Below are 57671 nucleotides of genomic sequence, written 5' to 3'. Positions count from 1 at the left end.
TAGAGTACAGTTGTATGGGCAAATTCCTGATTTACAGGTTTAGGTTTAACTATAATCTCTACATTACTACCTAATTTATTAAGATAAGTTAGCAATCTATCAACTGAAAAACCACTTAATCTTCCTCTAATTAACAAAGATATTTTTGGTTGGTCTACTCCTAAAATTTCAGCAGCTTGAACTTGGGTTATTTGTTGGCTTTTAATGATTTCACTGATTTTACGTGCTAGTTCAGCTTTAACTAATCTTTCTTCAGGATTGGATAAACCTAAATCAGCGAACACATTTCCGCTACTAGCAATAATTTCATTTTCTTTGTTCATTTTTTGACTCCGTTTTTCCTAGCTATTTCTTTTTGATAATCTTTTTGAGCTTCTTTCAGCCTATTTTTTATTAGCTCTATATCTTGCTTTGGTGTAGCAATGCCTGTTTTTGATTTTTTCTGAAAAGAATGTAGTAAATAAACAACACCCTCAAATTTAACAGTATAAATTGCTCTATATGTATCTCCATCAAAATCGTCTACAATTTCTAAAACACCTGCTCCTGAGAAACCGTGTAAAGGTTTTGCATCAGGGTGTTTTTGACCATGCTGTGCTAGGTCAAGAGCATAACCCATTACGTCTTTTACATCTTCAGGGAAATTTTTCAAGTCGTCTAACGCACTTGCAATCCATTTGAGAGGTTTTTCTTGTTTTTCAGTCATGTAATTTTAGTATGCTAAAACTAGCATATTATGTCAATAGGCAATTATTTTATACAAATCTATCCAATCTTGATAAAAACCTATAAGATGTTGTGCATTTAATTTGTATAAGTCTAGCGGGCAAGATGCCCGCACCACAAGACTTAACAATATTAAGATTATAAAATTTAGCTGCGTAACAGCTTACTATTTAGTTCCTCAACCTTCACACTTCAAGTGCTTGTGAAGTGCTACCAATTCTTGGTATCAGCAACTGGTAGTAGATTTAATAATGTCTATAACAAAACAATGATTATGTGGATGGCTACAAATGTGAAAAAATAGAACGAATAACTGTTTTTCCTGTGGTTACTAAATCAAATAAACATACAAACCCCTTGATTCACCAATGGGGTAATAATAATTTTTATTTTTGACTTCCGCGAAACGGTTGACCTACCCATGACTAATGAACAACTGCTGCAAATTATTCAAAAAGCTGCCAAAAACCAAGCAACAACATTAAACCTTTCTGGTCAACGGTTAAGAACTTTGCCAGCAGAAATAGGTCAACTCTCTAACCTCAACGAGCTTGACCTCAGTAACAATCAACTGACGACTTTGCCAGCAGTAATAGGTCAACTCTCCAATCTCAGCTGGCTTGACCTCAGTAACAATCAACTGACGACCTTGCCAGCAGTAATAGGTCAACTCTCCCACCTCAACCAGCTTTACCTCAGTGACAATCAACTGACGACCTTGCCAGCAGAAATAGGTCAACTCTCCCACCTCAGCTGGCTTGACCTCAGTAACAATCAACTGACGACCTTGCCAGCAGTAATAGGTCAACTCTCCCACCTCAGATGGTTTCACCTCAGTAACAATCAACTGATGACCTTGCCAGCAGTAATAGGTCAACTCTCCCACCTCAGATGGTTTCACCTCAGTAACAATCAACTGATGACCTTGCCAGCAGTAATAGGTCAACTCTCCAATCTCAGTGGGCTTGACCTCAGAAACAATCAACTGACGACCTTGCCAGCAGAAATAGGTCAACTCTCAAAACTTACTCAGCTTGACCTCAGTCACAATCAACTGACGACCTTGCCAGCAGAAATTCAACAATTATCTAACCTGAAAAGGTTAGATTTGCGTGAAAATCGGCTAAATATTCCCGCAGAAATTTTAGGTAGCAGTGGGGATGATTTGGGTGACCCCGCGAAGATTTTTAGCTACTATTTCTCTCTCCAAACTGAGGAGAAAAAGCCACTCAACGAAGCTAAGGTATTGCTGGTCGGTCAAGGAACTGTGGGGAAAACTTCTCTGGTGAAACGTCTGATTGAAAATAAGTTTGATGCCAATGAAAGTAAAACTGAAGGTATCAATATTCAAAATTGGTATCTAGAAGTTAATCAGCAAACCATCCGCTTGAATGTATGGGACTTTGGTGGACAGGAAATCATGCACGCTACGCACCAGTTTTTTCTCACCAAACGCAGTCTTTATTTGCTAGTAATTAATGCTCGTGAAGATGAAAACCAAAATAGACTGGAATACTGGCTGAAAATGATTCAAAGCTTTGGTGGTAATTCTCCAATTATCCTAGTGGGGAATAAAACTGATGAGCATCCATTGGATATTGACCAAAAGGGTTTACTTAATAAATACAAAAATATTAAAGAAATAGTACCTATATCCAGTAAAACCGGAGATGGTGTAGAAAAATTATTATCAATCATTAAACGCGAAATTGATAAATTAGAAGATATTTATGATTTATTACCCCTCAGTTGGTTTCTGGTGAAACAAGAACTGGAAGAAATGAAAAAGGATTACATTGCTTATCATGAATATGAAAGTATTTGTCTGCAAGAAAAAATTACCGAAGAAATTAAACAATCTACTCTAATTGAATTACTGCATCGCTTAGGAATAGTTCTCAATTTCCGTGAAGACCCCCGCGTACAAGATACTTCTGTTCTCAATCCAGAATGGGTAACAAATGGTGTGTACAAAATTCTCAATGACAATCTGCTCATGACTCAATTTCGGGGGATTTTACAATATCAACAACTACAAAGAATTTTAGATAATTCTAAATATCCCGACAATAAAAAACAATTCATTATTGAAATGATGCAGAAGTTTGAACTTTGTTTTCTATTAGATGATAGGGATAGATATCTAATTCCTGATTTGTTACCGAAAGAAGAACCTGCAACTGGGGAATGGGAAAATGTTTTAGGTTTTCAATATCATTATAATGTTTTACCTGGTAGTATTATCTCTCGTTTTATTGTGAGAATGCACCACAAAGCCGAGAAGCAAACTTGGTGGAGGAGTGGTATTGTGTTAAGAGAAAGAGATAGTCGAGCATTAATCAAAAGTGACCAGGAAGACCGGAAAATCTTTATTTCTATTAGTGGTAATATTTCCACACGCAAAGAACTATTAGCAATAATTCGTTCTCAATTTGATGCTATTCATAAAACTTTCAAAGGTTTGCAAGCAAAGGAAAAAGTACCAATTCCCGGACATCCTCATCTTTTTGCAGATTATCAAAACTTACTTATTTATGCAGAGAAGAGTTTACCCTTTATTCCTGAAGGACTTACAGAAACTTTTGATGCACGGGATTTGTTAAATGGTGTTGAATCTAAAAAAGAAAACTACAGACTTGGAGAATATAATAGAACTACATCACCACAACCAAAGCGAAATGACATGACACCACCAGAAACACCAGAACCACAAAAACAACCAAAACAAACTATTTCTTCTGCTGAACGTGGTATTGCTTTAGCTATGGCTTTAGGAGTATTAACTACTTTTATTGTCTTAGTTCTCAATCCTAGACTAATGACAGGTGGTACTCTAGCTATTGTGAGATTTTTAGCAGCAACATTTGCTGGGATAGCAGGTTATTTATTTTCAGGTGAACTTGGTTTAGAAGCAAAAATCCCTTTGAATAAAACTCAGGTGAAAGCAACAGGAGCATTTGCAGCATTTGTTTTAGTATTGCTAATTTTCTTCATGGGTGTTCCTGCTTCAGAAATTTCACCACAACCAACTTCTACATTAAAACCAGTTAATTAGGGCTTGCTGAATAAATCTCAAAACATTACAGGTAAACGATTTTAGCGATTTTGACTTTCAAAAAATGCAAGCTTTGATGAGGTGAGAACTGAAAAACCTTGCATTTAATTCCTGCTTCAAGGAAAAATAGTTCCCATCCAACTCTTGAAACTGTCACCTGTCACCTGTCACCTGTCACCTGTCTCCACGACAAGACTTTATCAGCAAACCCTAATTAGTCATCAGTTTGTTAATGATATAAAAAGGTAAATAAGTAAAGTTTTTAAAAATATAAAAATCGTGATTTCAAATATTAACAGATATTGATTAAATTCTTCGCTTTGTCCCACTCAAACCACATCAAATTTGAATAATTAACCCCCTCTGAATAGTAGTAGAGGGGGTGCAAAAAACTTAATATCCGTCTTCTGTTTCGTATTCCACTTGTCTTTCCTTCACCTTTTTAGGAATATTCACAGGTTTGGGTGCATCTTCCCAAGCATCACCTTCTACATCATCATCATATTCATCATATTCGTCAGAGTATGTGTTGTTGATAGGCTGAGGTTCATATCTTTTTGGAGGTTCTTGATATCTATCTTTATATGTCGCTTCACTCCAGTTATCTTCTTCTTCCTGTTCCTCTTCGTATTGTATGGATTCGTAATAACGGGCTTCCATTGTTCTACGCTGGGGTCTTTCTTCTTCTATATAGTCTTCTGTCCATTCTTCTTCCTGTACTACAGGTTCAGGAGTGCGGACTCTAGGCCGGGGGGGTTCTAATGGTACTCCACTGGGTAGTTGGTTAGCTGGGGAAACTGTCCGTGGTGCAGAATAACCATATTCTTCTTCTAAGTCTCTTTCCCAAGGCGCTCTACCAATACCTAAACGTTCTAAAACGCCTACTGTTAGTTGATTTACCCTTTCTTCCGAACCTTCAAAGACAATTAACCTACTAGGTCCGGTACTAACAACTTCATCTATTGAGATTTCGTAGGTACTCAAAAATTGGTCGGGTATTTGGGGAACTCCCAAAGAGGCTATGACTATAGAGTAAATTTTACCGCTTTCACCATCAAACTTAAAGCCCCTCACCTTACCTAACACTTCGCCAGTTTCGGTGATGACTTCCCAGTTCATCAAATTACTAAGGCTTTCAACTTCAATATCTTCAATCACATCCTCATTATCAACCAAAATCACATCACCGATTTGATTGATACTGTTAAGATACATTTGACGAGGTAGACCAGAGATAGAGATGAGGCTGTCTCGCAAACCAAGCGCCACAACCTCTCTTTGATCAATGTCAACCCACACTTGACTCACGATACCTAGCCTTTTGCCATTATCGCGGGTGATTACTTGGGTGTTTAATATATCGGAACGTCTAATTATTTGCTCGGAGGTCATTATAGTAGGTCGTCCTGTTCGCTTAGCGTGCCGTAGGCAATCTCGAATCCTGTTTATCTATAAACTATTTTTAACAGAAAATTAAGGTGATTGGTAATTTGGTATTGGGTATTGGGTAATTAATCAATTTATTACCTGTTCCCTGTCACCTGTCACTTAACTTAATACCCAAAACCTGAGTATAAGCACCTCTAGCTTGAGTTACGCCAATTGTGCGTTCGGCTGATTCTATCATCGGACGACGCAAACTGACAACAATAAACTGTGCCTGTTGTGCTTGTTCTTGTTGTTTAATCATTTTAGCTAAATCTTTCCACGTTTGCCCCATCTAAAAATATATCTACTTCATCGAAAGTATTGGTAAACTTCGCCGAATTTATAGACAAATATAGTCATCTATAGTCATTAATCACACAGAAGTCAGCTAAAATAACTCATATAGACTTTCTTGTGCAAAGAGAACTGAGCAAGAATTTTGTGCATTATCAGATCTAAGATATGTTAGTATATATGGGCGAATATTCATAGAAACCAGTTAGTGTATGCAAGTAGTCGAGCGGCATATCATTCAAAGAAATCATCCCCATTATCAGGAGATTGATAAATTATGTTTTGCTGCCAAAAACCTCTACAATTATGCTAACTTCCATATTCGCCAAAGTTTCATCTTTACTCAAAAATACCTCGATTACAATTGTTTAGCAAAACAGTTAAAAGCGACAGAACCATACCGAGTCTTACCAGCCAAAGTTGCCCAACAAGTATTATTAGGACTACATCGCAACTGGTTAAGTTTTTTTGCAGCAATTAAAGCTTATGCAGAAGATAAATCCAAATTTTTAGGTAGACCGAAATTACCTAAATATAAACACAAAGAAAAAGGTAGACATTTATTAGTTTATACAGCCCAAGCAGTGAGTAAACCCAAAATGAAATCTGGGTTGATTCATCTGTCACAAACACAGATTCACATTCCTACAAAAGTAGACTATTGTTATCTCAATCAAGTAAGAATTGTCCCCAAGATTGACCATTATGTAGTAGAAGTTGTCTATGAAAAAGAGGAAACAGATTATGGTTTAGACCCTAATTCCATAGCAGCGATTGATTTAGGAATAGATAATCTAGCAACCTTAACATCAAACCAGCCGGGATTTATACCAGTTCTGGTTTCCGGGCGGATTATCAAATCAATTAATCGTTATTATAATCAAAGAAAAGCCAATTTACAATCTTTACTACCTGCACATCAAAAGACCTCTAAACGACTACAAAGTTTAACTAAAAAACGGAATTTTCGAGTAGATGATTATCTGCATAAAGCCAGTCGCTTAATTATTAACCATTTAGTCAAGTGTGGGATTGGGACTTTAGTAATAGGTCAAAATTCCTTGTGGAAACAGAATGGGAATTTGGGCAGTAGAAATAATCAAAACTTTGTTTGTATTCCTCATAGCCGATTTGTACAGCAGTTGAGTTATAAAGCGAAATTAGTGGGAATAAATGTATTGGTTTCTGAGGAGTCCTACACTTCTGTAGCTTCTTTTTTAGACCAAGATGTGATTCCTACTTATGGCAAAGTTGACTCGAAAGAAGTGAAATTTAGTGGTCGCAGAATCAAAACTAAACTTTATAGAGCAGGTAATGGTTTATTGATTCATGCTGATGTCAATGGTAGTTTGAATATTTTACGTAAAGTAGTCCCGACAGCATTTAGTCTAGGGATAGAGGGCGTTGTAGTTCGCCCTGTCGGGGTTATTCCCGACAAATGAAAGGCATGAGATATTTGTCTATGTTTTTTGGAACTATAAAATGCTCAATAGTGGTAGTTTTAAAGAAAAAATGTAGTCTTTATGGCTGCAAGTTACAAATATAGATACATAGGAGTTACGCATTGACAAAAAAACTAATTCATGTTGATTAAGCAGCACAAGCATTATAAAACCAAATTCTCGTAAATGCGTTCTCAATCCTTCATTCGGTTTCTTCTTCCTTACCGGGTAACAGTAGACGAATGGCTAAAATTGCAAATCCTAAAGCAGCGATCGCTTTTAAAATCCTGGTAGGAAGGAATTCTGCAACTGCTCCCCCCGCTAATGCTCCTAGTAAACTGGTTAATACTAAAGCACCTGCTGTCCCAAAAAATATAGCTTTACGAGATTGACCTTGGCCAGATAATGCGATCGCTGCTAACTGGCTTTTATCTCCTAATTCTGAGAGAAAAACCGTAATAAAGCTTAGTCCTAAAAGATTCCATTCCATAGGTTTGATTGATAAAATTTTGAGTGTTGGTGAGTGAAGGTGTGAATTGATTATTTCACGCAGAGGCGCAGAGAGTATGAGTTTGAGATTTGAATATTTAACCTTGAATTACATCCCACACCAACATCAGGGAAATCAATAGCAAGATTACCCCTGCTGATTTTTCTACAGTTTTAGGACTGAGTTTACTGGCAATAAAACCACCAAGTAAAACACCTAGTAAACTGGTAGTGATGAGAGCAACTGCTGAACCCAGGAAAACTACCCAAGGTGCATGGGATTCCGCACTCATTAATAGGGTGGATAGTTGAGTTTTATCACCAATTTCCGCTAAAAATATTGTAATAAAGGTTGTTCCCAACACCATCCAGACTGATTCCTGCTTTTTGTGTTGAGGATGATCAGTATTTTCTTTTGTTGGGGACTGGGTTTCAATTTCAGTAATACTCACAGTTTTAGAGTCAAGTTTCACAGGTGTTAGTCCTGTCACTAAGTTATTTTCATATTGTTCTCATTTTCTCATAATATTGTTATAAATTGCAACTTTTACAGGTAAAAATTTAAAATTTAAATTCTAGTTCAAATTTAAATTCAAATTTAAATTAAAACCCAACCGCTTGATTAAACCGGATTTGCTCTAAACTGCGATCGCCATAAATACTTTCAATGTGTTGATGACAGCAGTCAATAGCAAAATCGTTCAGTTCTTCCGCTTCAATGCCAAACATATCTTCAAATGTCTCTACCTGCACCCGACAGAAACGAGGACGATCTGCATAAATGGTACATTCTCTCGTTTCTTGGTCAAAGTTCACACACCAGCCATCTTCACCCACCATACTCAAATAAAGTCCTAGTTCCTCTGGAGTGAGATATTCTTCCAATTCTGGGCGCTCTGTCGGGTCAAGATGACAGCAAGCACCACACTGTTTTACACATTGCCAAGTAGCCATAATTTACCTCTGAGAGTTCAAGAATTCAGTCAGGGACAAGGGGGAAATGAATAACCCAATGACCTAGTTTACATATTCATGTATTTTCCTATAATTTTGTTAAGTAACTTAAAAATAGCTGCCCCGATCCAGATATGATCTATGGCGGGCTTTGCACTTGAGTTATTAAATTTTTTAAAACAGCTTGGAGGAAAAATGGAAGCTTTAGCTAATGTTAATTGGGAAGTAGTGTTTCAATTAACCTGTGTAGGATTGATTGTAATTGCAGGACCTGCTGTAATTTTTGTTCTCGCGTTTCGTAAAGGCAACCTGTAAATTAGGTAGTGGGTGATGGGTAATTGGTAAAAACTTCTTTACTGCCACCTATCACCTATTCCCGGATAAAGCCTGAATAGCAGCTTGAATAATACCATCATATTGAGGTAAAGATAAATCTACTGCTTTGGCATTGTCACGATTGACACCTAACAAACCTAGTTTATTTTCTGGCTGCATAACTAATACCTTACCTGCGCTATTTTTAATTCTTAATTCTGAATCCGCACCGTTTTGATAAATTCCACAGGTGTATTCACGTTGTTTATATGCAAATTTTGTCGGTTGAGAAAATTTTGGTGTAGTAAATAATTTTTCCACCTGTTGGGGAAGTCTGACACCAACTAATTCCATTTCAATATTATTGTTACCATTAAAGTTATTTTCCCGTAGTTTATAAGCAACATCTAATCTTGTTGGTAGGGGAAAATAATCACCCCAACGCCAAGCTATCCCTTTAATTTCATATCTTTGATTATCTATAGTTTGAGCTAAGATTACTTTCAGGTGATCTCTACTTTTACCCACAGTTTGCTGTTGAATTACTTGAACATCAGGAGTCCAAAATACAGGATCTGGGTTTTCAATCCCGCAAGGATGGAGAATATTTAATTGTTGGAATAAATCTTGATTAATTTGATTAAAATTTGCTTGAGCATCTATTTTTAGTAAAGGTTTGAGGTGTTGAATTTCTAAACATTGATTAGCAAATTCCGATAAACGCGATCGCAAAGCTGGTAAATTATCTACTGGTAAAGAAAATCCTCCCGCGGCTTTATGTCCTCCATATTTACCTAACAAATCATGACTATATTCTAAAGCATCAAATACATTAAATTCCGGTATTCCTCGCGCGGAACCACGAATCATATTGTCATTTTCAAAAGTACCAATAAAAACTGGAACTCCATAACGTTCTAATAGTCGAGAAGCGACAATACCAATTACTCCATGATGCCAATTATCTTTGATAACAACTAAAATCCTGTCTTTGTGTAAATTTTCTACATATAAATCTTCCACCAGTGCGATCGCTTCCTGTTCGATTTCTCCGCACATTTTTTGACGTTCAGAGTTGATTTGTTCACACTGCATTGCTCTTTCTAGAGCAATTCCTATATCATCGGTAGTTAGCAATTCTATCACAGTTTGCGGGTTGCCAATTCTACCAATAGCATTGATTCTGGGACCCAAGCGAAAACCAATATCATCAGGTTTTAAAGATTTAGAATTTTTAGGATTTTGATGGTTTTCCCCTTCACTTGCTTGGACTCCAGCAACTTGAATTAAAGCTTCTACTCCGGGTACAGTAGATTTAGGTAATAACTTTAAACCCCGTTTTACCCACCGCCGATTTACACCAGTTAAAGGAGCTAAATCAGCAATAGTTCCTAATGTAAATAAAGCCAACATGGGTTTAACTAAACCTTTTAACTCTCCCATTTGTTGGGCTAAAGAGACAGCTAAAATATAGGCAACTCCTACACCAGCTACACCACGGTAAGGGGAAGATTCGGCGATTAATTTCGGGTTGAGAATTGCATCAGCAGGAGGTAAATTTTGGGGAAGATCATGATGATCTGTAATAATAACTTTTAAGCCTAATTCTTTAGCTCTAGCAATCGGTTCAAAAGCAGCAATACCATTATCTACCGTGAGAATTAAACCTACACCTTCACTTTTGAATTCTTCCACAATTCGTTGATTAATACCATAACCTTCGTGCATCCGACTGGGAATAGCATAATCAACATTTGCACCTAAAGCGCGGAGACTGCGTAATAATAAAGCCGTGCTAGTCATACCATCGGCATCATAATCACCACAAATAGCGATTTTTTCTTGATTAGTAATAGCAGTTTCTAATAATTCTACACTGATAGCTAAATCTGGGAAATCTTCCCAAGGAGAAGGTAAATTTAAAGATTCAGGATTGATAAATTTTGCTGCTGTTTCTGGTGTTTCCATACCCCGATTAATTAACAACTGGCTGATAATGGGGGATATATTACTTACATTCGCTAGTTTTTCGGCTAATTCAATATTTGCTGGGGCAATTTGCCAACGTTGAAGAGGTAAACGTTGAATAGGTTTGTCATTTGTCATCGGTAATTAGTTATTGCTAATATTTATTATTCTTTTGAGTCCTAACTTCTACTATAAAATAAAAGTACATCAATAAAACGCCTCTACAAGAGTTTTAATTCACGCGCATTTAATTCTCGGAAATGTCTATTTTATAAATAAAGCTCTGGCTTGTCACAGACTACTGTAAACAGAAGATATTAACAATTTATATATCATTTAACCCGTTCAAGTCTTAAATTTACCCCAATTAACTAACAAAAAGCGATCGCCATAGCTTATTCTAGACCATAGTCCTATTCAAATTATTATCCGTGACCAGAGAACGCGAACTCTTGATTAGTTTGGCACTTTACCACGCTTTTAAGTGTTTGGTGGTTAGCCCCATAACTAACTACTGACGAATAAGGACAAATAACAAAAACTGCGTGGGTATTTCCCGAACAAGGTTCTCTTACTTTGCTGTTTAGCTGTGAATTAAAGCCATGTAATTTATAAAAATCAAGCTTACACTTCCTGAACATTACTGAAAATCCAGCATAATATCCCTTTCAAAAAAACAATCTTCATGAATACTGTCAATCAAACAATTTGGATGACGCAAGCTGACTATGCTAAAAAGTTGCGTCCTTTACTACCAACAGAGGCATTTTTACCTGACAAAAATAAAGTATTTATTTTGTTAATTAATCTAGCAATTTTGATCATGGGTTGGGGAATTGCCAATCATCTGGATGATTGGAAGTGGTATTTTATTTGGCTTTATTTACCACTGTCATTAGTGATGGGTAATAGTGTGATTGTCCTTCTTTTTAGCACCCATGATTTATTACACAGCCGCACAATTAGAAATCCTTGGTTGAAGAAAGTAATTAGTTTATTGGGACTAACAATGTTATGGATGCCACCAACTTTATGGAAAGCAGTACATAACCGAGAACATCACAATAAAACCAATTCTTTGCAAGATCCTGATCGCAATTATTTAGATAGTCAACCTAAAACTTGGGGGAAATGGATTCAGAATGCTTTTGTTCCTTCGGCTGAAGTTAATTCCATCTTATTAGTAATTGGTATGGGTCATGCTTGGGGAGTTCACGCATTTCGTAATTTGACCTCAGTGTTATTTTTTAATAATGGCAAAACCCAATACCCGGTAGTGGCTTTTACTGTAACTGAGAAGGAAAGACGGACAATTGCTCTAGAGTTATTAATCATTATTGGCATTCATGCCAGCATTTTAACTTGTCTGGAATTTCATCCTCTCAAACTTCTCCTCAGTTACTTTTTACCAATTTGGATAGGTTATGCAGGTGTAATTTTTTATATCTATACGAATCATTTGTTATGCCCCATGACCAAGGTAAATGATGTGTTGATCAATAGTCTTTCTATACGGGTTCATCCACTATTTGATCTATTACATTTTAACTTTTCTTACCATACCGAGCATCATATTTTCCCTGGATTAAATTCAGATTATGCGCCAATGGTACAAGATTTGCTAAAAACATATTATCCTGAGCGTTTCAATTTATTGAGTGCTGGTCAGGCATGGCAATTGATGCTAACCACACCCCGACATTACAAAGATGATCATACTTTTACAGATTGGTCTGGAAACAAGTCCGTAAACTGTCTGATTCCAGATCAAGACTCTGCGATTAAGAATGCAGCAGAGAATTAGGTAGTAGGAACAGAAGGTTGAAAGTTTCTGAGCATGAGGCTTTCTTCTGAATACTTTGTAATTTATGTACCTGAAATGTACTTTGGTGTTTCTAAATGATGGGTTTGACTAACGCAAAGTGATCGCCATAGCTTATCCTAGACCATAGTCCTATTCAAATTATTATCCGTGACCAGAGAACGCGAACCCTTTATTAGTTTGGCACTTTACCACGCTTTCAAGTGGTCAGTAGTTAGCCCCATGCTACACGCTTACTTTGGGGGGAAAATCTATGGGGTGGAAAATGTCCCCAAAACTGGTTCTGTGGTGGTAGTCAGTAACCATGCAAGTTACTTTGATCCTCCCATAGTTGCTAATTGCATCCGTCGGCCAGTTGCATACATGGCTAAGGAAGAATTATTTAAAGTGCCTGTTTTAGCCCAAGCAATTAAATTATACGGTGCTTATCCTGTTAGTCGTGGTAGTGCTGACCGTGGGGCTATTCGAGCCGCTTTGGAATATTTAGAAAACGGTTGGGCTGTGGGTGTGTTCTTAGAAGGAACTCGGACAGAAGATGGTCGTATTCATGACCCTAAAAGAGGTGCTGCATTGTTAGCAGCAAAAGCAAAAGCACCTTTATTACCGGTGAGTTTATGGGGAAGTGAAAAGGTGCTTCAAAAAGGTTCGCCTATTCCTCGTAAAGTTCCGATGACTATTAGAATTGGTGAATTAATTGATGCACCAACTTCCACAAGAAAGGATGAATTAGAAAGTGTTACTAACAAATGTGCAGATGTAATTAATCAAATGCACGACTTAGGAAGATAAGTAAGTTGGCGTGAAAATGACTAACAATTAATGACTAAAAGTTCACAACTTTATGTATAATCAATATTATAATAATAAAAAAATTGTGAAAAATTATGTCGGATTTGAAAGAACAATTAAAAGCAAACTTAGATGAAGCAGAATGGGATTGGTTAGTTCCCCACGCTCAAAGGGATGCAATAATTGTTGTCACAGATGGTTTAGATATATTGGATGTGGGAGAAGCGATCGCTAGTGATAATCTTCCTGCTGTACAAAATTGGATTGATGAACAATTGCTAACTAAACCCACACCAGAACAGTTAGGAAATTGGAACAGCGATCGCGCTAAAAGATTTAATGCTTTAATTGTTGAACCCTATGTTTTAATTCAAGAAAAAACTGCTAGTTAATCAATATTTTAACATTGAGTAGATCCCTAACTTTTGGAAGAAGTCAGGGATCTGGGTATTAATTGAAATATCAATTAACTTGTTGATCCTGATTATTTAAACTAGATGTTGTAACTGAGTGATTATTTTGATTATTTACTGCTTGACTAACTTGCCCAATTAAATCACCTAATTTCCCATCTTCCAAGAGGGTGTTAATTAAAGAAAGTCCGCTAGTTGATAATAACAACTTGTTTATATCTTGACTGCCGTTATTACCGTTTGCACCGGGGAAAGAATAAATGCGAGTATCTCCTAAAACTCCTGGTTGTGGTGCTAAAGCGGTCATGATTTCTGGGAGTTTTTCTGCTAATTCTGGCCAAATCGTGGTGAGTATTTTGGCACTTAAATTAGCATTACTAATGCTATTTTCCGCTGTAATTTTAGCTTGAATACCTTCAGCTTCTGCTAAGTCTTTATCACGATTTGCATCGGCAAGAATACGAATTGCTTCTGCTTCTAATTCCGCTGCTTCCTGGGCAATTTCTGCTTGACGACGACGACGGAAAGCGTCAATTTCCACAACGTTGCGATCGCCAATACTCCGTTCCTGTGCTTCTCTTTCGGCAACAATAATAGATAGGCGTTTCTCCCGTTCCGCTTTTTCAACTTCACTGGCAGTTTTTACCGACTCTTCCGCTTGTGCTTGTTCCGCTTGGGCTACAAAACTTTCCCGTTTTTTATTAGCAATTGCTATAGCTACATCTTCCTGCGCTATTCTCGCTAATCTTTCTGATTCTACTATTTGTACTTGTGCTTTCAGTTTACCAGATTCCACACTTTGTTGACGGGAAATTTCGGCTATTTCTGCTTCTTGTTTTTGTAATGCTTGGGCTACTTTGAGTTGTTTATTCCGTTCTTCTAAAGCAATATCCGCTTCAATTTGACTTTGTTGTAAACCTAATTTTCTGCGAATTTCTTCCTCTTCCACGGATTTTTCTTGCAAGATTTTGGTTCTTTGTACTGTCGCAGCTTCTCGATCTTTCGCTTCTTGAATTTCCCTTTCTCGTTGTGCTTTCATGGCTTCAACTTGCAATTTTTGAGCTAATTTTGCACTTTCTTGTTCTTGGGCAATTTGTAGCGATCGCTTTTGAGCATCTAGTTCTTTTTGTTCTATTGCTACTTGGGTAGCTAATTCTACTTCTCTTTTTTGTTGAATAGAACGTTGGATAATTTCCGTTCGTAACCGCACACCTTGAGCATCAAAAAAGTTATCAGGATCGTAGGTAACACTTTCTAAGATTTCCGAAATGGCAATGTTATTTAAAGTTAATCCTACTTTCTTTAAATCTGTTCCTACTAAATTCAAAACTTCCTGTGCAAAACCTAATTTATCGGAATCAATTTCTGCTAAATCTTTTGTTTTCGCAGCCGCTCTAATGGCATCATCAGCCCTTTTTTCTAAGGCATCTTTGATATCATTAGGTGTGATTTTTGTCCCATTTTGAGATAGTCTTGCCGCTGCGGTTAAGACATCATCTTCTGAGGCATTGATACATACATAAAATGTAACTCTAATATCTGCTCTCAGGTAATCTTTGGTTCTCACTGCTAGTTTTCCAGTGCGTTCTACATCAATAGACATTTCTCGTAAAGGTACACGAGTTAATTGATGAAAACCTGGTAAAACAATACAACCACCATAGAGAATTACCGATTTCTTCTTAGTAAATAATCCTCCAGTTCTCACAAATGCTTCGTTATTGGGTGTGACTACATAAACTCTGGTGTAAGCAAACAGACTTAATAACAGTAAGATCACCAAAAAAACTATCACACCCGGAAATACAATTCCCCCGTTAATTTGGGCTAAAGTCGGTTGAGTAGAAATGGGAAATTTAGGATGAATTGTGGTTGAATATTCTGTTTCTGATTGTAACTGTAATGATGATATTTGTTGAGTATCAACAGTTGGTAGAGCCTGAATAAATGTTAACCAAAAAAGCATTTTTCTTGTCCTTAAATTAATTTTGATATTTAGATTCTGAGTTATTTAACCAATGTTCTTCATCTACACTATCCTTGGCGATCACTAGATAATTCTGCTGTTTAATTTCAAGGACAATGACTTTTTCTCCTCGTTGTGGAGCGATAGTTGCCCATTCTGGAATAACAGCATTAAGAGTTAAAAAATTACCTTTTGAATCGAAAATATCAACTTGACCAATTTTATTGATATTTTCTGCGGGAATATAAACAGAACTCACAGTACCAATGCAACCAATTAGGCGATCGCTACTCGCATCTTCACTAAATTCAGCAAACATTTTACTGATGGGTTTAGCTATCAATTTACCTAGAAATAAACTGATAATTAAAGATATCAAAAAAATGGCGATCGCTATTAATGAAAATGGTTGATTTTGATTACTTCCTCCCCACCAAACATTTAACATCCAACCAATCACACCCCACAAACTTAAATCAGTTGCCAACATTAATATTAATGGAGCTTTGCCAATACCAGCCCATGCTAGAAGTTCTCCAAACCCTAAATCAATGTTAGCTTCTATATCTAAATCTGCATCAGTATCTAATTCTGAATCTCCTCCTATTAAAATCATCAATAGGAAAAGTATTATTCCCGTAGCCAGGAAAATCCAATAAGGTAAGTTAGCTGGACTAAACAGCATATTTTCTCCTGCAAGATATTCTTTAGCAGGTATTTTTATGAGCATCTGTATTTATCCTATGCCTGTTTATCAATAAATGTCAATATTAAATATCTATTTTTTTAGGATTAATTAACAATTTTAGATACTTGATATAAAAAATATTAAGAATATTAACAAAATAGATAAATTTAATTTTATAGCATGATAACAAGGTCATCAGTTACTACTTGAATAATTGATAAATTATTTATTAGTCATCTTCAGTTAGAATAGATATTAAATAATAAATTGAATAAATATCAGACTTTGACTTAATTTTATGACCAGACAACTCCATGATCAACTAGCAAAAGAATATCTAGAGGAAATATTAACACCACTAGGTAGTGTGACAGCTAGCAAAGATGTCAAAAGCGAAGTACAAGAAATAGATGTTTGGTTTGTACCGACAAGTACATCTATCAATTCAGAATTAGGAATATTAGGAAAAATGGCAGTTACAAGCTGTTTATTTGAACCTTACCGTAATGCTCCTAATGAAGTAGAAATTAGAAGTTGTTTGTTAAAATTGTATAGTGTACAGAGTGATTTATTGCGAGAAGCAAAAAGAGAAAAACGTTCTTTATCAGCAGCAGAATCACCATATTTATGGATTTTAACACCAACCTGTTCAGAAAGAATCCTTGAAGGTTTTGGAGCGACTGCAAAAGAAGGATGGGAAAAAGGAGTTTATTTTCTGCCAAAATTATTAAAAGCGGCTATAGTTGCTATTAATCAGTTACCCATCACAGAAGATACACTATGGTTAAGGGTACTAGGAAAAGGTAGAACTCAAACAGAAGCTATCAGCACAGTAGTTCAACTCTCGAATGGAGATGAAAAATGGGATAAATTAGTAGAAATGTTTGCATCTTGGCGTAAAAACTTAGAATTGAATAGTAGTGTCAACGATGAAGAAGTTAAGGAGTTAATTATGAGTTTATCACCAGCGTATATCAAACAACGGGAAGCATGGAAACAAGAAGGAATAGAAGAAGGAAGACAGGAAGGAAGACAGGAAGGAAGACAGGAAGGAAGACAGGAAGGAAGACAGGAAGGACAAGTAGATGGACAGCGTTTAATGGTAGAGAGTTTGTTAGCAGTACGTTTTGGTAATTTAGATGAGGAATTATCTACTGTTGTCAATCAAATGATGGAACTTTCTTTAACTGAGAGAACGCAATTGTTACTGAATTTATCTAATCTTTCTCGTCAGGAATTGTTGGCTAGGTTTAAGGCCGATTAGATTTATATATAGGGTGGGTTGTAAACTTTGTTCTCACACACCCTATAATACTTTTCCCAGCATTGCATTTAAAACCTCACGTACAACAGCCATAACACAAGGAATAGCTACAGAATTACCCGCTAATTTCCTCATAGCTTGATAACTACCAATAATCTGATAATCTTCAGGGAAACCTTGTAATCTTAGCATCTCCCTTTCCGTTAATCTTCTTAGCATATAATTATACTAAACGAAAAACTACCCATTATCTATTTCCAAATTATGGCAAAGACACTCCAATCAAGAGATATTGATTTACGGTACTTAATTGATAACTTTGGGATTGAATTAGTTTTAGATGAAAAATTCTTTCCAGAATGGCAAGAGGAATTACCAGAAATTACGGATTTAGATAAACAACTTTTAGACAAAGTGAAAGCTGGTTATTTGAATCTGCTCAATTATCCCCCATTGCTAGAAGATGTTGTTCGGATGGCAATTGTAGATCCAATCCTTTTTATTGGTGATTTTTACTTATCTCCTTTTTATGTAAAATCAGAAGAATCTATAGATATTGCTGTACCAAATGAAGACGTAATCATCAAAGGTAGAATGGATATTTTAGTTTTGAAAGATCAATTTTGGGTGATGATTATTGAATCAAAAAAATCCTCTTTTTCTATTGAAGAAGGACTTGCACAAATTCTTTCTTATATGTTAGGTAATCCCTATCCTGATAAACCGAGTTTTGGGATGATTGCTACAGGTAGCGAGTTCATTTTTGTGAAATTAGTCAAAGGAAATCCACCTCGTTATGCTTTATCAAAAGGTTTTTTAATGCGTAATCCTGGAAATGAATTATATGATGTGCTGGGTATTCTCAAGCATTTAACGCAATTGGTGAATGATTAAATCAAGAATCTGCTATATTTTTTGACTAAAAATTTATATCAATGTCTGTCACCCAAACCTTGTCTACAGACATTGAAAGATATTCATGCTCTTCTAAAAAATCTATCATAGCACTAGCTTGTGGAAACTCTGCTTTAAAACTATTTACTAAACGATTCATAAGAGGTTGTGCTGTTTGACTGGAAAACTTACCGCGCAAGCAACGCTCATACCAGTTAATTAATTCAGACTCACGTACAATACCACGAACTCTTTGTCCCCAACTAATTTGTTTAGTGATAACTTCTATAACTTCTGCATCTGCATCACAACATACAATCACAATATTATCACTTTCTACTTGATCAACAATTTTTTCAGCTAAATTTTTATTCAGTGTCATGTGTTTAACTTGAATTGCCGGACCGAAGTTAGTCCACATATCCAAGCCTCTATCAGCTGCATTTGTAACACCTACACGATATATATGAGCAGGAAATTCCCAGCTTTCTTTTCCTATTTCTAAGCCCAGCAAAACACATACCAAATCTGAAAATTCTGCAAGTAACTCTTTGCTGCTTGAAGGAATACTAACTTTAATTGTTGCACCAAGAGCCACGACAATTGTTTCAAAAAGGCTGTAGGTAATGATTTCATAAGTTTTGTCAATGCTGCGTCTTACTTGAATATCTTTGATAAATTTGTCTAGTAAAACACTCAATTTAAAATCTTGTGGTGACACGTTTTCTATAAAAGAAATAATACTTCCAACAGTTTCTTGTCTTTCATTGAACTTTAAATAAATATAACGCTCAACACATCCATTAGTGCGTTTGTTTTCATTGTCTAGAATAGAAAGTAATTCTGGGTACATTGCACTCAAATTCCACACATCATGCTGGTATCTTGCTGAAGATGTCGAAATTTTTCCTAATAAACGTTTTGTAACTGTATTACGCCAATGAATTGAGGGATTTTGGTATGTATTAATATTTGTAATATCAATATCACCAATCAGGCGTAAATACCTCAAAACCTCTGCAATTTGAATAGGCTTGTAAAAGTCTACTCTTGCTTTTTTGATAATACTATCTAATCTTTCTTTTGCAATTTTAACGGTAGACATATCTCTCTCATATTATTAATGTATATATTCAGATATCCAAGGACAAACTTAATTGTTTTGGACTACAGATTTGATTGGCATTTGTATTAATTTCTTTCCCTAACATCACACTCAAAACCCCACGCACAACAGCAGCAACACAAGGAACAGCAACAGAATTACCCGCTAATTTTCTCATCCCTTGATAACTACCAATGATTTGATAATCTTCAGGGAAACCTTGTAACCTTAACATCTCCCTTTCCGTTAATCTTCTTTCCCCATTCACCAATAAATAATTATAAGAAGCTCCCGCCCTCAAAGCACAGGAATAGGGATAAACACTAATATTTCCACCTTTATTTTCATGCCAAATACTCATTTTATAATCATGAGATTTTCCCTGACGTTTGGCTAACCGATTATTTCTAATTTTCTCAGAAGCATAATAAAATTCATCAACGTTATTTTCTAAAACTTCGGTTAAGGGTTTCATTTTTAAACCACCCTCTGTCCAAACAAAATTAACTTCTTCCTGAAAACCCACAATAAAAATTCTTTCCCGCTTTTGTGGTACACCAAAATTCAGAGCATTCAAAACCCGATAATCAGCATGATATCCTAAATCTTTGATAGCTTCCATAATCCTTTGTAGAGTTTTTCCCTGATTATGTCCTTTTAATTGTTTGACATTTTCTAATACAAAAGCAGTAGGTTTTTTAGCTTCTAAAATCCGAACTATATCAAAAAACAAAGTACCACGAATATCATCAAAACCTTTCATATCTCCACAGATACTAAAAGGTTGACAGGGAAAACCAGCAAATAAAATATCATGTTCAGGAATATCTTGAGTGTCTATTTTGGTAATGTCTCCTGTGGGTTGTTCACCAAAATTTGCTGCATAGATTTTTTGAACATGAGGATCTATATCACTGGAAAAAACACATAATGGTTGAATATTAAACTCTTGACATACTATTTCTGTAGCAATGCGGAATCCACCCATTCCACAAAATAAGTCTAGAAATTTCAGAGATTTTTTGATATTTTGGGTCATTTTAATTAAAAACCGCAGTTAATAAGAATTTAAAACAATAGCATTTTTTACGTATTATTACACAATGCTACTCCTTTTTTCCTTACTTTCTGCCTTTCCGTGAAATATAAAAACCTAGCTGACTATCATCAGAGGGTCAATAATTGTTAACATAATTTAAGATTAGATGTGAGAGCCTTGATCCAGTCCGAAACCTTAGAACTACTAGAATGGCATCGCCTTTGCCAGCACCTTTCCACCTTTGCGGCCACTAAGCTAGGGGCAATAGTTGCCCGTGCCTTACCTATCCCCACAACTCTAGAGGAAAGCAAGGAGTTGTTAGCACAAACTAAAGAAGTCTATCAATTAGAAAGCCGACTGACACCAGGGTTATCCTTTGATGGCATTCAAGATATTGGTGACTCCCTGGAAAGAGCCGAACTACAAGGTATTTTATCTGGGGAGGAATTGTTGGCGATCGCCACGACTCTTTATGGAGCGCGAAATTTACGGCGGTTAATTGACAACCAGCAAGATGTACCTATTTTAACTGAGTTAGTAGCAGAGTTACGGACTTATCCTGAGTTAGAACAAGAAATTCATCGCTGCATTGATGAAAGAGCGCAAGTTACAGATCGCGCAAGTCAGAAATTAGGGGAAATTCGGGATAGTTTGCGGAGTTTACGCAGCCAAATTACTCGGAAACTGCAAAATATCATTCAGGTAAAATCCGGCGCTTTACAAGAACAGATTATTACTCAACGGGGCGATCGCTATGTTCTGGCAGTCAAAGCTCCGCAAAAAGACGCAATTCCTGGTATTGTTCATGACACCTCCACCAGTGGCGCAACTTTATATATTGAGCCTAACAGCATTGTGCAAATGGGCAACCAATTACGCCAAGCTGTGAAAAGAGAACAGGCGGAAGAAGAGATTGTACGTAGAAAATTAACTGAACAAGTCGCCGCTGTTAAACCAGATTTAGAAAAGTTATTAGCAATAATTACTACTTTGGATTTAGCTACAGCTAAGGCTAGGTATAGTTTTTGGATTGGTGCAAATCCTCCCCGGTTTATTGATCCGCAAGCACAGGAAATTATTACCTTACGGCAATTACGGCATCCTTTGTTAGTTTGGCAACAGCAACATGAACAGGGACATCCAGTCATTCCCGTAGATTTGTTGATTAGTCCCCATATTAAAGTTGTCACAATTACCGGGCCGAATACTGGGGGAAAAACTGTAACTTTAAAAACCTTGGGTTTGGCAGCTGTCATGGCTAAGGTGGGTTTATTTATTCCTGCCCGTGAACCAGTGGAAATGCCTTGGTTTGGTCAGATTTTGGCTGATATTGGTGATGAGCAGTCTTTACAACAAAGTTTATCCACCTTTTCCGGGCATATTCGCCGCATTAGTCGGATTTTAAATGCTCTGAGCGAGGGAACAGGCAACAGGGAACAGGAAACAGAGGAAGAAGATATTTCTCCCCCTCATCCCATACCCCAAAGCCTAGTATTACTAGACGAAGTGGGAGCAGGTACAGATCCGGTAGAAGGTAGTGCTTTGGCGATCGCCCTACTTAAATATCTTGCTGATCATGCCCAGTTAACCATTGCTACCACTCACTTTGGGGAATTGAAGGCTTTAAAGTATGATGATATTCGCTTTGAAAATGCCTCAGTAGAATTTAACGAAGCTACCCTTTCACCTACCTATCGCTTATTGTGGGGTATTCCCGGACGTTCCAACGCCTTAACCATTGCTTTGCGCTTGGGGTTGAAACCAGAAGTGATTGAAGCGGCTAAAACCCAAGTCGGAGAAAGCACCGATGAGGTAAACCAGGTAATTGCTGGATTAGAAGCCCAAAGAAAAAGTCAAGAAACCAAAGCTGCCGAAGCCCAAGAATTATTAAAGCAAGCCGAGAAATTATACAAAGAAGTTTCTCACAAAGCCACAGTTTTACAAGAGCGAGAAAAAGACTTGCGAGCTTCCCAGGAAGTAGCGGTACAAAAAGCAATTCAGGAAGCAAAGGGAGAAATTGCCCAAGTAATTCGCCAATTACAAAAAGGTAAATCTACAGCCCAAGACGCACAAAAAGCAACAAAATTATTAAGTGAAATTGCTGATAAATATCAACCAGCACCGCCACCCAAACCCAAACCAGGGTTTATACCCAAAATAGGCGATCGCTTACGAATACCCAAATTAGGACAAACAGCCGAAGTGATTACCGCTCCCAATGCCGATGGGGAATTAACAGTGCGTTTTGGCATCATGAAAATGACAGTGCAACTACAAGACGTAGAGTCTTTAGACGGACAAAAAGCAGAACCCATCAATAAACCAAAACCAGCCCCAGCCACACCAGCACCAACGCCAACCTTAACCATTCGTACCTCGAAAAATACCATTGATTTACGCGGAAAACGGGTAGCTGATGCCGAATATATCTTAGATAAAGCAGTTTCAGAAGCCGCAGGACCACTTTGGATTATTCATGGACACGGTACTGGTAAACTAAAGCAGGGAGTTCAAACCTTTTTGCAACAACACCCCAGAGTCAGCCACTATGAAAGCGCAGAACAAGCCGATGGTGGTACAGGTGTCACTATTGCTCATGTAGGATAGGAGTCAGGAGAATAAATTATTACTAATCACTAATCACCAATCACCTCTTCCCCAGTCTTTACCAAAACATCACGAATTTCTCATATTGCAACAAGAAATTTTCATCTAAAGTAAAACCAAGATACCCGCTGTTGACTAAACTGATTTAAGGCTATATGGAAAGTAAAATATTTTCATACTTAATGGTCTGTTTCAAAAAAGGTAACAGCAATAGCCATTATTCGCCTGATATCCTATGCTAAAAGTTATGCAATCGGCCACCAATTCAGCCACATCCAACTCCCAGTGGGAAGAGTTAAGCCAATTTCCGACACCAAACTCAGGTGCATGGGACAATATTAAAACCCAATTAGATTTGATCCTTTTGGCACTGGAAACTTTAACTGGTCTTGGTTCAGATTCTATGTTGTCTGCGGCTATAAATCTTCATCTAGAGTCAAAATTACCAGATCGAGTTGCATTGTGGCGACTGCGCCAATCTAACCCGATTCGTAAAGGACAAGGAGGGCGGAAAAAGCTGGATGTAGATGAGGCGCGATCGCTAGTTTTAATTACCTGCTATTTAGCTAAACAACATCAAGAGTTAATTCGCCGTGCAATTGGGTTATTAGAAAAAATAGCCGCCAAAAATCAAGAACCACACCAGAATGCTTTACTAGGAGACTATATAGATGCTTTTTGCAATACCTATCAGGAAAGGATGGAAGAAGATGAAACAATCTCCACAGATTTACTGACTAATTTAGCGATAAAATTGCTGGTAGATTTGCTGTTTTACAGCGCCCCTACCGGACATCGCCGACTGTGGTTAACTTTGCTAGATCGTTCTACAAAACAATTTTAGATTGACGATTTGAGATTTTTAATTACTCATTCAAAATCCGAAAATTTCTTTTGTCCCCATTCCCATTCTTGCTATGCCTGGATCAAATTCTGTCATTCGTCGCTACACTCCCCCCACTTGTACATTAGAAATCTTGGCGCAAAGCTCACCTTTATCTCGTTGGATGGGACAAACTGTCCTCAATCAACTCCGCTTTGAACTACACTTTGATGATCCAACATTACCCGAAGAAAGTAAAATTACCATTCAGGGCGATCGCGATCAAATCGAAGCTGTATGTAATGCTGTTACTAATTATGTGCAAGAACTGCTGCAAAAATCAGCAGATAGCTTTTGTTTAACTTCTTTAGAGTCCCAACCATCAACGACAACTTCTCATCAACCAGAATTATCAGAACAATCAGAATCATCAGAACCCAACCCCACTCCATTATCATCTAAAAGTGTAAACACTTCTGGAATGGGAATATTAGAAGCGACAATTTACTTAGAAGCTAGTGAAGATTTAACTCATAAATTATATTTAGGTTCTTTAGCTAACCAAACATCAGGCCCTACAATTAAACTTACGTTATTACAATTATTTGATTTAGCAACTGCTTTAGATGAATATGCTACTGATGTGATAACTTTACCAAATCTTAAAAGTGAAACTTCACATTCAAGTCCAGTTTTTCGCTTTCCAGTTTGGACACCTGTTGCTGCCATGGTGCTATTGGCAATAGGTTTAACTCCCTTAACTTGGCAATATGCTAACAATATTAAAAACAATCAACAGCAGACAGCTACAAATACTACATCATCCCCAGAAAAAGTTGCTCTTGAACCTTCACCATTTGCTGGTTTAAATGCTCCTGGAAATTTACCAACTCCTCCTGACAATAGTGAGATTATTAAGCTGCCTAATTTAGATTCCGTAACGCCACTACCTGAGTTGAATACAATTCCCACTCCTCTTTCTTTTCCTAATTCCACAGTTGCACCCGCCATCAAAATTCCACCACAAAATACACAGTCAATACCACGCATAACTCAGCCAATCACTCCAGAAAATTTCCCATTATCAATACCAAAAAATTCTTCGGAATTGATTAAACCTAGTCGAATTCCTACAGGAACAGAAGCTACAAAGCCATATATACCAAACTCTCCTAACATATCAAGAATACCTGAATCTACAGCGAATTTCCCTAACAATCTAGAAACGCTTACTTCAGAAAAATTATCTGCTCAATCAGATTTACAGGAATCAAATAGAGGTAATAGTACCGCAAGTACAACTACCAATTTCAAAAGTAGTGATGATTTAGTTGCTAGGTTGCGAAATGCTAAACAGACTGCAATACCTAATAAGATAGCTGCTGAAGAAAATAAATTATTTGATAGTCCTCAAATCGCAGAAGCTAGATCATTTTTACAGAGTAATTGGCAACCTCCATCTGGATTTTCAGCAACCTTAGAATATAGTTTGATTTTAGGTATTGATGGTACTATTGAACGAATTTTACCATTAAATAAAGCTGCAAGAGAATATATAGATAATACTGGTATGCCTGAAATTGGTAAACCATTTGTATCTACTAATAAAGCTGGTCAAAATCTTAGACTGCGGGTAGTTTTTACTCCCGACGGTAAGGTGAAAACCTTTGCGGAGAAACAGTAAATATTCTATCAACTGGTAATTTGTAATCATCTATTACCAATTACCAATTACCAATTCCTAGACATTGATTTTAATTCTAACCATTGATAACGCGAATATTGGTGATACTGATTATCTAGATATTGCCAATTTATTAAGTTCTCATAATTATTCCGTGCTGTCCATTGCAGATATAGATGATGCTTTAAAAATAGCTAAGAATATCAATTTTGAGATGATTTTATGTTGTAGTTTTACACAATCTGTTATTTCTACTATCTCAATTATCCCTAAGTTTGGGGAAGTAGTACGGAAATTAAGAACAAATCTGCATACTCAACATTATCCTTTCAGGGGGCGACAAAGAAGCTAGAGAGGTTGCTGGATAAGCATCATAGCCCTCATACCCTGTTGATAAAATGGCAGCTTATTGCCAAGGGAAGCCATCATTTCCAAAACCAATTTTTGACACTCTTTGCTTGTCGCCCCCTGAATGATTACCCATTACCAGATATAAAAAATAAGGCTGGAGTTACCCACCAGCCTGTAAAAATGTTAATTGTTGAATATTGAAGTTGTTAAATTTCTAAGATTGTTTGTTTTTTAATTTGCGCTTTTTACGGCGTTTTTCTGTGGTAGCTACAGCATGGTCTACCGGATAACCAGCTACAGGAATTACCTGATATTTGCGATCTTCTTCTAGGTTTTTTAATTCGGTATAATCAACCCAGTGAATACAATCTACAGGACAGGTCTCTATAGCTTCTTGAATTACCTCTTCTGAATCCCCATCTTGACGAACTACACGCGATCGCCCATAATCTGGTTCAATATAAAAGGTATTTCTAGCAACATGAGCGCAGTGTTTACAACCTATGCAAGTAATCTCATCCACATAAACACCTCTCTGTCGCAGCACTCCCCCCAGTTCCGGTTCTAAACCAGAGTGTTCTGGTTCATCTCGCAAAAAACCGCCTAATTCTGGTTCTAAACCGGAAGGACTATTCTCTAGATTATGATCTAAATCTTCTGGGAAAGGCTGCATTTGAGACATTATGCGCTCCAGCGTTGCACTACTAAACGGATTGAACCATCTGCATTTTTCTGTTCTTCAGCAACTTGAAACCCTACTTTTGTGGTTTCTTTCATTACTGTTTGGTAAGCATAGCGTTGGGTTACTTGACGCAAAAATCCATCTACGGATAAATTCTGCTGCCAATATTGCAAGTCTGCTACCAATTCGTATTCTTTACCATTCCATCGAAAACCGATGTCATACCCATTTTCTTGCTCAATGGTAACTTCGGCAGGGTGGGTTTGTCCACGATAACCACGTACTTCACGAGGTCCTGGTTTCCAGTCTATTCCTAAGTCGGACAGTGCATCCTGTAAGGATTCTAGGTTACGGATTTGGGTTTTAATTTGGCTAAAGTGTGACATGGCGGTTTGTAATCAGTGAAAATAAGGATTGGGGAAAATTTACCAGTCGCTAAAAGCAGTTTGGGTGTTTGCTACACCAGTTTCTTGGGTAGCGTGGTTAGCAAAAAATTCTGAGGTTGGTTGCTGATTTACCACTTGTCCCAGCTGCGCTTCTATCGCTGCTGTTACTTCAGCACAGGAAGCACCGACAATACCGGTGACTTTCTCTTGTACCCGACCATCTGGATAGATTATGAATTCTAATGTTTCCATTCTTTAAACGCCAACCTCGATGTTTCCCTTGAATTTAACTGCTTTAGCGTATTTAATTTTTCATAACTAAAGGAACTCAAAAACAAACTTGCCGTTTGTTCATAATGTTCCATCTTTCAATATATATAGCTCAAATTCTTTACGAAAATTATTAATGGGATTAGCAGTTACTTCCGTCAATTCTTAGTTTCTCTTAACCTGATCAATTAGTCAAGTTCCCAGAATTCTTGAGGCTACAATAATCCTAAAGCCTGGAAATTCAAGGTTTTTGACTATAAACAACTGTAGGGACAATTCTGAAAATATTCTAAAGTTTATTGAAAATTCTTATCATTATCATAAGGTAATATTGTCTGATGTTGGGTGATTTGGGGGTGATCGCTTACTTGCTATTTTACCTATATCTAAAATAGTATGTATTTTACAATACATTCAATGCTAAATCAGTATCACAGAATTTTATTGGAATACCACTGCTGTTAACTATCACACCATCTAATTTCAGCATATCCTCATCTACAGAAATGACAACTTCTGCATCAAACTGAATTGCACTAGCAACATGAAGTGCATCAGCCGCACGTATTCCCCTAATATAAAGTTCCATGTTGTTTAACTGTGCTTCCACAATTCCAGCCGTTAAATCCAGTACACTAATTCCAAAAAACCTAACGGCAGTTACTGTTTGGGGTACAATAGAACGGGCTGCAAGAACTCTCAATGTACTAGCATTAGTCATACCCTTAGCAACAGATGTCAGTTGCTTAAATAAAGCTTCTTCCACCTCATAATAGGTAAAACTTGATGTAGCACCTGTGTGTTTTGCAGCAACTAATTTCAAAACCTCTTCTGCATCTTCAAATAATTTTTTTGGATCACGTCCACGACGTGATGTAGCTCTGAGAGTTGATCCAGCTATAGCTTGCGGACTGAGATAGTCAATAAAAACACCCGTATCAATATAAACCTTCACACCTTAGTTCCCAATTCAGATAATAATTGTTCAGGTGTAACTACTTGAGGCTTACTCGTTGATAAAGAACCTAATGCTTTACTTAATGCTTTATCATAAGTAACTAAATAGTCACATTCAGCAGCACTGCTAAGAATTAAAACATCATTAGAATGGGCTATACGGTTACGAAGGTTTGCCGCATACTTGAGATATTCTTCAGCTTTCTGTAAATTTACAGGTATGACATTAACTTCTTCTTGAATTTCATCCAGAATTTCTGGGTTTTTACTAGACTCTGCTAAGAAAAAAAGTTCCTGTAATACTACTGAATTAATTGCTAACCGTACTTGTTTCATCACTGCTGGAGAGAATAGTTCAGAACTAGGTGACTCTCCACGCAAGTAAGCAGCGATAACATTTGTATCTAAAAAAACAAGAGGCAGATGATGTTTAGAAGTTTCCACTTGAAAATCTCTTGTTAGAATTGTGTTTACTTAATTTTACTTCAAAAACAATAGATATGTAGATTAGTTTAAAAAATTCCAGTAATTACTATCTACAAATATTCTTAATCTATTAGTGCATCCTGCTAATAAGAAAGAGTAAGTTTAGTAATTTCTCCCTTTTCCAGATTATATAGTTCTTCCAAACATTTTAAAAAAGCCTGAGCATACATTTCTAAACCTAATAAACACAAACTTTTCAAAATTCTAGTAATTCGCAAATAGTTATAATTGGAAGAACGTACCCAATTTTTTTTACGTTCTGAAAATGACTCATGAATTTTAATCTCTATTTGTCCATCTTCACTTTCTTGACATGATAAACCATAAAAACCCAACATCAATTTTAACGATTTAAGTAAATTCTTTTTAAAAGCTGCTTGTTCTTGAAAAACTTGAATATCTGCATCTGTTAAAATCGGTGCATGAGGATTAAACCGACTCCCTTCTGTTAAGGGAAACAACCACTGAATATAATCATGGGTTTTTTCCAACCATTCATAATTTTGCTGCCAAATTTCAAATAACCTACCGCGAGTATCAGTAGCTTTTCCTTCATAGAATTTAACAATGTGGGAATATTGATTCATGGAATTATTATTTCACTCGATTTAAAACAGCTTCAATTACTGACTGAGGTGCTTCTCTTTGGATAAAATGACCAACTTCTGGAATGACAAATCTTTGATAATCTTTTAAAAAAAACTCTTCTTTATTATCGCTAGTTTCCGGTAAAGTTGCCCCATCTGCACTACCATGTAATACTGTAGTTGGCACATCTATTTTTGGTGATGTCATTAATTTTTGATGAATCAGTTCATATTCAGGATCATTATCAGAAAATCCCCAACGATTGCGGTAGGAATCTATGGTAATATCTACCCAGTCTGGATGATCAAAAGATTTTGCTGTTTCTTCAAATTCAGCATCACTAAAATGCCAATTAGGACACCATAATTTCCACATATATTTAATTAAATCACGTCGTTCTGCCATTAAAGTTTCCCTTCCTCTTTCTGTCCCAAAAAACCATTGATACCAATATTGTTGGATTTGGGAAAATGATATATTTTGCTTTGGGTTGTTAGTTCCATAACCTACAGATAATGCTGTTAAAGTATGTAATAAATCTGGACGTAAAGCGGCGATATTATAAGCAATTCTTGCACCCCAATCATGTCCAACTAAATGTACTTTACCAATATTAAAACCTTCAATAAATTCAATTATATCCTGTGACAAAGCTGCTAATTGTCCACTTCTAGGAGTTTGTAAATCTAAAAATTCTGTAAATCCACAACCACGCAAATAAGGTGTAATACAATGATAATTAGCATTAACTAAAGCGGGAATAACTTGACTCCATGTTAAGGGATCATCTGGCCAACCATGTAATAAAATGATGGTGGTTTTATGATTATCACCATAGCTGTGATAAGCAATATTTAGACGGGAAGTTTTGAGATATTTAATCATTGGGATAAATCAGATATTACAGCGACTAAACCATTGACGACTCTGGTAAATTTATCAAAATCAATTTTATCTATGGTATCATCTCCAGTGTGATAATATTTATAACGATAAGGTGCTGTATCTGTCACCATAATTCCTTGATAATCTTGCTGCCAAAAAGACCATTGATCTGACCAACCAACCCCAGGAATAGAAGCAGGTAATGCTGTTCCTTGAGATGGGAATTTTACATGATTACGAAAAGATGATATTGCTGTTTTTACTAAATTACTAGATTTGAGATTACCAATAAAACTGATAAAGTTACCTTGATTTGGATAAATTAAATTTATAGGATATGGATATTCTTGACTTCCTGGTTGATCATCAAAATATCCCATTGTTTCTAAACTGAGCATGGCAACTATATTTTTACCTTGTTGTTTTAAGTTTTTAGCATATACTAAACTCCCCATATTTTCTGTCCAGAAAAATGGCGGTTCTTCGTTGGTGAATGCGACAAATTTAATGGTGCGATTGGTATTTTGATTAGCAAAAATTCTCGCTAGTTCTAAGGTTGCTGCTGCACCAGTGCCATTATCATTTGCGCCTGGACTGGTATAAGCTGAATCGTAATGACCACCAATGACAATGATTTCTTCTGGTTTTGTAATTCCTGTTTTTTCAACTTCTAGGTTGTAGTAAGATTGGTTGTCTATTTGATATTCTTGAATTTGGACTTTGTAACCTGCTTGACTAAAAGAATTAATAAAAAAGTCTTTAGCTTGGTTGAGTTTTTGATATTGATTATTGTTGCGACTACCAATTTCAACAGACAGGGTTTGTAAGTCTTGTTCCAGTAATTTTTTGAGGGTAATTTCTGCGGGTTTTAGGGGAGGAAGTTTGCCTTGATAGCTAATTTTTGGCATCCAAAACATCATACTCCAACCCCAAAAAATTAGAGCTAGAAGAATAGTTATTAAGAAAGTCAGACGAATCAGGGCAGATTTATTAATAAGTTGGAGTTTAAATCTACTTCTGTGAGAATTTTTGCTCATGATATTCTGTTGTAAATATTTGTAGATTGATCAAAAAAAATTGATCTCATCCATATAAATCTTTTACCAATTACCAATCATCAATTACCAATTACCAATTACCAATTACCTCTTAAACTATCCATTCAGAAGCGCGATCGCCTAAATCAAGAGGAATACTAACAGCTTTACCTAATCGGGGACGTTCTTTAGTTTCTGTAATAAAAGTTTGTACTTGTACTGCTCCGCCTAAAGCATGGAGATAATTAGCAATACTATCAATATGTTCTTGATAATCAGTTTCGCTTAAAGGGAATGAAGCTTGTTCGGCATATCTCCACATGACTTGGAGAAATACTTTTCCTTGGGTTCTACGGAACTGGAGATCATAGGAAAATCCCCATTTATCAATTAAAAGTTGACGTAAGTCCTTTCCAGTCATAGTAATTCAAGGTTTAAGATAGAGGATTTTGGGGAAAACGTAGCCCAAGCCCCAAGGGATCATGGGTTTTCTCATTTAGATTTTACATTTAGTTATGATGTTAAGTTCCGTAACTCCAGTATGATAAGGATATAAAGAAATGTAATGCTAACAGACAATGGTGCCAGATGGGTCTTCTCATTAAGAAGAATGACATCATTGGGGCGTTAGTATTTCACCTCAGACAAGGGTTGATATAGTGTTACAACTCTTGTCAAAATGCTTAACAAATTACACACAGAGCGCGTAGATTATGGCTCAATTTTCTGAATCAATGGATGTACCCGATATGGGTCGTCGCCAATTCATGAACCTGCTTACTTTTGGGACTGTTACCGGAGTAGCTGCTGGTGCATTGTATCCTGTCGTTAACTACTTTATTCCTCCTGCTACTGGTGGTGCTGGTGGCGGTGCAACAGCAAAAGATGAACTGGGTGACGATGTTAGCGTAAGTAAGTTTCTAGAAAGCCATAATGTAGGCGATCGCACCTTAGTACAAGGACTAAAGGGAGATCCTACCTATATTGTGGTGGAAAGCAAAGAAGCGATCGCTGACTATGGCATTAACGCTATCTGTACCCACTTGGGTTGTGTTGTTCCCTGGAACGTAGCAGAGAACAAGTTTAAATGTCCTTGTCACGGTTCTCAGTACGATGCAACTGGTAAAGTTGTCCGTGGTCCTGCACCCAGATCATTAGCTTTAGCTCATGCTAACGTCAATGACGACAAAATCGTTTTGACCCCTTGGACAGAAACAGACTTCCGCACCAACGAAGAACCTTGGTGGTCTTAGACAGTTCTGAGTAATGAGTGCTGAGTTATTAGTCTCCAGTCAACAGTCTAGAACTTTGAAATTAACTCTTGACCAATGACCAATGACCAATGACCAATGACCAATAACAACTGACACCTGACTTTATAGAGATGAGAAACGCCCTTACACCTGCCAGAGTGATGTTAAATACATTGCTCATAGCGATCGCTACAGTGACATTTTTCTTCACTAGCGATTTTGCCCTTCCTCAAACAGCTGAAGCTTACCCCTTCTGGGCGCAAGCAGCCTATCCTGAAACTCCCCGTGAACCAACAGGAAGAATCGTTTGTGCTAACTGTCACTTGGCAGCAAAAAATACAGAAGTAGAAGTACCCCAATCAGTATTACCTGATACAGTATTTAAAGCGATCGTCAAAATCCCTTACGACACCAATGTACAGCAAGTAGGCGCTGATGGTTCTAAGGTTGGTTTAAATGTTGGTGCTGTATTGATGTTACCTGAAGGCTTCAAAATTGCACCTGAAGACCGCATTCCTGAAGAAATGAAGGAAGAAATAGGTGATGTTTACTTCCAATCCTACGGTGAAGATAAAGACAACATCGTTATTGTTGGACCCTTACCAGGAGAAGAACATCAAGAAATCGTCTTCCCCGTACTTTCACCTGACCCTGCTACCGATCCAAATATCAACTTTGGCAAATATTCCGTTCATGTAGGCGGTAATAGAGGACGTGGACAAGTTTACCCCACAGGTGAGAACAGCAATAATAACGTTTTCAATGCTTCTGCTACTGGTACAATTACCAACATTGCTGAAACAACAGGTGATGACGGTCTTGTTAAGTATGTAGTCAGTATTGAAACTGAAGCTGGCGAAGTTGTTGAAACTACAGTTCCCGCAGGCCCAGAAATCATTGTTGCAGAAGGACAAGAAATTGCATCTGGTGAACCTTTGACTAGCAACCCCAATGTCGGTGGTTTCGGTCAAAAAGACACAGAAATCGTCTTACAAGATACTTCCAGAGTTGCATGGATGGTTGCTTTCATCTGTTTAGTGATGATGGCACAAGTTATGCTGGTACTCAAGAAGAAGCAGATAGAAAAAGTTCAAGCTGCCGAGATGAATTTCTAAATTCTTTGTTAATTTATTTATTTGAGGACAGGTGTTTTGCCTGTCTTTTTTTATGGGAGTTTTATACTAATAACAAAAACGTAAAATTCACATATGTTGATATTTGAACAACTTTATTTTTCATCAGGATTAAGATTTATTGATTTCTACAATCATTTCTCCTTGACGTAATTTTTCTAAAGCATCATTTAAAGTGAAATGTAGAATTTGACGTAAATTACGATTAGTGACATTTCCACAAGTTAACCAAATAATTTGCGGAGGTGTACCCAACCGACAAACCAAATCAACAAAATCACTATCTTTGGTCATAATTATCACATTAGCTATTTTGGCAGCTTCAAAAATTTCAATATCTTTAGCATCACGTAAACCAAGTTCTTTTAATGACAATGCTTCGATAGCAAAAGTATTTGTAATCCAATCTGCTAGTGTTGGAGGTAACTGTGCATCAATCCAAATTTTCATGCTGTTAATCTAACAAAATCAGTGCGTCTAGCTGCAAATATTAGACAAGCTTGAATATCTTCTAGTTCTAAATCGGGAAAGTCTTCTAAAATTTCATTTACACTCACATTTTCTGCTAACATTTCTAAAATGTCGCTCACTCTAATTCTCATTCCACGAATGCAAGGACGACCTCCACATTGACCAGGTATTTGTGTGATACGATTTAATAGTTCATTCATTAATTTAATGAATTAAAGGTGATAATAAAATGTATTTTAGCATAATTCCTGACGCAAACCCAGATAATTTTGAATCTTAAACTAAGATTACATAAAAGTAAGGGTTTAGAATTGTTAAACCCCTACACTCCTACAAATGAAAATACAACAAAATGCAACTTAGAAACTAGCAATATCGGAAGGTTTAGCTACTTATTTAGAGTTAGCATTGCAGTTAAATTTACCATTAGCAACTCTTTATTCTCGGTTAGCATAAGTACCAAATATATGCAAGATTATAATAAGACTGCCAAGATGTAGCATCTTGACTAATTGCATTTTCAAATGCCTGGATTGCATATTTGTGTTCAGGAACTTTCTGACTTCTCAAATTCTGTTTGAGTCGGAGAATCTATCAAAGTATTCCCAGTCTGGAATAAGATATATCTATCCTAGGGGTTTAGCACTGCTAAACCCCTACACAACAATTCAGAACTCCTCCCCAACCCATAAAACAAGATACCCCCAGCCATTTATATAGGCCAGGGGCATCACATATTTGATAGTCTATAATTCTTTCGGTATAGGCAATTAAATAAAATATATCCAATATATTTCATTTTGCCTACCCTTAGAGAGAAGATTTACAAAAATTTAATTTCTCCTTCACAATTTAAGTGTTAACACGTATTGCTTTACAAGTATAAAAAATATAATTAGCTTAACTTCATACTGTGCTGCTTGTTAAGCAAGAGCATTTTATCCAGAAATACTTATCTATGATAGAAACAAGGCTTGTACAACCAAAATAGATTTTCATAGATTTTCGATGTTAACTCGTATTCAAGATATTGCCGCAACTCTAGCACCCCGCTTAGTAGAAATTCGTCGTCATATCCATGCACATCCAGAACTGAGTGGACAGGAATATCAAACCGCTGCTTTTGTCGCTGGTGTGTTGTCTTCTAGTGGGTTGCACGTGGAAGAAGGGGTTGGAAAAACAGGAGTTATTGGTGAATTACAAGGTACTCACCATGAGCAAAAGATTTTGGCAATTCGTACTGATATGGATGCTTTACCCATCCAAGAACGCAGTGGTTTAGATTATGCTTCGCGGACAGAAGGTGTGATGCACGCTTGTGGACATGACGTGCATACTACGGTAGGTTTAGGTACAGCAATGGTGTTATCACAAATTGCTGATGAATTAGGTGGTAAGGTGAGGTTTATATTTCAACCAGCTGAGGAAATTGCCCAAGGTGCAAACTGGATGGTAGAAGATGGGGTAATGAATAATGTTTCTGCTATTTTAGGTGTTCATGTTTTTCCTTCTATCCCTGCTGGTTCTGTCGGTATTCGTTATGGTGCATTAACAGCGGCAGCAGACGATTTAGAAATTACCATTTTGGGTGAGTCTGGACATGGGGCGCGTCCCCATGAAGCTATAGATGCGATTTGGATTGCTTCGCAAGTTATTACTGCATTGCAACAGGCAATTAGTCGGACTCAAAACCCTCTACGTCCTGTAGTTTTAAGTATTGGTAAAATTATTGGTGGGAGAGCGGCGAATATTATTGCTGATAAAGTAGAGTTATTAGGTACAGTGCGATCGCTTCATCCAGAAACTCGCAAAGAATTACCACAATGGATTGAAAATATTGTGGCTAATGTTTGTAATTCTTACGGTGCAAAATATTTAGTGAATTATCGTCAAGGTGTACCCAGTGTGCAAAATGATTATAGTTTAACTCAATTATTACAATCCTCAGCGGAAGCAGCTTGGGGTAATGAGCAAGTGCAAGTTTTACCTGAACCTTCTCTTGGTGCAGAAGATTTTTCTGTGTATTTAGAACACGCTCCCGGTGCAATGTTTCGTTTGGGTGTAGGTTATAAAGATAGAATTATTAATCATCCTTTACATCATCCCCAATTTGAAATTGATGAGTCTGCAATTATGACTGGTGTTGTGACTTTAGCTTATGCAGCTTATAAATATTGGCAAAGTAACGCACCAAATCTTTAATAATTGTGTGTTACAGATTTGATCTTAATTGACCGCAGATAAACGCAGATGAACACAGATAAAGAGGAATATAACCATAATAATTTTGCTGTTGCTGGGGATAAAATTACTGCTATACTGTTGTGGTTAATAGTAAGTTAAAATATTGGATTTTGGCTACTATTAATTAACGGAAGTTCAAGGATAGCTGAGAACTTTGTAGATCAACAAAAAACAAGGCTAATATGTCATCTGTAGAAAACCTAGAATCTTCATCGTCACAATCTAGTAGTAATAATTGGTATTTATTAACTGTGCGTTCTAAAAAGCGAGAAGTGTTTTTAAAATATCTCAAATTTGCCATTGACCAAAATAAATTGGAGGATTTATTCTTAGATATTAAAGTCCCCCAGGATTCTGTTTATGAAGATATGGTTTTATTAAGTCTCAGTAATTTTAAAACTGCGACTAGCTACCTTAAAAAAGTTGAATGTTTTCAAAATATAGAACGCAAACCTTTACAGTCAGCACAAGTCAATAGAATGTTAGGCATAGGATAAATTATATCAAATACCTACAATCTACATTCCCGACTTTCTATACTATATAATTTATGGAAGTCGGGAATTTCAATAGACTGATAAATTTATTGATAAATTGAAAAATTATACATTTACTGTATTTACTTCTGTTTCCAATCCTCCCATTTGCTGTTGAATTCTAGCTTTTACTGTTTTAAATTGTTTGGTTAATTCATGGGTTTCTTGACTATTCATGTTGTTATGAATAGCTGTAAACATGGCAGTCTCTTCTTGGTGAAAATGATTACCTATTTCATCCCATATCTGCTTAATTCTTTCTTTAAATTCTGGTAAATTAGGATCAATACTTCTCAATTCTTCGAATAATAGACTCCAGTGAGTATGTTCATCAGATAATTTTTGGGTGTTAGCTTCACCATAAAAATGACGTACTCTCGGATAAACAATTTCTTCTTCTGCACCTACGTGGGCGCTCAGATCATGATCAATTTGTGCAAAATATTCTTGAATTTTTTCAGGATCATCGCTCTGTAGTAATTCTGTAAATAAGAGATTGATTTTATTGTGATCCATCCGCATAAAGTCTTGAATGCTCATATCTTGATTTTCTGAAGTCTGGGTAAAAGCACTACCAAAAACACCACTAATGGCAGCGATTGCATCTTGAACTCTTGCCCAAATCCCTTGATCTACATCTTGTCCAGTTAGTTCCCGTACACCTAAAATTTCGATAATTCCTTTTAATTGTTCTTGATGAGCGCGGTTTTCAAAATTAAGAGTATTTAAGTTACTCAATGCTGCGATGACATCAACACCAACTTTTTGTGCAGCTTTATGAATTGTCATTCCATTCATTACTTGTTGATGCTTTAATAACTCATGCTGAAAGACTTTATCAAAAAAACTCAGTTCTTCACTTTGCATTAATTGACGAGTTTTTTGCACCATTTCTACTACAGTTTGTTCTGCATCCTTATGAATGCCATATTGAATCACCATAGTATCAAGAATACCTTGATTTTTATGATCATCATCTAACATTGCCTGAATCATATCAGCAACTGCTTCATCTGTACATTCATCCAAAAAAAGGTTTTCGTTATCAATTAATAACTGTTGCAGTAATTTCATGTCTGCCAATTTTATGGCGATCGCATTTCTTTTAGTATTATCTAAAGTCACTACCATACTGAATTCTCCTAGCCAAAGTCATCATAGTTATAGGCAACTTCAGGTTCGCATAATCACTAGATAGATTCCATCTGTCTTTTGAGCGATTACTCAATTAACTTAAGATATAAAAATAAAAATAGTTATAAGTTTATTTTTTTATACTTTTAATACACTTAAAGACTAGCAGTGGCTAAAGTTGCATAATCACCATCAAAAGAATTCCATTTTGCCCAAATTCACGCTATCTTAAATCTTGAAGATCAAAAGAGTGCATCTTTTATGAAAGGTAAACAGGTCTTACTCACAGGTGGTACTGGTGGATTAGGTTTAGGTGTGACACCAGCAGTTTTAGCCCAAGGTGCAGAGTTAACTATTCCTTATCGTAATCTTAAAGATGTAGAACGACTCAAAGGAATTTTATCACCAGCGGATATCGCTAGAATTCAATTTATTCCTGCTAATTTGGAAGAGGAATCTTCGGTAGATAAACTGATCAGCCGCATGACTAAAGTAGATGTTTTAATTCATTTAGTAGGTGGTTTTTCCATGGGAAAAACTCACGAATACAGCTTTTATAACTGGAAACGGGAGTTTGAATTAAATCTAAATACGACTTTTTTGACTTGTAAGTATAGCCTGACAAGGATGTTAGAAAATGACTATGGACGCATTGTGACTATTGCTTCTCGTTCTGGTTTAGAACCAGCGAGAAATTTAGCAGCATATTCTGCGGCTAAGGCTGGTGTGATAGCATTAACTAAGGCGATCGCCGATGAAACCAAAGGTACTAATATCACAGCAAATACCGTCCTTCCTAGCGTTATTGATACCCCTGCAAATCGGCAAGCTATGGGTGAAGAAAACGCAGATAAATGGGTAAAACCGGAGTCTATTGCTGAAGTGATCTGTTTTTTGGCTTCAGAAGCGGCTAAAGATGTACGTGGTGCAGCAATTCCTGTTTATGGCAATATTTAATCACAGGATTTACAAAATTGGCATCATGCCCTAGCTTGTAGTGAAGACTTTAGTCATCAAAATCAGAGGCTAAAGTCCAACTACTCAGAAATATAACTTTGTGTCATACTTGTATAAGTTCTAAATAATTTAATTGTAAATTTGACTTGTCTCATCACTTTATTTTTAATAGTAAACTAGCCGCTAAATACTTTCAGAAGCAGATTGCTATCTAAATATTGATCAGAGTTAATCTAAAATCAGTAAATACACAAATTTTCTCATTCTCAGTAATATGGTTAAAATAGTTTCCCGCCAATACGTAGGTCAGACCAATGTATATGATATTGGCGTTGCAGAGGATCATAATTTCGCCATTAAAAATGGTTTAATTGCCTCCAATTGTTTCAACAAATCTCACTCTACAGCTTACGGTTATGTCACCTATCAAACCGCATATTTAAAAGCTAACTATCCCTTAGAATATATGGCCGCCCTGTTAACTGCTAACAGTGGTGACACCGACAAAGTACAGAAATATCTCAACAACTGCACCAGCATGGGAATTGAAATTGATCCCCCAGATATTAATCGTTCTGGATTAGATTTTACCCCAGCAGATAATAAAATTTTATTTGGATTTTCTGCCGTTAGAAATGTGGGACAAAATGCGATTGCTGGAATTTTAGAAGCCAGAGAAGAAGGAGGAGAATTTAAATCTTTAGGTGATTTTTGCGATCGCCTTGACTTACGTTCTGTCAATAGAAGAACCTTAGAATCATTAATTCAGTGTGGAGCATTTGATAAAATAGAATCCAACCGTCAACAACTAATTAATGACTCAGAATTAGTCTATGAATGGGCGCAATCCCGTGCTAGAGATAGAGCCAGCGGCCAAGGAAATCTCTTTGATTTAATGGGAGGAGGATTTGCTAGTAATAGTCAACAACCAGCCCAAAATGGTTTTGAATCTGCCCCTAAAGCAGAAGCAACTTTAGATTTTCCTCCCCAAGAAAAACTCAGGATGGAAAAAGAATTATTAGGCTTTTATGTATCCGCACACCCATTAAAAAACATTAAACAATCGTCATCTCTACTCGCACCAATAAACCTAGTACAATTAGGAGAACAAAAAGATAATTCCGTCGTCTGTGCTGTAGTCATGCTCAACAATGTCAAAAAAGTTATGACCAAAAAAGGCGATCCCATGGCAATTTTACAAATAGAAGATTTAACTGGATCATCAGAAGCAATAGTCTTTCCTAAAAATTATGAACGAGTGAGTTCATTATTAGAAGTAGATGCTAGATTAATCATTTGGGGAAAAGTAGACAAACGAGATGATCAAAATCAATTTATAGTCGAAGATGCTGAACAAGTTGAAAAAGTCCAGATGGTAGTAGTGGAATTAAACCCAGAAGAAGCTGGTACTATAGATATCCAACATCGTTTGAGGTCAATTTTAAAAGAACAATCAGGAGATAAAGATAAAGCCAAAGTACCCGTAATTGGTGTTGTTCAATCAGGGAGTTATCGTCAACTTGTAAGGTTCGGAAAACAATTTTGGGTACAAGATTCTTTTTCAACAGTACAATCTTTAAAAAGTGCAAGATTTCCTGCCCAAGTTAAACAATTAACAGATAATTCCTAATCTTAATAATTTGGGATCAGCATTCTAAAAGTCAGGAGAAAAGAGGTAAATAAAAATGTTAAGAATAATATTTTTGATCACCATTAGTTTGTTACCTTCTCTATGGTCATTGTGGGTACTTCGTAAAAACCAAGAACGCACACGAAAACGTCATAGACAATTGACTCAAAATTACACCCCAATCAGAGAATATATTAGACCCTTGGAGGACAATTACCCGGAGTGCAGCAACATTAGCGATCGCTATTATCTAGAAGGAGTAGGATATTTAATAGGAGATATCAGTTGTAAATTTAACGCTCGTTCTGGTTATGTTCGCTGTGCTGTTAACCCCAGTGGTTCATGTCAAAATTGCCAACACTATGAATCTAAAGAATTAACTAATCACGTCAGTTATTAATTACCCATTATCAAGATTATGACAATTTATTTTTATTCTACCCGTGAAAAATATGGTTGTTTCTCGAATTTTTCACCTCACGGATTTGTTTTAGATAATTTATATTGGTTTACCAGTGAGCATTATTTTCAAGCACAAAAATTTATTGGTACACAACATCTAGAAGAACTTCGTTTAGTGAAAACACCAAAAGAAGTAGCAAAAATGGGTAGACAAAGAACTCGTCCTTTACGTTCTGATTGGGAACAAGTTAAAGATGATATTATGAGAAAAGCTGTTTTATGTAAATTTTCCACCCATGCAGATATTCAAGAAATTCTCTTATCTACAGGTGACGAAGAATTAGTAGAAAACTCACCCATAGACTTTTACTGGGGTTGTGGTGCTGATGGTAGTGGTAAAAATATGTTAGGTAAAATTCTTATGGAAATAAGAGAAATAATCATTCGTGAAAATAAATCAAAATAAATAACAATACATAAAATTTCCCATCAAAAAATGAACACCTTACAATTAAATCGTTTGGGTGAAATTGCCAAAATATTCTTGAAATTAGGTGTAATTGGTTTTGGTGGTCCAGTTGCCCACATTGCCATGATAGAAGACGAAGTAGTCACCCGTCGTCAGTGGTTAACAAAAGAACATTTTTTAGATTTATTAGGGGCAACTAACTTAATTCCTGGACCCAATTCCACAGAAATGGCCATTCATATTGGTTATATTTATGCAGGTTGGTTAGGTTTAATTATTGCTGGTATTTGTTTTATTTTACCAGCAGTTTTAATAACGGCTTTTTTAGCTTGGCTTTATATTAATTACGGAACTTTACCCCAATTTTTACCTTTACTTTATGGTATTAAACCCGCAGTTTTAGCGATTATATTAAATGCCCTTTGGCGGTTATCTAAAAAAGCAGTCAAAACCAAACAATTACTAATCATTGCTGTAGTGGTTTGTTTAATAACTTGGTTTGGTAAAATTAATGAAGTGATAGCTTTATTGTTAGGTGGTATTTTAGGAATGATTTGGTTACACAATAGTAATCAAACTAACTTAATCCTTACTGCTTTAACACTAACAGCAACTTTACCAAAAATATCTATAACTCCTGTATCTGTCCCTTTATGGAAATTAGGTTTATTTTTTCTGAAAGTTGGTAGTATTTTGTTTGGTGGTGGTTATTTACTAATTGCATTTCTACAAGGTGAATTAGTAGAAAAGTATGGATGGTTAACTCAACAACAGTTATTAGATGCCATAGCAATTGGTCAATTTACCCCTGGACCAGTGCTTTCTACTGCTACATTTATCGGTTATATAATTTCTGGTTTACCTGGTGCAATTATCGCCACTTTAGGAATTTTTCTTCCTTCATTTGTGTTTGTAGCTATTTTAAATCCCCTCATTCCTAAATTAAGTGCTTCAGCTTGGACAAGGTATTTTTTAGATGCAGTAAATGTTAGTGCTGTAGCATTAATGGTAGTAACATCCTTGCAACTAGGAATAACCACTTTAAGTCTAGAAAAAATACCATATATTGATTTTTTAGGTGTAGGTATTTTTGGGGTTTCTGCATTTTTAAGTATTCGCTACTCCATTAATTCTGCATGGTTAGTTTTAGGTGGTAGTTTAATTGGTTGGATTTTTTCAGTTTTGGGATAATATGTAAAAAAATTATAGATGTAGTTATCAAAGGTAAAAAAATGGCAGCACATTACGACAGTATAGCCCAAGAATATAAACGATCAAAAGATTTACCAATCCGGGCGCATATTGAAAGATATACATATTTTAATATGCTGGGTGATGTGAGAGGAAAATCTATTTTAGATTTAGCTTGTGGAGAAGGAATATATAGCAGAGAGTTTAAAAAGAAAGGTGCTGCTTTAGTTGTAGGAGTTGACATTTCTGAAAAAATGATCGAACTGGCAAAACAGGAAGAAGCTAAACAAAAATTTGATATTCAATATATTGTTGCTGATGTGATGGAACTGGGAAAAATTGGTGATTTTGATTTGGTTGTTGCTTCTTATTTACTAAATTATGCCCAAACAGAAGAACAATTACTAAAAATGTGCCAAACCATATTTACAAATCTCAAACCCGGAGGTCGTTTTGTGACCTTAAATAATAATTTGGAACAACCTATTAGTTCCTATCTCACTACTGAAAAATATGGATTTATTAAAACTATTTCTCAACCTCTAGAACCAGGAACAGCCATGACGTTGACATTTACTATTAATGGCGAAAAATTTAGTTTTGATAACTATTACCTTAGTCGAGAGACATATCAAAGGGTGTTTAAAAGTGTTGGTTTTACGGATGTTATTTGGCAAAATATGGTAGTTTCTCCTGAAGGTATAGAAGAATCTGGTCAAGAATTTTGGCAGGATTATCTAGATTGTATGCCTCATGTTGGGATTGAATGTTTTAAATAGTAAAATTGGTCAAAAATCAGGAGTTATTCATTGATGCCAGTTTTATTGGAGTCCAATTACTCAGATCACGCTGGATTAAATCTTGCAGTTTCAACACATCTTCATAATAATATTGACTCAGTGCATAACGTTCCTCTTCCGACATAGATTTAGCACTTTTACCTTGAGAATTGAGATTTACGAGACTGGAACGAATTTTCTGACGTAGTTCCAATGGCATAATAATCCGCAAACCAGAAGCAATAAAATCTCTCATAGGATTGGAAGTTTTTAATAGCTGATTAACAGCACGAGAACGAGGAACTTCTGCAATTTGAGATTTCTTAGACGTATTTGGAATAAAGCTAGAATCTACATCTAAGTAAGTGTAAATCTCTTGCATAAATTTAGTAGGATCTTTAGATAAATCATCATAGAGAAATACTTGGAAATTATCAGTTCCAAATGTTTCTAAAAAGGATTTAATTGGGGTATAGTATAAGCCTTTTTTCAAGGTATAAGATTTGGTTGAACTATATTTTAATTGATCAATTAATGTGCGATTATTACCTGTGATTTCATCTCTGATTTGCATTAAGTAATCAGAATAAGCTCTTGTAACTGGATCACGCAAAACTACTAAAATCTTTGCATGGGGTACATATTGCTGAATACGTGGAATTGATGATTGATAATGAAACAGCAAATTTGGTGATGCTTCTCCAATTGCCCTATGAGAATCATTAACTTCTGCGAATAAGTTAGTATATTTTTCTAGGGTGTCTATCCGCACTTTTTTTTCTCCTGTAAAAGTGTCCCAATCTCTTTCTAAGAAATTAGGCTCTTTAATTGGACTCATGTAAATCTGGGGATGCTCATTCAAATAATTATAGATTGATGTTGTACCACATTTTTCAAATCCAGCTAATAGAAAGTTTGGTAATTTCATAATATGTCTCCGTTTCCTTATTGATTGCAAAAATTAATTCAGCCGTTCAGATTTTTAAATTTGTTTCCGAATGAAGTGATTACTAATTACTGATATTTACCTAGAATTTTATGAAAAAATACAGTAAAGTAATTATTTCATTTACACTCTATTTCCCCTCCTCTCCTGCAACTTCAACATTATTTCTGCGTGCATTTCACGAGTAATAGGATAGAAAAAAGTCAAAATCAAACCCAATATTAAACAGATTGTTGGTACTGGTCCGACTATAATTCTAATAGCGGATAATGCTGATTCAGGTTGGATTGGTAATTCAATTTGTCCAGCTACAGTTTCCTTAAAACCAGAAACTTGTAAAGCGTTACCTGTCACAAATAAACCGAAAGCTAAACCAAATTTTTGCAATAAAACCATAAATCCATAAAAAACTCCTTCTCTTCTTTGTCCGGTTTGTAGTTCATCTAATTCAATCACATCGGGAATCATAGACCAGGGAATTAAATAAGCTGTAGAAACTCCACAACCAGCCATAACAGCCATCAAATACATTAATCCTATTTGATTAGACTTTAAAAAAAACAGCCCCGCAGCAGCAATTATCCATAAAGTCATGCCTAAAAAATAAACTAATTTTTTGCCATATCTTTTACTTAAATAACTCCACACAGATAACATTAATAAAGCCGTTCCTTGCACAGCAATTAATACTGTAGGAACTTGAGAATCTTTTAATTTCATGCAGTAAATTACAAAGTAAGGAATAACTGTAGCAGTGATTTGTACCCCTAACCAAGAAAATAGATAAATAGCAATCACAAACAGAAAAGGACGATTACTAAAGGCAATTTTAATCTGTTGCAAAAATGGAATTTCTGGAGGTTGTTCCAACTGAATACGTTTAGCTTCAAAAGCTAAAATGCGATCGCGTGTTCCATAAACACACCAATATAATGATATAACGGCAATCACAGTACAAATTGCTGCCAAAGTTATGTACTGTTGCTGAGGATCACTAACTAGATAAAAAATAATTTGGGCAAAAATTAAAGATAAAATACTACCACCAATGGAAAAAGTAAAGCGAAAACCATTTAAACTTGTTCTTTCGTCATAATCTTGGCTTAATTCTGGTGTCATAGCAGTGTAAGGCAAATTCACAATTGTAAATAATGCTTGGGAGAAAATGCCAATGACAACGTAATACCAAAACAACGGCCAAATATTATTACTTGTTTCTGAGCTAAATGGTGGTACAATCCATTGTAAGAAAAAGAATAAACCGAAAGGAATTGCTCCGTAAAACATCCAAGGTAAACGACGACCCCAACCCGGAGATTTAGTTTTATCACTTAATAACCCCACGATCGGATCATTAACAGCATCCCAGATTTTACCAATCATTAAAATACTTCCAGCTAAACCAGCGGGAATACCAGCTACATTGGTAAAAAATAACAGCAAATAAAATATGGCAATATTAGAAGTAATTGCTGGGCCTAAATCTCCAGCACCATAAGCTAGTTTAGTTTTTAAATCTAACTTTTCACTGAGTAATTTTTCACTATTAGAATCTTTCATTATCGCACACACTCATATTAAGATAATTGGAATTTGCTGTGCTAACTCAAAAATACTTCCCTAAATTCTTATGTCAGACCTTTACATTTCTTGGTCAGATTATCACCATAAAATTGAACAATTAGCCGTTAAGATTTATCAATCTGGTTGGCAATTTAATCAAATTGTTTGTCTTGCTAGAGGAGGGCTACGTGTAGGAGATATTCTTTCACGGATATATGATTTACCTTTAGCAATTTTAGCTACGTCATCTTACAACGGTGCGGGTAAACAAGACAGAGGCAGTTTAATAGTTTCCCATCATTTAACCATGACTACGGAAAGTTTAGGCGATCGCATTCTGTTGGTAGATGATTTAGTAGATTCGGGGGTAACTCTACAAAAAACAATTCCTTGGTTACAAGAACATCAGGAATTCAACATAGCAGAAATTCGTACCGCTGTAATTTGGTACAAAAAATGTTCTTTAATTAAACCAGATTATTATGTTGATTATTTACCCGATAATCCCTGGATTCATCAACCTTTTGAAGATTATGAACTTATGAATCCTGAAGCATTGGCACAGAAATTAACAGTTAAAAATTAAAAAATTTCTACCTTCTCCTTCAAAACAACCATAACCAAACAGGAAGAGTAAATAATAACACGATTAGCCCCATACCTAAAGCCGTCACAGCTAAATCCCGATCTAGATCAAAGGTTTCTGCTAATATCAGTGTGCCAAAAGCTGGAGGCATGGCCATTTGCAAAACTATGACCTGTGCAGCCTCTCCAGTCACACCAAACAGGGGTAAGCAGAAGCCTAACATGAGAGGAACTAAGAGCATTTTAATAAAAATGCTACTTGCTGCTGGTTTGAGTTTGTACCAAGAATTGAGGCGTGATACCCTCATACCGATTAACATCAAAGATAAAGCTAAGGCACACCAAGCTAGTTTTTCTAAAGTAAATTCCATTACTTCGGGAATTGATACTTGGCGAAATAGTAACCCAAACCCAAAACTCCACAGGGCAGGATTGATCACAATTGCTTTAGCTGTGTGGAGATAATTTCCGGCTTTACTGCCAAAACGGGATGCTAGTAAGACTCCTAAGCCATAAGCCCCTAATACAGTTCCTAATAAGTCGTAGAATAAAGCCCAGGCGAAATATTCTTTACCGACCATTGTTAAAGTGATGGGAAAGCCCAGATAACCTGTGTTACCTACCATCGCTGCTAAAATCAAACTACCTTGGGTTGGTTGTTGAGGTAAAGAATTTGTCAAATGGGCTTGACCTTTGATACCTAACCAGGCTAGAAATGCTCCTAGTAAAATCGCTAGATATGCGATCGCAGGTGCTATCCAAATCTGTCCTGATAAGTCAGTTTGCCGTAAAAAAGCAACAATGCTTATCGGTACTCCTACCCAAAATAAAAATTTACCTAACTGGGTAGGAAATTGAGTCGGTAACTTCCGTCCTAAGATCATTCCAATTAGGACTAAGCTGATCAACTTGATGTATAGTTCTAAGAGATTTATCAAGACCTTAACAAAAAACTATGGATATCAAATCATATCTATTTATTTCATTTTTTGCCAGTCTATAATTTTCAATTAAATTAGTAAAATGATTATGATTGAGAAAATATAAAAATCTCAATTCGTCAAGTTTTTCAGCAATCAAAATCCCCACAACTATCTAAAATCTAAAATCTAAAATATTATATAGGAGTAGATTCTTGAAAAAGTCAGGGTTTCCCAAACAACCACAAAATTCATCATTAGAAATAGGTGATGATATTCCAGAAGCTTTTAGGGATACGACTGATACCGGTTCTCAGTTACGTATACAGCCCCTAGTTCTAATTATTGGTGGATTAATAGGATTTGCCGTTTTAGCAGTAGGTAGTGGTTTTTTATTTTTTATTACCGCACCTAAAAAAGTTGTTGATACTCAAGAAACACCAGTGGTTTCTACACCTACACCAACTAATTCTCCAACCACTAAAAATGATGCTGTACTAGGACATTTAGCTTATCCCCAAGCATCAGAGTCAGAACTTTTAGCAATTACAGCTGATGGTAGGATCAAACTGAGAACAGCAGCAGCCCAAAGATTTCAAGCGATGGTACAAGCTGCTAGAAGTTCAGGTGTGATTTTAGTACCAATTTCTGGTTTTCGCACAGTTCAACAGCAAGAACAGTTATTTTTTAATGTTGGCGCTCAACGAAATCAAACCCCCGCCGAAAGAGCAGCCGTAAGCGCCCCTCCTGGTCACAGTGAACATCATACAGGCTATGCTGTAGATATTGGAGATGGAAAAGTACCAGTAACTAACCTACAAACTACCTTTGAAAATACCCAAGCATATCAATGGTTAGAAGCTAATGCAGCCCGGTTTAGTTTTGAATTGTCATTTCCTAAAAATAACCCCCAAGGTGTGAGTTATGAACCTTGGCACTGGCGTTTTGTAGGCGATCGCAATAGTTTAGAAACCTTCTACAAAGCTAGAGATATTAAACCTGTACAGTAGTTAATGGTTTATTGAGTCAGGACTTACGCACCAGTTACGGAATATCAAACCGCAGAGGACGCAGAGAACACAGAAGAATAGGAGTTTGATGGTTTTTTTGCATAAGTCCTATGGGTTAATTTACAGCATATTTTATTCTTATGAGGTATAAATCATAATCATGAAACTCTTGTGGGGTGGGCATCTTGCCCGCCAATAGTGTACGATCTCCTAAAATTCCCTATTTTCCAATTATTAAAAAATTGATATTGACATATCAACTTTTTTTGATATGATTTTATGTATCAATTTTTTTTGAACTATTAGGGGCAAAAGTGTCCATCACAGCTAGAAAATTAGGGTTAAAGAAATTATTTATACCTTATTGGCGAAAAGCCTTAGCGGAAGCAATAGGTACTTTTATTTTAGTATTTGCAGGTACTGGTGCAGTGATGGTAAATAACATCAGTCAAGGCGCTATTACTCATTTAGGAATTAGTTTTGTATTTGGTGCTGTGGTTGCAGCCTTAATTTATAGTTTAGGACATATTAGCGGCGCACATTTAAACCCAGCCGTCACCTTAGCATTATGGCAAGGTGGTTTTTTCCCAAAAAAGCAGATATTACCTTATATTTTCTCACAATTATTAGGTGCAACCATAGCATCTGCATTACTATTATTGAGTTTAGGAAAAGTAGCTAACTTAGGTGCGACTCTTCCTTTAAATAACAACTGGTTGCAATCATTAATTTTAGAATTTATGCTCACATTTATATTAATGTTTGTGATTTTAGGTGCAGCAGTTGATAAACGAGCCAATAGCAGTTTTGCAGGATTAGCAATCGGTTTAACCGTAGGTGTAGAAGCAGCATTTATGGGACCAATTACTGGCGCGAGTATGAACCCAGCCCGTTCTTTTTCACCTGCATTAATCGGAGGAATTTGGCAGCATCACTGGGTTTATTGGGTAGCACCAATTTTAGGAGCGCAATTTGCAGTTTTTGTTTATAAAAACATAGCATATTCAGATTTACAAAGATAGGTAATTAGGAGTTTTATGAGTGATCATCCACCGAGAATTTTATTTTTATATGGTTCATTGCGAGAACGTTCTTACAGTCGGTTATTAGCAGAAGAAGCAGCCAGAATTATTACAGAATTTGGGGCAGAAGTAAGATTTTTTGATCCATGTGAATTACCAATTTATGGTAGTGTTCCTGATACTCATCCCAAAGTTCAAGAATTGCGAAAATTGAGTATGTGGTCAGAAGGTCAAGTGTGGTCTTCACCAGAAATGCACGGTAATATAACAGGAATTATAAAAAATCAAATTGATTGGATTCCTTTGAGTATTGGTGCTGTGAGACCAACCCAAGGAAGGACTTTAGCCGTAATGCAAGTTAGCGGTGGTTCTCAATCTTTTAATGCTGTCAATACTCTGCGAATTTTAGGACGTTGGATGCGAATGTTTACCATTCCTAATCAATCTTCCGTAGCCAAAGCTTATCAAGAATTCCATGAAGATGGAACAATGAAAGATTCCGCTTATCGAGATAGAGTAGTTGATGTCATGGAAGAATTATATAAGTTTACCTTGCTGTTACGCGATCAAGTTGATTATTTAACAGATCGCTACAGTGAACGTAAAGAAAAAGCCGCCAAAGAAACAATTCAACTAGCTAATAACGCCTTGAAATGATAAATGTAAACCCGAAAATATCTTTTTACATCTCATTTCTTTGTGTTCTCTGTGGTTCTTTATTTCATCACCATTAAATAAATCAACAAACCTTTATTTATCAACTAACAAAATCATGAAAAAAGTAATGTTTGTTTGTAAAAAAAATTCCCGTCGTTCCCAAATGGCAGAAGGATTTGCGAAAACTTTAGGAGAGGGAAAAATTGCCGTTGTTAGTTCTGGTTTAGCATCCAGTCAAGTAGATCCAATTTCTGTACAAGTGATGTCAGAAATCGGCATTGATATTAGTAATCAAACCTCTAAATCATTGGATAATTTCAACCCAGAAGATTTTGATGCGGTAATTTCTTTATGTGGTTGTGGTGTAAATTTACCCCAAGAATGGGTGTTAAGAGAAACCTTTGCAGATTGGCAATTAGATGATCCAGAAGGTCATAATATTGATACTTTTCGCCGTGTCAGAGACGAGGTAAAAGCAAGGGTAATTCAATTAATTGCAGATTTGAGTTAAATCAAATCAGTTATCAGGAGTCAGGAGAATAAAGAACTAACTTTTTTCCCACTCTCCCACTCCTATAGGATTACTATTTTATTTTTGAAAAAATTAGGTATTGTAGGGTGTGTTAGAACGAAGTTCGTAACGCACCAAACCCTGGATAATGGTGCGTTACGCTATCGCTAACGCACCCTACGTATCTTTTCAGAAATCAAACCGGATTCCTATATGAGTTTTACTGTTAAGAAATATCCTTTAATTCCGCAGTCCGGATAGAAAGTTCTTGAGTTCGATTTCCTCGTTGTACTTTCACCTGCAAAATTTGACCTAAACGACTATCTTCAACTACTCTTTGTAATTGTCCGGCGCTGGTGATTTGTTGGTTATCAATTTGGACAATCACATCACCACGGTGAATACCGGCAATAGCAGCAGGAGAATTTAAAACGACCCGCATCACTAAAGCACCATTAACTTCAGGAATTTCAAAACTAGAATTAGGATCGGTGTTATTTTGTCTAGCTAATTCTGGTGTTAAAGTTACCATTTGTACCCCTAAATAGGGATGGGCAACTTTACCATCACGTTGTAATTGTACAGCGATCGCCTTAGCTTTATTGATAGGAATTGCAAAACCGATTCCCATTGCATCCGCACGAATAGCGGTGTTAATACCAATTACTTCACCCTCAGCATTTAACAATGGACCACCAGAATTACCGGGGTTAATAGCTGCATCAGTTTGGATAAAATCTAACCTTTTATCACTAATTCCCACCTGGGCGCTAGAACGTTTTAAAGTGCTGACAATTCCCAAAGTGACAGTATTATCAAATCCTAACGGATTACCGACAGCGATCGCCCAATCACCCACTTCTACATCATCAGAAGAACCCAAAGGTGCAACCGGTAAATCATTCCCAGCATTAATCTTAACTACCGCCAAATCCGTAACTTCATCAATACCCCGTACCTGACCTTTATAGGTGCGGCCATCTTTTAACCTTACACTTACTCTATCAGCCTGATCAACTACGTGAGCATTAGTTAAGATAATTCCACTTTTATCCAAAATAAAACCAGAACCTAAACCCCGTAACTGTTCAGTCGGTGACTGTTGGGGGAAACCCTCACCAAAAAATCGCCGAAAAAAGGGATCATCCATAAACGGATCAACAGGACGAGTAACAGTTTTTTCCGTATCAATTCTGACTACAGAATTTCCCACCCGATTCACCGCATCTGCAACAAAACTGTGTTTACCAATAGCAGCAGTTGCAGCAGCAGGTTTTTGAGAAACTTGAGAAACTATTGTTTCCGGTGCTGGTTCTGCTTGGGAAGGTAACACTAATACACTAGAAGCAGTTAACATCACACCCAGAAAAATTGCTAAAACTTGGGTACTGAGTTGACGTATAGACCGAATTAATTTGAAAAAAAGCATAATTACAACCAATTACAACCTAATTTTGAAGTCTAATCTTTGCTATTTAGTCACAAATTTAGTTACAATTGTGCTTATAGCTTGGATAACAATCCCTGCATATTGAATTTTTTACCGTACTTCCCTATCTAATTCAGGATACAGAGCAAGTTATGTAATCACGTTAATAGAACATAGATTCACCAGGCTATTATGGAAATTTCCCCTTACCCAGTTCGGTTTTTTCACCTACCGAAAACCTTTAATATCAAATCCCTCTAGTAAAGCATGACATAAATAAACAAACCGTTCCCAATCTCTGAACAGCTGACGATCTATTAGTTTTTATTTTTGAATTCCGCGCAGCGGTACTAGGTTAGGATCTGATTAATAACCAAATCTAAATCACCAATGACAGGATCACACCAGATAGCTGAAACATCCTTGACTTCATCCCAGGAAGCAGAACATACACACCATCATCATCACGAACATACAGCAGATCAACCGGGTGCAGATAAATCAGTCCATCCTCATGTTCACAGTCAAGAATCCTTACGGAAAATCGTGAACCGACTATCAAGAATTGAGGGACACATTCGTGGGGTAAAAACAATGGTACAACAAAACAGCCCCTGTCCTGATGTTTTATTGCAGATTGCGGCTGTCAGAGGTGCATTAGATAAGGTAGCGCGAATAGTGTTAGATGAACATTTAACAGAATGTATTGCCAGGGCTTCGGAAAATGGCAATATTGACACGGAAATTGCAGAACTTAAAGCTGCTTTAGATCGGTTTTTACCTTAAAAAACCGCACACAAATTATTTGTAAAAATTTGAGAAATTGAATATTAGGGAAATTGAAAAATCTTTAACTTCCCTCCTGATTCCTGATTCAACTTTCTTCCGTACTCATATCTGTTAAAATTTGTTGTTCTGGAATAGTACGGACACGGTTTATTTGATTCAAGGCATACTTAGCAGTTTCCTGTACCTCTGGATCGGGATCTTCCATGGCATAAAGCACAATTTTACTCATTTTTCCCATTACGTCATACATCCGCACTAAATCACGAATAGCATTTTTTCTAACTTGAGGATTGTCATCTCTAATAGATATTGCTAAAGCCCGGTTCATCGGGTTAATAGTGCGAGTACCAATTTCTGCTAAGGTTGATAAAATTAAACCTTGTTGTTCAGAATCAGCATCAACCATTAAATCTACCAGTGGTTTAATAGCCCTTGAATCACCATCCTGTCCTAATTTCCAAATAGCTTTACGCCGTTTTTTGGAGTTATTACTTTGTAATTCTTGCATCAATTCTTCACAGACATTGAGTTGAGAAACTAGGGGTTTTGTTTGTAATTGCAATAAATCTGTTGTTGGCTGTGAATTTATATTTGCTGATGCTAACAATAATCTCTCTTGATTGTCAGGAGATGGACTTAGTAATTTTGGAGTAACTATGGTAGATGAATTTGCAACTTTATTAAATTTTTTGACCAAGAAAATAGTACCACCAGTAGTTGCCAAAATTCCCAAACCTAATAATGACCACCAGATAAAATTTATTTGCTTCTTTTCAGTTTGAGGTTGACTATCAGTATTAATATTAATAGTAGTTTTGGGGGTGGGAATTGGATAAGTTTTTACCTCAGTTTTACCTGATATATGTTCAGTAATAAAAGACTGAGTTGTCATATCCGCAATTCCATCTTCTCTTTCTAAAGCCTTTGCTTGCTGAAATTTAGCTACTGCGTTTTGAGTATTCTCTCCATAATCTCCATCTATCAAGCCTTGATAGTATCCTAAAGCCTTTAATTGTATTTGTAATACCTGTACCTCCGCACCTTTCATCCCTGGACTGAGGATAGTTTCTGTGATCGGTGTTGGTTTAGGTATAGCTGCGATAACATGATTTGCAGATAAACCCAAACCTAAACAACAAGTAAATGTAAGGAGAAAACGAGAACTAGGTAATAATAGGTGACGGGTAATTGATAATGGTTTATTGTACCGGGTCTTCCTTGTTCTTCTCATCTTCTCATTCTCCCAATGATTTGTGATATCTAGACTTTTGGTTAGACTTTTGGTTCAGAATCTCTTACCGCTAAAGTAACAGACTTCCTTTGATTTGTAGCAGATGTTTCTAAAATTGGTGACTGCTGAGTAGTTTTTTGACTGCCTAAGTTATCTCGTTGGTTAATTAAATAAATACTAATTAAAGTTAGAAAAACTCCTACCCATTGAATAGGGGTCAGCACTTCCGAAAGTAAAAGATGTCCAAAAAGCAATGCAAAAATAGGTGTGAGAAAAGTGAGAGAACTTAAACTTGTTAAACTACCACTAGATGCAAAATAGAAAAATAACCCATAAGCGATCGCACTCCCGAATATGGTTGCATAACTTAAAGCAAACCAATCAGATAATACTAAATTTTGCCACTGTTGCCCTTCCACAACCGCAGAAATTCCCCACAATGGTAAACCACCTAAAATTATATGCCACCCTGTAGCTGTTACCGGATCAGCGTATCTACATACATAGCGGATCATGACAGTGCCTACAGCCATTGATAATGCGGCTAATAACATTAACCATTCACCGCTGTTAAATAACTCTTGCCAATTATCAGTTGTAATTTTTACACCAGAATCAAGGAGATTAAAAATCCACTCTTCCGGTAAACCAATCAGACTAATACCAGCTACTCCCAATCCTAACCCTAACCATCCCCAGATACCAATATGTTCTTTAAATAACCACAAGGACAGTAAGGCTACGGCTAAAGGTTGGGAGTCAATCATCACTGAACCTAACCCCGCATCAGTTCTTACTAACCCCTCTGCCAAAAAACCTTGAAATAGCGTACCATCAACAAGGGCAAAGATCATGATCCATGTCCATGCTAACCATCCTTGGGGTTGAGGTCTGCCCATAATAGCAGCTGCAATGAGAATTAATACCCCCGCAGGTATTAAACGTACTCCTGCCATAAATAATGGTGTGGTATGAGGTATGACACCTTTCATTGCTACCATTGCTGTACCCCAAAGGAAAAAAGGGGCAATTAACAATAGGGAAGCCAGGGTAGATTTTGATCCTCTAAGTTGCAGTTGCATGAGTTAATTATGATCTTTGGTAGATTAGGTAGAAATATTACTTTACCTAATTTTACAGAAACATTGCTTTTATGTGGGTGTCAAATCTGGGAATTTGGGAATTAATACTTAAAGGTAATTAAAATTACAGGGTGCAGGCCACAGGAAAGAGTAATTACTAATGAAAAAAAATTAATATGCAGTTAAATATTAATCCTTATTATTCAACAAAATTAGGTGATGCTTATTTAGGTGATAGTCGAGAATTACTGAAAATTATTCCTGATGCAAGTATTGATTTGATTTGTACTTCTCCACCTTTTGCACTGTTGAGAAAAAAGGAATATGGTAATGTAAATGCTGATGAATATATTGAATGGTTTTATGATTTTGCAGTTCAATTTAAACGAATTCTCAAACCGACAGGATCTTTAGTAATTGATATTGGTGGAAGTTGGATTAAAGGAAAACCTGTTCGTTCTCTTTATCATTTTGAATTAGTTATTTCTTTATGTAAATCAATAGAAAAAGGTGGATTAGGATTTTATTTAGCCCAGGAATTATATTGGTATAATCCCGCCAAACTTCCTACTGGAATGGGTAACAATTCGTAGAGAAAGGGTGAAAGATGCAGTAAATACTGTTTGGTGGTTATCTAAAGAACCGCACCCTAAAGCTAATAATAGAAGGGTGTTAAAACCTTATAGTAAGTCAATGAAAAACCTACTCAAAAATGGCTATCAGCCAAAAGTTAGACCATCGGGACATGATATTTCTCAAACCTTTGGTAATGATAGGGGTGGGGCAATTCCTCCGAATATGATTGATGGAAGATTTGATGCAGAATTAGAAGATTTAGGTCAGCTTGTTAATGTGATTGCTGCTGCTAATACAACTTCTAACGATGGTTATCAAAAACGTTGTAAAGCAGAAGGTTTAAAACCACATCCTGCCAGATTTCCATCAGCTTTACCAGAGTTTGTGATTAATCTTTGTACAGAACCGGGTGATATTGTTTTAGATCCTTTTGGAGGTTCAAATATGACGGGAAGAGTGGCGGAAAATTTAGGGAGAAATTGGTTAGCTTTTGAGATTGATGAGGGTTATATTCAAAGTTCAAAATTACGATTTATAGATGATGAAAAATAACTATGTCATCAAGCTATTAAGTACCTGGGCAAAATTAATTGCACATTTGGGAAAACAATAGAAATCTCTGTATCTCTTGTCTGTCACCTGTCACCTGTCACCTTCCCTAAATATGAAATTTATTTTGCACGACTACTTAATAAGCCAGCAATTAGGCGAGTGGCTTGATCAAGAGAAATAAACTGGTAAACCAGTGCATTGGTGAGAATCAGAGTAGCGGTAGAAGCTGTAAAGCTACTGTTTACAAAATTGGTTTTGATTCTAGACTGAAAATAGAAACGTCTTTTGTTAGGCATTGAATTTTCGTAGCGAATTTAACAACCTCTCATGCAACTTGTTCCAGAAACTCAACTTACCCCAGAAAATGCCCCAATTACAGAGAAAATTATCCTAGATGTAGGGGGTATGAAATGCGCTGGATGCGTGAAAGCCGTAGAAAGACAGCTAAATCAACATCCAGAAGTTAAAAATGTCTGCGTTAACCTAGCCACAGAAGTAGCCGTTGTGGAAACAAAAGTTGGTACTGTAGATGCAGATGCACTGGCACAAGCATTAACAGCTACGGGTTTTCCGACACAACCCCGCACCGCTCACAGTCAAGCAAATAAAAATAAATTAGATCCAGAAACGAAACAACGTCAGGAAATGCAAGCAGCTTTTAGACAGTTGCTCATTGCTTTTGTCTTATTGCTATTTTCAGGAATTGGGCATTTTGGGAATACTATCCCCATCTTGAATAACATCTGGTTTCACTGTGGACTAGCCACATTAGCATTACTTATTCCCGGCCGTCCCATTATTAACGATGGTTGGTTAGGTTGGCGACGGGGTGCGCCAAATATGAATACCTTAGTCAGTTTGGGAACGCTGACGGCTTATACCGCTAGTTTGGTGGCGTTGTTGTTTCCCCAAATGGGTTGGGAATGCTTTTTTGATGAACCAGTGATGATGCTGGGGTTTATCCTCTTGGGAAGAACCTTAGAAAAACAGGCTAGAGGTAAAGCTGCATTGGCATTTCGGGAATTATTAGCACTCCAACCCCAAACAGCGAGATTAATTGTTAACCCAGAGACAGAGAAGTTGATCGCTGGGGCAAATATTATTGAGATGCCAGCAGAACAGGTGCGGGTTGGTGAATGGTTGCAAGTTTTACCAGGAGATAAAATACCCGTTGATGGTGAAGTACGGTTTG

At 36.5% G+C, this 57671-nt stretch carries 60 protein-coding genes and 2 pseudogenes (2 of these 62 running past the window's edge); 30 read left to right on the top strand and 32 right to left on the bottom strand.

The features are described from left to right. Together WJM97_RS04765 and WJM97_RS04760 are read right to left on the bottom strand one after the other, a co-directional pair. On the bottom strand, positions 1-323 hold the 5' portion of the coding sequence (locus tag WJM97_RS04765) for a helix-turn-helix transcriptional regulator (RefSeq protein ID WP_353931897.1). 1 nt of this gene lie to the left of the window's left edge; the window shows 323 of its 324 coding nt (coding positions 1-323); the start codon lies at positions 321-323; only part of the stop codon is in view: it crosses the left edge, with 2 bases visible at positions 1-2. Continuing rightward, positions 320-706 (bottom strand): type II toxin-antitoxin system RelE/ParE family toxin, encoded by a 387-nt coding sequence (locus WJM97_RS04760; protein WP_353931896.1) that lies wholly within the window; start codon positions 704-706, stop codon positions 320-322. Before WJM97_RS04760 ends, WJM97_RS04765 begins: the two co-directional genes overlap by 4 nt. Before the next feature lie 441 nt (positions 707-1147). Between WJM97_RS04760 and WJM97_RS04755 the strand changes: the two genes are divergently transcribed. Next, on the top strand, positions 1148-3781 hold the full coding sequence (locus WJM97_RS04755; RefSeq protein WP_353931895.1) for a COR domain-containing protein: 2634 nt from the start codon (positions 1148-1150) through the stop codon (positions 3779-3781). A gap of 393 nt (positions 3782-4174) precedes the next feature. Here the strand turns inward: WJM97_RS04755 and WJM97_RS04750 are convergent, their stop codons facing one another. Next, the gene (locus WJM97_RS04750; protein WP_353931894.1) at positions 4175-5173 is read right to left on the bottom strand and encodes a PRC-barrel domain-containing protein; all 999 of its coding nucleotides are present in this window, start codon (positions 5171-5173) and stop codon (positions 4175-4177) included. A 145-nt stretch (positions 5174-5318) separates the two neighbouring features. Next, positions 5319-5526 (bottom strand): annotated as a pseudogene (locus WJM97_RS04745) (hypothetical protein); the annotation flags it as partial. A gap of 189 nt (positions 5527-5715) precedes the next feature. Between WJM97_RS04745 and WJM97_RS04740 the strand changes: the two are divergent. Beyond that, positions 5716-6945, top strand: a complete 1230-nt coding sequence (locus WJM97_RS04740) for a transposase (RefSeq protein WP_353931893.1) — start codon at positions 5716-5718, stop codon at positions 6943-6945. Positions 6946-7147: 202 nt separating this feature from the next. On the opposite strand, the gene WJM97_RS04735 is transcribed toward WJM97_RS04740, so the two are convergent. The 3 genes from WJM97_RS04735 to WJM97_RS04725 form a co-directional block, all read right to left on the bottom strand. After that, positions 7148-7435, bottom strand: a complete 288-nt coding sequence (locus WJM97_RS04735) for a TMEM165/GDT1 family protein (protein ID WP_353931892.1) — start codon at positions 7433-7435, stop codon at positions 7148-7150. A 97-nt stretch (positions 7436-7532) separates the two neighbouring features. After that, the gene (locus WJM97_RS04730) at positions 7533-7880 is read right to left on the bottom strand and encodes a TMEM165/GDT1 family protein (protein ID WP_353933109.1); all 348 of its coding nucleotides are present in this window, start codon (positions 7878-7880) and stop codon (positions 7533-7535) included. Between the two features lie 157 nt (positions 7881-8037). After that, positions 8038-8388: a YkgJ family cysteine cluster protein gene (locus WJM97_RS04725; RefSeq protein WP_353931891.1), complete on the bottom strand. Its 351-nt coding sequence runs from the start codon at positions 8386-8388 to the stop codon at positions 8038-8040. Positions 8389-8583: 195 nt separating this feature from the next. On the opposite strand from WJM97_RS04725, the gene WJM97_RS04720 reads away from it, so the two are divergent. Beyond that, positions 8584-8703, top strand: coding sequence for a photosystem II reaction center protein Ycf12 (locus WJM97_RS04720; protein WP_353933108.1), 120 nt, complete (start codon positions 8584-8586; stop codon positions 8701-8703). Between the two features lie 51 nt (positions 8704-8754). On the opposite strand, the gene recJ is transcribed toward WJM97_RS04720, so the two are convergent. Next, positions 8755-10809, bottom strand: a complete 2055-nt coding sequence (gene recJ / locus WJM97_RS04715) for a single-stranded-DNA-specific exonuclease RecJ (RefSeq protein ID WP_353931890.1) — start codon at positions 10807-10809, stop codon at positions 8755-8757. A 547-nt stretch (positions 10810-11356) separates the two neighbouring features. Here recJ and WJM97_RS04710 point away from each other — a divergent pair. The 3 genes from WJM97_RS04710 (at position 11357) to WJM97_RS04700 (ending at position 13674) form a co-directional block, all read left to right on the top strand. Continuing rightward, entirely contained in the window at positions 11357-12475 is a 1119-nt protein-coding gene (locus WJM97_RS04710) for a fatty acid desaturase (protein ID WP_353931889.1), read from the top strand. A 168-nt stretch (positions 12476-12643) separates the two neighbouring features. Then, entirely contained in the window at positions 12644-13282 is a 639-nt protein-coding gene (locus tag WJM97_RS04705) for a lysophospholipid acyltransferase family protein (protein ID WP_353931888.1), read from the top strand. A 95-nt stretch (positions 13283-13377) separates the two neighbouring features. After that, a complete protein-coding gene (locus WJM97_RS04700) occupies positions 13378-13674 on the top strand; it encodes a DUF2288 domain-containing protein (protein WP_353931887.1) in 297 nt (98 codons plus the stop codon). A gap of 70 nt (positions 13675-13744) precedes the next feature. Here the strand turns inward: WJM97_RS04700 and WJM97_RS04695 are convergent, their stop codons facing one another. Both WJM97_RS04695 and WJM97_RS04690 read right to left on the bottom strand, forming a co-directional pair. After that, the gene (locus WJM97_RS04695) at positions 13745-15661 is read right to left on the bottom strand and encodes an SPFH domain-containing protein (protein WP_353931886.1); all 1917 of its coding nucleotides are present in this window, start codon (positions 15659-15661) and stop codon (positions 13745-13747) included. A 16-nt stretch (positions 15662-15677) separates the two neighbouring features. Further along, positions 15678-16391: a DUF1449 domain-containing protein gene (locus WJM97_RS04690; RefSeq protein WP_353931885.1), complete on the bottom strand. Its 714-nt coding sequence runs from the start codon at positions 16389-16391 to the stop codon at positions 15678-15680. A 256-nt stretch (positions 16392-16647) separates the two neighbouring features. On the opposite strand from WJM97_RS04690, the gene WJM97_RS04685 reads away from it, so the two are divergent. Next, entirely contained in the window at positions 16648-17613 is a 966-nt protein-coding gene (locus WJM97_RS04685; RefSeq protein ID WP_353931884.1) for a hypothetical protein, read from the top strand. Positions 17614-17655: 42 nt separating this feature from the next. Here WJM97_RS04685 and WJM97_RS04680 read toward each other — a convergent pair whose 3' ends face one another. Further along, on the bottom strand, positions 17656-17805 hold the full coding sequence (locus WJM97_RS04680; RefSeq protein ID WP_353931883.1) for a DNA cytosine methyltransferase: 150 nt from the start codon (positions 17803-17805) through the stop codon (positions 17656-17658). A 72-nt stretch (positions 17806-17877) separates the two neighbouring features. Between WJM97_RS04680 and WJM97_RS04675 the strand changes: the two genes are divergently transcribed. Next, a complete protein-coding gene (locus tag WJM97_RS04675; protein WP_353931882.1) occupies positions 17878-18507 on the top strand; it encodes a restriction endonuclease subunit R in 630 nt (209 codons plus the stop codon). Positions 18508-18532: 25 nt separating this feature from the next. Here the strand turns inward: WJM97_RS04675 and WJM97_RS04670 are convergent, their stop codons facing one another. Together WJM97_RS04670 and dcm are read right to left on the bottom strand one after the other, a co-directional pair. Then, complete coding sequence (locus tag WJM97_RS04670) at positions 18533-19612, bottom strand: HaeII family restriction endonuclease (protein ID WP_353931881.1); 1080 nt, start codon at positions 19610-19612, stop codon at positions 18533-18535. Positions 19613-19640: 28 nt separating this feature from the next. Beyond that, positions 19641-20651 (bottom strand): DNA (cytosine-5-)-methyltransferase, encoded by a 1011-nt coding sequence (gene dcm, locus WJM97_RS04665; protein WP_353931880.1) that lies wholly within the window; start codon positions 20649-20651, stop codon positions 19641-19643. A gap of 177 nt (positions 20652-20828) precedes the next feature. On the opposite strand from dcm, the gene WJM97_RS04660 reads away from it, so the two are divergent. From WJM97_RS04660 to WJM97_RS04645, 4 genes are all read left to right on the top strand, one after another. Further along, positions 20829-23258, top strand: coding sequence for an endonuclease MutS2 (locus WJM97_RS04660; RefSeq protein WP_353931879.1), 2430 nt, complete (start codon positions 20829-20831; stop codon positions 23256-23258). A 235-nt stretch (positions 23259-23493) separates the two neighbouring features. Continuing rightward, positions 23494-24102: a DUF3038 domain-containing protein gene (locus WJM97_RS04655; RefSeq protein WP_353931878.1), complete on the top strand. Its 609-nt coding sequence runs from the start codon at positions 23494-23496 to the stop codon at positions 24100-24102. 73 nt (positions 24103-24175) lie between these two features. Then, positions 24176-25765: a DUF4335 domain-containing protein gene (locus tag WJM97_RS04650; RefSeq protein WP_353931877.1), complete on the top strand. Its 1590-nt coding sequence runs from the start codon at positions 24176-24178 to the stop codon at positions 25763-25765. A 64-nt stretch (positions 25766-25829) separates the two neighbouring features. Beyond that, positions 25830-26117 (top strand): hypothetical protein, encoded by a 288-nt coding sequence (locus tag WJM97_RS04645; RefSeq protein WP_353931876.1) that lies wholly within the window; start codon positions 25830-25832, stop codon positions 26115-26117. 213 nt (positions 26118-26330) lie between these two features. Here WJM97_RS04645 and WJM97_RS04640 read toward each other — a convergent pair whose 3' ends face one another. The 9 genes from WJM97_RS04640 to WJM97_RS04600 form a co-directional block, all read right to left on the bottom strand. Beyond that, positions 26331-26798: a ferredoxin gene (locus WJM97_RS04640; RefSeq protein ID WP_353931875.1), complete on the bottom strand. Its 468-nt coding sequence runs from the start codon at positions 26796-26798 to the stop codon at positions 26331-26333. After that, positions 26798-27184 (bottom strand): DUF1257 domain-containing protein, encoded by a 387-nt coding sequence (locus tag WJM97_RS04635; protein WP_353931874.1) that lies wholly within the window; start codon positions 27182-27184, stop codon positions 26798-26800. The genes WJM97_RS04640 and WJM97_RS04635 overlap by 1 nt, the downstream gene beginning before the upstream one ends. A 39-nt stretch (positions 27185-27223) precedes the next feature. Then, positions 27224-27436, bottom strand: a complete 213-nt coding sequence (locus WJM97_RS04630) for a DUF2997 domain-containing protein (protein ID WP_353931873.1) — start codon at positions 27434-27436, stop codon at positions 27224-27226. Between the two features lie 421 nt (positions 27437-27857). Then, on the bottom strand, positions 27858-28409 hold the full coding sequence (locus tag WJM97_RS04625) for a PIN domain-containing protein (protein ID WP_353931872.1): 552 nt from the start codon (positions 28407-28409) through the stop codon (positions 27858-27860). Beyond that, entirely contained in the window at positions 28406-28855 is a 450-nt protein-coding gene (locus WJM97_RS04620) for a PIN domain-containing protein (RefSeq protein ID WP_353931871.1), read from the bottom strand. Before WJM97_RS04620 ends, WJM97_RS04625 begins: the two co-directional genes overlap by 4 nt. A gap of 125 nt (positions 28856-28980) precedes the next feature. Continuing rightward, positions 28981-29484: an opioid growth factor receptor-related protein gene (locus WJM97_RS04615; protein ID WP_353931870.1), complete on the bottom strand. Its 504-nt coding sequence runs from the start codon at positions 29482-29484 to the stop codon at positions 28981-28983. Between the two features lie 7 nt (positions 29485-29491). Continuing rightward, on the bottom strand, positions 29492-30370 hold the full coding sequence (locus WJM97_RS04610; protein WP_353931869.1) for an alpha/beta hydrolase: 879 nt from the start codon (positions 30368-30370) through the stop codon (positions 29492-29494). Then, positions 30367-31407: a M28 family peptidase gene (locus tag WJM97_RS04605; RefSeq protein WP_353931868.1), complete on the bottom strand. Its 1041-nt coding sequence runs from the start codon at positions 31405-31407 to the stop codon at positions 30367-30369. Before WJM97_RS04605 ends, WJM97_RS04610 begins: the two co-directional genes overlap by 4 nt. Before the next feature lie 112 nt (positions 31408-31519). Then, the gene (locus tag WJM97_RS04600; protein WP_353931867.1) at positions 31520-31828 is read right to left on the bottom strand and encodes a DUF3067 family protein; all 309 of its coding nucleotides are present in this window, start codon (positions 31826-31828) and stop codon (positions 31520-31522) included. A gap of 292 nt (positions 31829-32120) precedes the next feature. Between WJM97_RS04600 and petC the strand changes: the two genes are divergently transcribed. Both petC and petA read left to right on the top strand, forming a co-directional pair. Continuing rightward, positions 32121-32660 (top strand): cytochrome b6-f complex iron-sulfur subunit, encoded by a 540-nt coding sequence (gene petC / locus WJM97_RS04595; protein ID WP_353931866.1) that lies wholly within the window; start codon positions 32121-32123, stop codon positions 32658-32660. Positions 32661-32791: 131 nt separating this feature from the next. Continuing rightward, complete coding sequence (gene petA, locus WJM97_RS04590) at positions 32792-33775, top strand: cytochrome f (protein WP_353931865.1); 984 nt, start codon at positions 32792-32794, stop codon at positions 33773-33775. Between the two features lie 129 nt (positions 33776-33904). Here petA and WJM97_RS04585 read toward each other — a convergent pair whose 3' ends face one another. Both WJM97_RS04585 and WJM97_RS04580 read right to left on the bottom strand, forming a co-directional pair. After that, positions 33905-34243 carry a DUF5615 family PIN-like protein gene (locus tag WJM97_RS04585; RefSeq protein ID WP_353931864.1) on the bottom strand — a complete coding sequence of 113 codons (339 nt, stop codon included), beginning with the start codon at positions 34241-34243 and terminating at the stop codon, positions 33905-33907. After that, entirely contained in the window at positions 34240-34464 is a 225-nt protein-coding gene (locus tag WJM97_RS04580) for a DUF433 domain-containing protein (protein WP_353931863.1), read from the bottom strand. The genes WJM97_RS04585 and WJM97_RS04580 overlap by 4 nt, the downstream gene beginning before the upstream one ends. An 808-nt stretch (positions 34465-35272) precedes the next feature. Here WJM97_RS04580 and WJM97_RS04575 point away from each other — a divergent pair. Then, on the top strand, positions 35273-36466 hold the full coding sequence (locus WJM97_RS04575; protein ID WP_353931862.1) for a M20 family metallopeptidase: 1194 nt from the start codon (positions 35273-35275) through the stop codon (positions 36464-36466). A gap of 224 nt (positions 36467-36690) precedes the next feature. After that, complete coding sequence (locus tag WJM97_RS04570) at positions 36691-37005, top strand: chromosome segregation ATPase (RefSeq protein ID WP_353931861.1); 315 nt, start codon at positions 36691-36693, stop codon at positions 37003-37005. Between the two features lie 105 nt (positions 37006-37110). Here the strand turns inward: WJM97_RS04570 and WJM97_RS04565 are convergent, their stop codons facing one another. Then, complete coding sequence (locus WJM97_RS04565; protein WP_353931860.1) at positions 37111-38175, bottom strand: hemerythrin domain-containing protein; 1065 nt, start codon at positions 38173-38175, stop codon at positions 37111-37113. A 264-nt stretch (positions 38176-38439) separates the two neighbouring features. Between WJM97_RS04565 and fabG the strand changes: the two genes are divergently transcribed. From fabG to WJM97_RS04535, 6 genes are all read left to right on the top strand, one after another. Continuing rightward, positions 38440-39135 carry a 3-oxoacyl-ACP reductase FabG gene (fabG, locus tag WJM97_RS04560; RefSeq protein WP_353931859.1) on the top strand — a complete coding sequence of 232 codons (696 nt, stop codon included), beginning with the start codon at positions 38440-38442 and terminating at the stop codon, positions 39133-39135. A 274-nt stretch (positions 39136-39409) separates the two neighbouring features. Beyond that, positions 39410-40765, top strand: a complete 1356-nt coding sequence (locus tag WJM97_RS04555; protein ID WP_353931858.1) for an OB-fold nucleic acid binding domain-containing protein — start codon at positions 39410-39412, stop codon at positions 40763-40765. 55 nt (positions 40766-40820) lie between these two features. Then, positions 40821-41165 carry a DUF6464 family protein gene (locus WJM97_RS04550; RefSeq protein WP_353931857.1) on the top strand — a complete coding sequence of 115 codons (345 nt, stop codon included), beginning with the start codon at positions 40821-40823 and terminating at the stop codon, positions 41163-41165. An 18-nt stretch (positions 41166-41183) separates the two neighbouring features. After that, a complete protein-coding gene (locus WJM97_RS04545) occupies positions 41184-41633 on the top strand; it encodes an NADAR family protein (protein ID WP_353931856.1) in 450 nt (149 codons plus the stop codon). Between the two features lie 30 nt (positions 41634-41663). Next, positions 41664-42827, top strand: coding sequence for a chromate efflux transporter (chrA, locus tag WJM97_RS04540; RefSeq protein WP_353931855.1), 1164 nt, complete (start codon positions 41664-41666; stop codon positions 42825-42827). A 41-nt stretch (positions 42828-42868) separates the two neighbouring features. Beyond that, positions 42869-43606: a class I SAM-dependent methyltransferase gene (locus WJM97_RS04535; RefSeq protein WP_353931854.1), complete on the top strand. Its 738-nt coding sequence runs from the start codon at positions 42869-42871 to the stop codon at positions 43604-43606. 16 nt (positions 43607-43622) lie between these two features. Here the strand turns inward: WJM97_RS04535 and WJM97_RS04530 are convergent, their stop codons facing one another. Continuing rightward, positions 43623-44534, bottom strand: a complete 912-nt coding sequence (locus WJM97_RS04530) for a sulfotransferase (RefSeq protein WP_353931853.1) — start codon at positions 44532-44534, stop codon at positions 43623-43625. Positions 44535-44675: 141 nt separating this feature from the next. Further along, a complete protein-coding gene (locus WJM97_RS04525; RefSeq protein ID WP_353931852.1) occupies positions 44676-46112 on the bottom strand; it encodes an MFS transporter in 1437 nt (478 codons plus the stop codon). Positions 46113-46182: 70 nt separating this feature from the next. Here WJM97_RS04525 and WJM97_RS04520 point away from each other — a divergent pair, with 70 nt between their 5' ends. Then, positions 46183-46701: a phosphoribosyltransferase gene (locus WJM97_RS04520; protein ID WP_353931851.1), complete on the top strand. Its 519-nt coding sequence runs from the start codon at positions 46183-46185 to the stop codon at positions 46699-46701. Between the two features lie 19 nt (positions 46702-46720). Here WJM97_RS04520 and WJM97_RS04515 read toward each other — a convergent pair whose 3' ends face one another. Next, on the bottom strand, positions 46721-47638 hold the full coding sequence (locus WJM97_RS04515; protein ID WP_353931850.1) for an AEC family transporter: 918 nt from the start codon (positions 47636-47638) through the stop codon (positions 46721-46723). Positions 47639-47835: 197 nt separating this feature from the next. On the opposite strand from WJM97_RS04515, the gene WJM97_RS04510 reads away from it, so the two are divergent. The 4 genes from WJM97_RS04510 (at position 47836) to arsC (ending at position 50820) form a co-directional block, all read left to right on the top strand. Beyond that, positions 47836-48630 (top strand): M15 family metallopeptidase, encoded by a 795-nt coding sequence (locus WJM97_RS04510; RefSeq protein ID WP_353931849.1) that lies wholly within the window; start codon positions 47836-47838, stop codon positions 48628-48630. A 314-nt stretch (positions 48631-48944) separates the two neighbouring features. Then, positions 48945-49652, top strand: coding sequence for an MIP family channel protein (locus WJM97_RS04505; protein WP_353931848.1), 708 nt, complete (start codon positions 48945-48947; stop codon positions 49650-49652). A 3-nt stretch (positions 49653-49655) separates the two neighbouring features. Continuing rightward, a complete protein-coding gene (arsH, locus tag WJM97_RS04500) occupies positions 49656-50309 on the top strand; it encodes an arsenical resistance protein ArsH (protein ID WP_353933107.1) in 654 nt (217 codons plus the stop codon). Positions 50310-50424: 115 nt separating this feature from the next. Then, entirely contained in the window at positions 50425-50820 is a 396-nt protein-coding gene (arsC, locus tag WJM97_RS04495) for an arsenate reductase, glutathione/glutaredoxin type (RefSeq protein ID WP_353931847.1), read from the top strand. A gap of 226 nt (positions 50821-51046) precedes the next feature. Here the strand turns inward: arsC and WJM97_RS04490 are convergent, their stop codons facing one another. Further along, positions 51047-52249 (bottom strand): HhoA/HhoB/HtrA family serine endopeptidase, encoded by a 1203-nt coding sequence (locus WJM97_RS04490; RefSeq protein WP_353931846.1) that lies wholly within the window; start codon positions 52247-52249, stop codon positions 51047-51049. 390 nt (positions 52250-52639) lie between these two features. Between WJM97_RS04490 and WJM97_RS04485 the strand changes: the two genes are divergently transcribed. Beyond that, positions 52640-53035: a metal-sensitive transcriptional regulator gene (locus WJM97_RS04485; protein ID WP_353931845.1), complete on the top strand. Its 396-nt coding sequence runs from the start codon at positions 52640-52642 to the stop codon at positions 53033-53035. An 88-nt stretch (positions 53036-53123) separates the two neighbouring features. Here the strand turns inward: WJM97_RS04485 and WJM97_RS04480 are convergent, their stop codons facing one another. Further along, positions 53124-54269: a peptidoglycan-binding protein gene (locus tag WJM97_RS04480; protein ID WP_353931844.1), complete on the bottom strand. Its 1146-nt coding sequence runs from the start codon at positions 54267-54269 to the stop codon at positions 53124-53126. 41 nt (positions 54270-54310) lie between these two features. Further along, entirely contained in the window at positions 54311-55351 is a 1041-nt protein-coding gene (locus WJM97_RS04475; RefSeq protein ID WP_353931843.1) for a DMT family transporter, read from the bottom strand. A gap of 176 nt (positions 55352-55527) precedes the next feature. Between WJM97_RS04475 and WJM97_RS04470 the strand changes: the two are divergent. Further along, positions 55528-56479, top strand: a pseudogene (locus tag WJM97_RS04470) (site-specific DNA-methyltransferase). A 119-nt stretch (positions 56480-56598) separates the two neighbouring features. Here the strand turns inward: WJM97_RS04470 and WJM97_RS04465 are convergent. Continuing rightward, positions 56599-56775, bottom strand: coding sequence for a hypothetical protein (locus WJM97_RS04465; RefSeq protein WP_353931842.1), 177 nt, complete (start codon positions 56773-56775; stop codon positions 56599-56601). 31 nt (positions 56776-56806) lie between these two features. On the opposite strand from WJM97_RS04465, the gene WJM97_RS04460 reads away from it, so the two are divergent. Further along, positions 56807-57671, top strand: the 5' portion of a protein-coding gene (locus WJM97_RS04460; protein ID WP_353931841.1) for a heavy metal translocating P-type ATPase. It continues 1529 nt past the right edge of the window; 865 of the gene's 2394 nt are visible here — the first part of the coding sequence; the start codon lies at positions 56807-56809; its stop codon lies beyond the right edge, outside the window.

The sequence above is a fragment of the Okeanomitos corallinicola TIOX110 genome, from assembly GCF_038050375.1.
Taxonomy (GTDB): Bacteria; Cyanobacteriota; Cyanobacteriia; order Cyanobacteriales; family Nostocaceae; genus Okeanomitos; species Okeanomitos corallinicola.
Note: the sequence above shows the minus strand (reverse complement) of the source record. Positions and strands in the feature narration are given on the sequence as shown.

What these genes read in the sequence shown, in the direction of transcription:
- WJM97_RS04760 (WP_353931896.1), bottom strand. Translation starts at nt 706, where the DNA reads ATGACTGAAAAACAAGAAAAACCTCTCAAATGGATTGCAAGTGCGTTA.
- WJM97_RS04755 (WP_353931895.1), top strand. Translation starts at nt 1,148, where the DNA reads ATGACTAATGAACAACTGCTGCAAATTATTCAAAAAGCTGCCAAAAAC.
- WJM97_RS04750 (WP_353931894.1), bottom strand. Translation starts at nt 5,173, where the DNA reads ATGACCTCCGAGCAAATAATTAGACGTTCCGATATATTAAACACCCAA.
- WJM97_RS04740 (WP_353931893.1), top strand. Translation starts at nt 5,716, where the DNA reads ATGCAAGTAGTCGAGCGGCATATCATTCAAAGAAATCATCCCCATTAT.
- WJM97_RS04735 (WP_353931892.1), bottom strand. Translation starts at nt 7,435, where the DNA reads ATGGAATGGAATCTTTTAGGACTAAGCTTTATTACGGTTTTTCTCTCA.
- WJM97_RS04725 (WP_353931891.1), bottom strand. Translation starts at nt 8,388, where the DNA reads ATGGCTACTTGGCAATGTGTAAAACAGTGTGGTGCTTGCTGTCATCTT.
- WJM97_RS04720 (WP_353933108.1), top strand. Translation starts at nt 8,584, where the DNA reads ATGGAAGCTTTAGCTAATGTTAATTGGGAAGTAGTGTTTCAATTAACC.
- recJ (WP_353931890.1), bottom strand. Translation starts at nt 10,809, where the DNA reads ATGACAAATGACAAACCTATTCAACGTTTACCTCTTCAACGTTGGCAA.
- WJM97_RS04710 (WP_353931889.1), top strand. Translation starts at nt 11,357, where the DNA reads ATGAATACTGTCAATCAAACAATTTGGATGACGCAAGCTGACTATGCT.
- WJM97_RS04700 (WP_353931887.1), top strand. Translation starts at nt 13,378, where the DNA reads ATGTCGGATTTGAAAGAACAATTAAAAGCAAACTTAGATGAAGCAGAA.
- WJM97_RS04695 (WP_353931886.1), bottom strand. Translation starts at nt 15,661, where the DNA reads ATGCTTTTTTGGTTAACATTTATTCAGGCTCTACCAACTGTTGATACT.
- WJM97_RS04690 (WP_353931885.1), bottom strand. Translation starts at nt 16,391, where the DNA reads ATGCTCATAAAAATACCTGCTAAAGAATATCTTGCAGGAGAAAATATG.
- WJM97_RS04685 (WP_353931884.1), top strand. Translation starts at nt 16,648, where the DNA reads ATGACCAGACAACTCCATGATCAACTAGCAAAAGAATATCTAGAGGAA.
- WJM97_RS04680 (WP_353931883.1), bottom strand. Translation starts at nt 17,805, where the DNA reads ATGCTAAGATTACAAGGTTTCCCTGAAGATTATCAGATTATTGGTAGT.
- WJM97_RS04675 (WP_353931882.1), top strand. Translation starts at nt 17,878, where the DNA reads ATGGCAAAGACACTCCAATCAAGAGATATTGATTTACGGTACTTAATT.
- WJM97_RS04670 (WP_353931881.1), bottom strand. Translation starts at nt 19,612, where the DNA reads ATGTCTACCGTTAAAATTGCAAAAGAAAGATTAGATAGTATTATCAAA.
- dcm (WP_353931880.1), bottom strand. Translation starts at nt 20,651, where the DNA reads ATGACCCAAAATATCAAAAAATCTCTGAAATTTCTAGACTTATTTTGT.
- WJM97_RS04655 (WP_353931878.1), top strand. Translation starts at nt 23,494, where the DNA reads ATGCTAAAAGTTATGCAATCGGCCACCAATTCAGCCACATCCAACTCC.
- WJM97_RS04650 (WP_353931877.1), top strand. Translation starts at nt 24,176, where the DNA reads ATGCCTGGATCAAATTCTGTCATTCGTCGCTACACTCCCCCCACTTGT.
- WJM97_RS04640 (WP_353931875.1), bottom strand. Translation starts at nt 26,798, where the DNA reads ATGTCTCAAATGCAGCCTTTCCCAGAAGATTTAGATCATAATCTAGAG.
- WJM97_RS04635 (WP_353931874.1), bottom strand. Translation starts at nt 27,184, where the DNA reads ATGTCACACTTTAGCCAAATTAAAACCCAAATCCGTAACCTAGAATCC.
- WJM97_RS04630 (WP_353931873.1), bottom strand. Translation starts at nt 27,436, where the DNA reads ATGGAAACATTAGAATTCATAATCTATCCAGATGGTCGGGTACAAGAG.
- WJM97_RS04615 (WP_353931870.1), bottom strand. Translation starts at nt 29,484, where the DNA reads ATGAATCAATATTCCCACATTGTTAAATTCTATGAAGGAAAAGCTACT.
- WJM97_RS04610 (WP_353931869.1), bottom strand. Translation starts at nt 30,370, where the DNA reads ATGATTAAATATCTCAAAACTTCCCGTCTAAATATTGCTTATCACAGC.
- WJM97_RS04605 (WP_353931868.1), bottom strand. Translation starts at nt 31,407, where the DNA reads ATGAGCAAAAATTCTCACAGAAGTAGATTTAAACTCCAACTTATTAAT.
- WJM97_RS04600 (WP_353931867.1), bottom strand. Translation starts at nt 31,828, where the DNA reads ATGACTGGAAAGGACTTACGTCAACTTTTAATTGATAAATGGGGATTT.
- petC (WP_353931866.1), top strand. Translation starts at nt 32,121, where the DNA reads ATGGCTCAATTTTCTGAATCAATGGATGTACCCGATATGGGTCGTCGC.
- petA (WP_353931865.1), top strand. Translation starts at nt 32,792, where the DNA reads ATGAGAAACGCCCTTACACCTGCCAGAGTGATGTTAAATACATTGCTC.
- WJM97_RS04585 (WP_353931864.1), bottom strand. Translation starts at nt 34,243, where the DNA reads ATGAAAATTTGGATTGATGCACAGTTACCTCCAACACTAGCAGATTGG.
- WJM97_RS04580 (WP_353931863.1), bottom strand. Translation starts at nt 34,464, where the DNA reads ATGAATGAACTATTAAATCGTATCACACAAATACCTGGTCAATGTGGA.
- WJM97_RS04575 (WP_353931862.1), top strand. Translation starts at nt 35,273, where the DNA reads ATGTTAACTCGTATTCAAGATATTGCCGCAACTCTAGCACCCCGCTTA.
- WJM97_RS04570 (WP_353931861.1), top strand. Translation starts at nt 36,691, where the DNA reads ATGTCATCTGTAGAAAACCTAGAATCTTCATCGTCACAATCTAGTAGT.
- WJM97_RS04565 (WP_353931860.1), bottom strand. Translation starts at nt 38,175, where the DNA reads ATGGTAGTGACTTTAGATAATACTAAAAGAAATGCGATCGCCATAAAA.
- fabG (WP_353931859.1), top strand. Translation starts at nt 38,440, where the DNA reads ATGAAAGGTAAACAGGTCTTACTCACAGGTGGTACTGGTGGATTAGGT.
- WJM97_RS04555 (WP_353931858.1), top strand. Translation starts at nt 39,410, where the DNA reads ATGGTTAAAATAGTTTCCCGCCAATACGTAGGTCAGACCAATGTATAT.
- WJM97_RS04550 (WP_353931857.1), top strand. Translation starts at nt 40,821, where the DNA reads ATGTTAAGAATAATATTTTTGATCACCATTAGTTTGTTACCTTCTCTA.
- WJM97_RS04545 (WP_353931856.1), top strand. Translation starts at nt 41,184, where the DNA reads ATGACAATTTATTTTTATTCTACCCGTGAAAAATATGGTTGTTTCTCG.
- chrA (WP_353931855.1), top strand. Translation starts at nt 41,664, where the DNA reads ATGAACACCTTACAATTAAATCGTTTGGGTGAAATTGCCAAAATATTC.
- WJM97_RS04535 (WP_353931854.1), top strand. Translation starts at nt 42,869, where the DNA reads ATGGCAGCACATTACGACAGTATAGCCCAAGAATATAAACGATCAAAA.
- WJM97_RS04530 (WP_353931853.1), bottom strand. Translation starts at nt 44,534, where the DNA reads ATGAAATTACCAAACTTTCTATTAGCTGGATTTGAAAAATGTGGTACA.
- WJM97_RS04525 (WP_353931852.1), bottom strand. Translation starts at nt 46,112, where the DNA reads ATGAAAGATTCTAATAGTGAAAAATTACTCAGTGAAAAGTTAGATTTA.
- WJM97_RS04520 (WP_353931851.1), top strand. Translation starts at nt 46,183, where the DNA reads ATGTCAGACCTTTACATTTCTTGGTCAGATTATCACCATAAAATTGAA.
- arsC (WP_353931847.1), top strand. Translation starts at nt 50,425, where the DNA reads ATGAAAAAAGTAATGTTTGTTTGTAAAAAAAATTCCCGTCGTTCCCAA.
- WJM97_RS04490 (WP_353931846.1), bottom strand. Translation starts at nt 52,249, where the DNA reads ATGCTTTTTTTCAAATTAATTCGGTCTATACGTCAACTCAGTACCCAA.
- WJM97_RS04485 (WP_353931845.1), top strand. Translation starts at nt 52,640, where the DNA reads ATGACAGGATCACACCAGATAGCTGAAACATCCTTGACTTCATCCCAG.
- WJM97_RS04480 (WP_353931844.1), bottom strand. Translation starts at nt 54,269, where the DNA reads ATGAGAAGAACAAGGAAGACCCGGTACAATAAACCATTATCAATTACC.
- WJM97_RS04475 (WP_353931843.1), bottom strand. Translation starts at nt 55,351, where the DNA reads ATGCAACTGCAACTTAGAGGATCAAAATCTACCCTGGCTTCCCTATTG.
- WJM97_RS04465 (WP_353931842.1), bottom strand. Translation starts at nt 56,775, where the DNA reads ATGCCTAACAAAAGACGTTTCTATTTTCAGTCTAGAATCAAAACCAAT.